The sequence below is a fragment of the Sutterella sp. AM11-39 genome (assembly GCF_003472385.1).
In the GTDB taxonomy this organism is placed as follows: Bacteria; Pseudomonadota; Gammaproteobacteria; order Burkholderiales; family Burkholderiaceae_F; genus Duodenibacillus; species Duodenibacillus intestinigallinarum.
This window is the reverse complement of record NZ_QRLV01000011.1, coordinates 1-57,671: the sequence shown is the minus strand read 5'-3', so window position 1 is coordinate 57,671 and position 57,671 is coordinate 1. Positions and strand designations below refer to the sequence as shown.

The 57,671-nt window shown below is 55.2% G+C and carries 37 protein-coding genes (1 of these 37 running past the window's edge); 13 read left to right on the top strand and 24 right to left on the bottom strand.

Features of this window, described 5'->3' with window-relative positions; translation table 11 throughout:
- The 11 genes from DW133_RS08635 to DW133_RS08585 form a co-directional block, all read right to left on the bottom strand.
- Window positions 1-877, bottom strand: partial view of a DUF2357 domain-containing protein gene (locus DW133_RS08635; RefSeq protein WP_118276259.1) — the 5' portion only. The gene continues 971 nt to the left of window position 1, outside the view; 877 of the gene's 1,848 nt are visible here — the first part of the coding sequence; it begins with the start codon at window positions 875-877; the stop codon falls past the left edge of the window.
- Between the two features lie 10 nt (window positions 878-887).
- On the bottom strand, window positions 888-4,532 hold the full coding sequence (locus tag DW133_RS08630; protein ID WP_118276258.1) for a hypothetical protein: 3,645 nt from the start codon (window positions 4,530-4,532) through the stop codon (window positions 888-890).
- Window positions 4,533-4,714: 182 nt separating this feature from the next.
- Complete coding sequence (locus DW133_RS08625) at window positions 4,715-4,897, bottom strand: type II toxin-antitoxin system RelB/DinJ family antitoxin (RefSeq protein WP_118276257.1); 183 nt, start codon at window positions 4,895-4,897, stop codon at window positions 4,715-4,717.
- Window positions 4,898-4,994: 97 nt separating this feature from the next.
- A complete protein-coding gene (locus DW133_RS08620) occupies window positions 4,995-5,297 on the bottom strand; it encodes a hypothetical protein (RefSeq protein WP_118276256.1) in 303 nt (100 codons plus the stop codon).
- A 5-nt stretch (window positions 5,298-5,302) separates the two neighbouring features.
- Window positions 5,303-6,526, bottom strand: a complete 1,224-nt coding sequence (locus DW133_RS08615; RefSeq protein WP_118276255.1) for a hypothetical protein — start codon at window positions 6,524-6,526, stop codon at window positions 5,303-5,305.
- A gap of 3 nt (window positions 6,527-6,529) precedes the next feature.
- Window positions 6,530-7,822: a VWA-like domain-containing protein gene (locus tag DW133_RS08610; RefSeq protein ID WP_118276254.1), complete on the bottom strand. Its 1,293-nt coding sequence runs from the start codon at window positions 7,820-7,822 to the stop codon at window positions 6,530-6,532.
- Window positions 7,823-7,841: 19 nt separating this feature from the next.
- Window positions 7,842-8,888, bottom strand: coding sequence for an ATP-binding protein (locus DW133_RS08605; RefSeq protein WP_118276253.1), 1,047 nt, complete (start codon window positions 8,886-8,888; stop codon window positions 7,842-7,844).
- A 199-nt stretch (window positions 8,889-9,087) separates the two neighbouring features.
- Window positions 9,088-9,687 carry an HD domain-containing protein gene (locus DW133_RS08600; RefSeq protein WP_147408911.1) on the bottom strand — a complete coding sequence of 200 codons (600 nt, stop codon included), beginning with the start codon at window positions 9,685-9,687 and terminating at the stop codon, window positions 9,088-9,090.
- A 129-nt stretch (window positions 9,688-9,816) separates the two neighbouring features.
- Entirely contained in the window at window positions 9,817-10,626 is an 810-nt protein-coding gene (locus DW133_RS08595; protein ID WP_118276251.1) for an ADP-ribosylglycohydrolase family protein, read from the bottom strand.
- Between the two features lie 19 nt (window positions 10,627-10,645).
- Window positions 10,646-11,584, bottom strand: coding sequence for a type II toxin-antitoxin system death-on-curing family toxin (locus DW133_RS08590; protein WP_118276250.1), 939 nt, complete (start codon window positions 11,582-11,584; stop codon window positions 10,646-10,648).
- Between the two features lie 9 nt (window positions 11,585-11,593).
- Window positions 11,594-12,106, bottom strand: a complete 513-nt coding sequence (locus DW133_RS08585; protein WP_118276249.1) for a hypothetical protein — start codon at window positions 12,104-12,106, stop codon at window positions 11,594-11,596.
- A gap of 205 nt (window positions 12,107-12,311) precedes the next feature.
- Between DW133_RS08585 and DW133_RS08580 the strand changes: the two genes are divergently transcribed.
- Window positions 12,312-12,566: a hypothetical protein gene (locus DW133_RS08580; protein ID WP_147408910.1), complete on the top strand. Its 255-nt coding sequence runs from the start codon at window positions 12,312-12,314 to the stop codon at window positions 12,564-12,566.
- Window positions 12,567-12,745: 179 nt separating this feature from the next.
- Here the strand turns inward: DW133_RS08580 and DW133_RS10060 are convergent, their stop codons facing one another.
- On the bottom strand, window positions 12,746-14,104 hold the full coding sequence (locus DW133_RS10060; RefSeq protein WP_158571172.1) for a hypothetical protein: 1,359 nt from the start codon (window positions 14,102-14,104) through the stop codon (window positions 12,746-12,748).
- Window positions 14,105-14,326: 222 nt separating this feature from the next.
- On the opposite strand from DW133_RS10060, the gene DW133_RS08570 reads away from it, so the two are divergent.
- Window positions 14,327-15,574 (top strand): hypothetical protein, encoded by a 1,248-nt coding sequence (locus DW133_RS08570; protein WP_118276247.1) that lies wholly within the window; start codon window positions 14,327-14,329, stop codon window positions 15,572-15,574.
- A gap of 177 nt (window positions 15,575-15,751) precedes the next feature.
- Here the strand turns inward: DW133_RS08570 and DW133_RS08565 are convergent, their stop codons facing one another.
- The 3 genes from DW133_RS08565 to DW133_RS08555 form a co-directional block, all read right to left on the bottom strand.
- The gene (locus tag DW133_RS08565) at window positions 15,752-16,087 is read right to left on the bottom strand and encodes an H-NS histone family protein (RefSeq protein WP_118276246.1); all 336 of its coding nucleotides are present in this window, start codon (window positions 16,085-16,087) and stop codon (window positions 15,752-15,754) included.
- A gap of 377 nt (window positions 16,088-16,464) precedes the next feature.
- Entirely contained in the window at window positions 16,465-16,860 is a 396-nt protein-coding gene (locus DW133_RS08560) for a hypothetical protein (RefSeq protein WP_118276245.1), read from the bottom strand.
- Window positions 16,861-16,894: 34 nt separating this feature from the next.
- Complete coding sequence (locus tag DW133_RS08555) at window positions 16,895-17,191, bottom strand: hypothetical protein (protein ID WP_147408909.1); 297 nt, start codon at window positions 17,189-17,191, stop codon at window positions 16,895-16,897.
- Between DW133_RS08555 and DW133_RS08550 the strand changes: the two genes are divergently transcribed.
- On the top strand, window positions 17,181-17,411 hold the full coding sequence (locus tag DW133_RS08550) for a hypothetical protein (RefSeq protein ID WP_147408908.1): 231 nt from the start codon (window positions 17,181-17,183) through the stop codon (window positions 17,409-17,411). The two genes, DW133_RS08555 and DW133_RS08550, sit on opposite strands and share 11 nt — an antisense overlap.
- A gap of 187 nt (window positions 17,412-17,598) precedes the next feature.
- Window positions 17,599-18,072 (top strand): UPF0158 family protein, encoded by a 474-nt coding sequence (locus DW133_RS08545; protein WP_147408907.1) that lies wholly within the window; start codon window positions 17,599-17,601, stop codon window positions 18,070-18,072.
- 6 nt (window positions 18,073-18,078) lie between these two features.
- On the opposite strand, the gene DW133_RS08540 is transcribed toward DW133_RS08545, so the two are convergent.
- From DW133_RS08540 to DW133_RS08530, 4 genes are all read right to left on the bottom strand, one after another.
- Window positions 18,079-18,516: a YqaA family protein gene (locus DW133_RS08540; RefSeq protein ID WP_118276241.1), complete on the bottom strand. Its 438-nt coding sequence runs from the start codon at window positions 18,514-18,516 to the stop codon at window positions 18,079-18,081.
- Window positions 18,517-18,534: 18 nt separating this feature from the next.
- Window positions 18,535-19,296: a metallophosphoesterase gene (locus tag DW133_RS08535; protein WP_118276240.1), complete on the bottom strand. Its 762-nt coding sequence runs from the start codon at window positions 19,294-19,296 to the stop codon at window positions 18,535-18,537.
- Window positions 19,297-19,374: 78 nt separating this feature from the next.
- Window positions 19,375-19,536 carry a hypothetical protein gene (locus DW133_RS10055; protein WP_158571171.1) on the bottom strand — a complete coding sequence of 54 codons (162 nt, stop codon included), beginning with the start codon at window positions 19,534-19,536 and terminating at the stop codon, window positions 19,375-19,377.
- 85 nt (window positions 19,537-19,621) lie between these two features.
- Window positions 19,622-21,070 carry a DUF4143 domain-containing protein gene (locus DW133_RS08530; RefSeq protein WP_118276239.1) on the bottom strand — a complete coding sequence of 483 codons (1,449 nt, stop codon included), beginning with the start codon at window positions 21,068-21,070 and terminating at the stop codon, window positions 19,622-19,624.
- 378 nt (window positions 21,071-21,448) lie between these two features.
- Here DW133_RS08530 and DW133_RS08525 point away from each other — a divergent pair, with 378 nt between their 5' ends.
- Window positions 21,449-22,006, top strand: coding sequence for a hypothetical protein (locus DW133_RS08525; protein WP_118276238.1), 558 nt, complete (start codon window positions 21,449-21,451; stop codon window positions 22,004-22,006).
- Window positions 22,007-22,080: 74 nt separating this feature from the next.
- Complete coding sequence (locus tag DW133_RS08520; protein ID WP_158571170.1) at window positions 22,081-25,662, top strand: autotransporter domain-containing protein; 3,582 nt, start codon at window positions 22,081-22,083, stop codon at window positions 25,660-25,662.
- A gap of 1,195 nt (window positions 25,663-26,857) precedes the next feature.
- Here the strand turns inward: DW133_RS08520 and DW133_RS08515 are convergent.
- Window positions 26,858-28,516: an autotransporter outer membrane beta-barrel domain-containing protein gene (locus DW133_RS08515; RefSeq protein WP_199588863.1), complete on the bottom strand. Its 1,659-nt coding sequence runs from the start codon at window positions 28,514-28,516 to the stop codon at window positions 26,858-26,860.
- A gap of 1,671 nt (window positions 28,517-30,187) precedes the next feature.
- On the opposite strand from DW133_RS08515, the gene DW133_RS08510 reads away from it, so the two are divergent.
- Entirely contained in the window at window positions 30,188-31,861 is a 1,674-nt protein-coding gene (locus DW133_RS08510; protein ID WP_118276235.1) for a ShlB/FhaC/HecB family hemolysin secretion/activation protein, read from the top strand.
- A 47-nt stretch (window positions 31,862-31,908) separates the two neighbouring features.
- On the top strand, window positions 31,909-47,643 hold the full coding sequence (locus DW133_RS08505) for a leukotoxin LktA family filamentous adhesin (protein WP_118276234.1): 15,735 nt from the start codon (window positions 31,909-31,911) through the stop codon (window positions 47,641-47,643).
- Window positions 47,644-47,784: 141 nt separating this feature from the next.
- Here the strand turns inward: DW133_RS08505 and DW133_RS08500 are convergent, their stop codons facing one another.
- The gene (locus DW133_RS08500) at window positions 47,785-48,474 is read right to left on the bottom strand and encodes a hypothetical protein (RefSeq protein ID WP_147408906.1); all 690 of its coding nucleotides are present in this window, start codon (window positions 48,472-48,474) and stop codon (window positions 47,785-47,787) included.
- A gap of 544 nt (window positions 48,475-49,018) precedes the next feature.
- On the opposite strand from DW133_RS08500, the gene DW133_RS08495 reads away from it, so the two are divergent.
- Window positions 49,019-50,275 carry a C40 family peptidase gene (locus DW133_RS08495; RefSeq protein ID WP_118276232.1) on the top strand — a complete coding sequence of 419 codons (1,257 nt, stop codon included), beginning with the start codon at window positions 49,019-49,021 and terminating at the stop codon, window positions 50,273-50,275.
- A 117-nt stretch (window positions 50,276-50,392) separates the two neighbouring features.
- On the opposite strand, the gene DW133_RS08490 is transcribed toward DW133_RS08495, so the two are convergent.
- The 3 genes from DW133_RS08490 to DW133_RS08480 all read right to left on the bottom strand — a co-directional run bounded on the left by DW133_RS08490 (window position 50,393) and on the right by DW133_RS08480 (window position 53,193).
- Window positions 50,393-50,848: a hypothetical protein gene (locus tag DW133_RS08490; protein WP_147408905.1), complete on the bottom strand. Its 456-nt coding sequence runs from the start codon at window positions 50,846-50,848 to the stop codon at window positions 50,393-50,395.
- A 123-nt stretch (window positions 50,849-50,971) separates the two neighbouring features.
- The gene (locus tag DW133_RS08485) at window positions 50,972-52,165 is read right to left on the bottom strand and encodes an MFS transporter (RefSeq protein ID WP_118276230.1); all 1,194 of its coding nucleotides are present in this window, start codon (window positions 52,163-52,165) and stop codon (window positions 50,972-50,974) included.
- Between the two features lie 170 nt (window positions 52,166-52,335).
- Window positions 52,336-53,193 (bottom strand): patatin family protein, encoded by an 858-nt coding sequence (locus DW133_RS08480; protein WP_158571168.1) that lies wholly within the window; start codon window positions 53,191-53,193, stop codon window positions 52,336-52,338.
- 460 nt (window positions 53,194-53,653) lie between these two features.
- Between DW133_RS08480 and DW133_RS08470 the strand changes: the two genes are divergently transcribed.
- The 4 genes from DW133_RS08470 (at window position 53,654) to DW133_RS08455 (ending at window position 57,529) form a co-directional block, all read left to right on the top strand.
- Window positions 53,654-54,694: a methionine ABC transporter ATP-binding protein gene (locus DW133_RS08470; protein WP_118276227.1), complete on the top strand. Its 1,041-nt coding sequence runs from the start codon at window positions 53,654-53,656 to the stop codon at window positions 54,692-54,694.
- Complete coding sequence (locus DW133_RS08465) at window positions 54,681-55,358, top strand: methionine ABC transporter permease (protein ID WP_118276226.1); 678 nt, start codon at window positions 54,681-54,683, stop codon at window positions 55,356-55,358. The genes DW133_RS08470 and DW133_RS08465 overlap by 14 nt, the downstream gene beginning before the upstream one ends.
- 20 nt (window positions 55,359-55,378) lie before the next feature.
- On the top strand, window positions 55,379-56,263 hold the full coding sequence (locus DW133_RS08460; protein WP_118276225.1) for a MetQ/NlpA family ABC transporter substrate-binding protein: 885 nt from the start codon (window positions 55,379-55,381) through the stop codon (window positions 56,261-56,263).
- Window positions 56,264-56,347: 84 nt separating this feature from the next.
- On the top strand, window positions 56,348-57,529 hold the full coding sequence (locus tag DW133_RS08455; RefSeq protein ID WP_118276224.1) for a M20 family metallopeptidase: 1,182 nt from the start codon (window positions 56,348-56,350) through the stop codon (window positions 57,527-57,529).
- Window positions 57,530-57,671: the final 142 nt, after the last annotated feature.

Genomic DNA, 57,671 nt, shown 5'->3' with positions numbered 1-57,671 from the left:
CCACGGCCTCAACCTCTGCCTCAAGCACTTCGGTGACGCATTCGAGAAAACCCAGCATCAGGCGGTTTTCGGGCAGGTCAAAGGTCTTGCGCTTGGTTTCCACCAATGTATGCCGCGGCATGTAGTAGCGGTTGTGGATGCGAATGCCGGTGCCGTGACTCGAGGTGACGAGATCTTCGGGATGTTCGATGACGTGGCGAAGTGTCGAGTGCGAAAACCCCGTGAGCCTTCCTACGCCATCGACCGTTTCCTGCGAGACGAGCTCGAACTTGGCGTTGGTACGAAAGTAGGGCAGCAGCTGCTCGAAGGTTTTCAGCGTCCTTTCGATCGAATCCAGGCGGTTTTGGAGTTCGGTAGCAAATGTGGATTCTTCTGCAGGAGCCGTCAGGTATTCCCCGGGCGTAGGCGCCTTGGCCCAGACATTGAGTCGGTCGACGACGTAGTCGGCCATTTTGCTAACGTAGTCGGCCACAAAGCCGCGCTTGAGCGAAAGAAAGAAGGCCTCAGTGTGGATTGCCCCGATACTCGAATCGACTGAGAGTGACACCGCGCCGATCGAGTCCTTGAAAAGAACAGCCGGCCTCGTATTCGCAATGGATACGACCGGCGTCAGGACGAAGGAATCTTGATCGCGCCAACCCATTGTGACGATTGGCTCGCCGTTGAGGAGAAGCGTCGGGATGGAGATGTGCGCAATGTCCTCGGGCTCGACCCCCAATTCGGCAAAAGCAGCATGCGGAATACGGATACGCCACAGCCGATCAGCTTTGACCGACAGGCGGATACGGTGAAGCGTTTCGGCGCAGACGGTAGCGGGCTCCCTTTGAAGCCTCAGCGCGACGCGTTCGGTGTCCGTAAAAAGTTCGAGCTGCGACATCGTTTCTCAATCAAAAGAAGCGATACCACCCCATGGACTTTTCGCCGCGCTCGATGAGTTCGGCTAGTTCCGTGCGACTTCGATCCAGACCGTTGCCGTCGAAGATCGACTGCATGGCCTCCAACCGCTCGCGGTATTCCTTGCCGTTGCCGTCAATGCGCGGCATCAGGCGCTGCACGACAGCAAAGTCAATAGCAGTGCGGTAGGCGGGTTCGGTTTCGCCCGTAAAGACCACGGCGCCGGCAGAAACGTAATCCTGTATGGCCAGACGCGTTCTCATCGAAACGGAGATGCCCAGCTGATTCTTGAAGCCCGCGTAAATATCTTCCAAAAGCGCGTTGACTTCGTCGGCGTTTTCCATTGTCCTGGGACCGAAGTAGTCCTTCATGGCGTGCCAGGAGACGATCGGGTGTTCCTCGCGTTCGTCGGGTTGTTTGGAGAATCGCACGTCCTGCTCGGGGAGTTTCACGATGTTGGCGCGATCCAAGAGACGCGGCGAGAGGTTTTCCGTCGTAAAGTCGTTGTTGATGGTCGCGAGGAACCGCAGCGTATCCGGTACCGAGTAGGTGGCTTCGCCGCCAAACGACACGTACTCACCGATGTGCGTACGGTTGTCACAGATGCGCATGAAGTCGCCCCAGTAGTATTCCATGGGCGAGAGGTTGGCTTCGTCGAGAAGCATCACAAACGCGATGTCGTCAAAGCCTCTCTGGTTTTCGGCGTGCAGTTCAGCAAAGGCTTCGCGACGGCGAGAGTCGGTGCTCTCAAAGGTCTTGGAAAGCGGGTTGTAGTAACCGATGAAGTCGCGCTTGGACGTCCATCCTCGCTCTACCGGGACGGTGAGGAAGCGCTGCGCCGCCATGGGATTTTTCCACAGGCCCGACTGCGCAACAGCAGGCATCTTATGCAACGAGCGCAAGCCCAGAACGTAGGAGAGAATCTCGCAGATCGACGTTTTGCCGGAACCCGGTTCGCCCGAAAAGACCGTGAGGAAGTTCTGGGTGAGCAGGATGAAGAAATTGAGGATCGTGTTCTTGTCGTACGCGCGGTAGCTTTGCACGTCGGCAACGAGCGCGTCAGCTAACGCCTTACCGGTCAGTTCAAGACGCGGCAGAGTAGCGACCACGCGGGCGCGAGCTTCGAAATTGGTCTGCTCGGTGTCGGACTCCCAGTCGGAGGCGGCCTGCAACAATTTGGACGCAATGGCGCCGTCAAACGCGTAGGCGTGCGCCTTTTGCACGGCTTGCTTCAGATGGTCGTCGATCGCGTTGATTTCCGACGAGATCTTGGAGTGCTGAGCCGAAAGGTCGTCGACCTTGGTCTGAAGCTTCTTTTTTTGTTGGGTGAGCTCTTCGATGTCGTCGATGAGCCCGAGTTCGGCACGACGCTCGGAACACTGCTGCGCGAGCTTTCGGTTGTCTTCGAGAAGCGTGCGGTTGTTTTCCTGCGCCTGCTTGCGTTCCATCTCGAGCGTGCGGGATATTTCGCGCTGCAGGGTGTCGCGACGGGTCTCGAGCTGAGAAACCATCTCACGCAAGTTCTCGAGCTGTGTGGTGACCACGCGGTGCGACTCCAGGCGTTTTCTCAGCTCGGGATTGTCTATGAACTGCTTGACGATGCCGTCAAAGAAGTTTTGATCGTCAACGCGGCGATCGATCGTCTTTGCCAGGAGAGCAATGACCGAGTCGAAATAACGGTCGTTGGTTTCGGCGCGCTGCAGGAGGCTCCTGATTCGGTTCTTTCGGGATGCGCGAATGCGGTCGTCTTCGCAGAAGAGTTCGCTCGTCTCGAGCTGCGTGGCGGCCCATTCCTCGAGCTTTTCTCGTTCGGAACGGTTTTCTGCGATGCTCGCAGAGAGTTTGCTGAGAAGCCCGTCGTCCGAGAGCATATCGTAGGCACAGCGCTGCAGGTTGGTGACGAAGATGACGTCGACCTTGACATTGACGCGCGAGTCGCCGGACTGGCAGCTTTGTTCGACAGTGAGCAACGGTGCCTCGCCGCTTGTGCGGTCAAAACCCTTGATCACGCGCGAGCCAGAGCGCAGCTGCAGGTTGACGTACGGCCGGTGCAGGGAATCTTCGAGAAGGTTAAGCGGACCGTAGAGGCGATCGCCGACAGCAAGCAGTACCGGAACGTTGTTGAGATGCAGAAGCTTGCGGTTTTCCGCGTCTTCGGGCTCTTCCTTCCGACGGAAGCGAATCGATACCTTGTCCTGCAGGTTGGGCGCCTCGTTGTCGGGCAGATCCGGATAGACCACCACATAGCCGCCCGCGTCTTCAACGCGGCGCAGGGCACCCGAAGAGACGATGTCGTCGTAGTCTACGCCCAAAGCGTAGTCCGAGCGGCGACCTCCGTAGCCATCCTTGCGGTCGTAGAAGATTTCGTCTGACCAGTCAAAGATAAAGAACGAGCCTTCGTTGATCTTCAGGGGCGACTTGCTCGAATCCAGACTCACGGCACCAAAGCTCGGAAACCGGGTCGAGAGATCCTGCTGGATGAAGCGTTTGGCGGCGTCCGACCAGTTGGCGACGAGAAAGAGGTTCGTGAATTTGTTTCCGAAGCGGCGAACGCACCCGAGACTTCTCGTCTTGCCGCGGGCGGGCTTGACGTCGTACGTGAATTCATTTTCAATCGGGAAGTTGTCGGGCGCAACGTAAGGAGCCGGTTCGGGCTCGGGCTCCGGAGCAGGGGCTGCGGGGTCTGCGGCGGTTCGGTTTTCTTCGGTTGGAGTATCAGCGGGCGCTTCTTGTGCCTTGGTGCCTGCGGTCGTCGTTTTCGACACGGCAGCCGCAAGGGAGACAGCCTCAATCTTGCTGCGCAGCGTATGGGTGTCATGTGCGGGCGTCACTTCGGCTGAGAGACTGTTGGCGGCGGTCGTCAGCAGCGTTTCGGCAGCAGGATTCGATTTCTTTGCATCGAACCCGTCGCTGACGAGTTTTGCCACGCGGGACTTGGCGCTGGTTGTGGTCTTCGTCTTGCGGACATTCTTGGCGGCGGCCGGTTTAGCTTTCGGTTCAACGGGAGATTCGCGCGCTTCCTTGTCTTGCGTTGACTGCGGCTGGCGAGCGAGCACGTAGGCTTTGAACGATTCGGCGCCCGCTTTGGACTTTTCCGATGAATCAAGAGCGGTGAGCACCACGCCGAGCACTTCGCTCAAGCGATCCTTTCGCTCGTCCGGAATCGAGAAAGAGAGTCCCTTGCCGTCGGCTTCCAAAAATTCATCAAAGAAGAGCAACAATACGTGAGCGGCGAGTTCCTCGGGCTTGCCCTTGAGTAGCGTGAGAAGCTTCTCAGTGATGCCGTACACCGTTTCGGGAGCGAATTCGCCCGCAGCCTTAAACGGGTCCTCGTGCTTTGCCTTCTTGTCGGCAAGAAGCTGGACATGCGTTTCTCTCAAAAGCGTCTTGATGAAGGCGCTCATCGACGGCAAGCTGTTTTTGAAAGACGTCGGAATGCGGTTGCGAAACGTCGCGCCGTCGAGAAAGGTGTTGCTGCTCGTGCGTACTCCCTTGAACATAGGGGCCTTGGAGAGATTCTCCTTGACGTAGAGGCCGACTTCTTTTTTGGCTTTGTTGGGTGCGTGATCCAACGCAAAGTTGAGAAGATCGGAGGCGGTGATGGAGGGCACGGGCGAAACGGTATTGCTGTCAGACATACGAGAAACCAGGTCCGAAATAACGGGCGCGCGGCATCGGCGTACTAAAAGAAAAGCCGCGCCCTTAAACGATATCTCTTGGATTTTAGCGAGCTGCGCTGGACGTTGCGGAAGTTGGAAAAAGGGCGGCCGCCGGCAAATGGATAGTTTCGCGGGCGGCGCGTACCGGTCGCACTCAGCAGTCACTCCTGCGGTGTATTGAGAAGATCGGTGTCCTTCGGCACCTCAAAATGAAGCCGTCCCTCAAGACGCGTCTCCTGCAGGAACATCACGACGGCGTCTTCGATCGTGACGCCCATTTCGGCGCGGACTTCCTCGGCTTGAACAAGCAGCTCGGAATCAAGTTCGATGCTCAGCGAGTCCATGGGCGACCCATAGGTTGATCTTTGCACGATATGTTGATTCTGTACTGAATTCTGACAGGATCGGGACGATCCGATAGATGAGATCTATGTCGGTTCGTCAGATCGTACGCACGAGACCTCCGGTGGAAGCCTTGCGAACCTTCGTTTTACCGTTGCTCATGCGAATCGCTACCAGATCGCCGCTAAAGGAAATGTCCACGGCGTCCTTGGGTTCGAGCGTACGAAGCAAGCCGCCGTTAAGTCGCCGGAGTTCAGCCTTGCCGCTGGCGTAGACGATGCCGACGAGTTCCAGTTCCGAACTCATCGAGACGCTCACCACGTTGGACGAACCCATCGTTCGCACCAATCCTCCGTTGTCGTTTCGCAGTTCCGCTTTGCCATTGCGTATCGTGATCAGCATTTTGTTTATTCTCCTTCGTTTAGGGGCAAGCGCCTTTGTTTGTTCGATTGTAGGCCTTTGTCGGGCGTTGGGAAAAATTCGTCGAAAGCCTCCTGCATCACCCGATAGACCATGACTTCAAGTTCGGTTTTCACCTCGTCGCCTTCCTTGTCCGTGTACTTTTCGGGCTTGTCGAACACCTTCTGCAATTGCCTGAGATAACAGTCGAGCATGTCCTCGTAACACTGCACACAGTCAGCGGCAGACAAGGGCACCAGCGTGACCTTATAAAACTTCTCCCGAGTAAGATTGAGCAGGAGACTCTGTTCTTCAGTGGCGTTCAGAAGGGCGGTGATCAGATGATTGCTGATCGCCTCAATGATTTTCGTCTGACGATCTTCCGGTTTGCCTTTGCCTTGCGCGACAGTTTCGACTTCGGTTTTTCTCGCATCCGACAAAAACAATTTCCAGCCGGCACCTTCTTGCGCCACGAAGTAAGCCGGCAGGTCCTCGAAAAAGTCGACATTGTTGTCGGAGACGCTTGCAAAGGTTCCGCTTAACTTGGTGTAGAGCGGCACACAAAATCGAATGTTTTCGGGTTGATAGAACCGGCTTTTGGCTCTCGAACTCGGCTCCAACAGCGTTCGGCGATCCAGCAGCCGATCAGTCGCAAGCTCTACGCTTCGAAAGGCAAAAGTAACCGGCTTCCATTTCTTGGGCAAGGTTCCGCTCTTGGCGCGCTCGACAAGCTTTTCGAGCGTCAGCCGACCTTCAAGGGCCGTCATGATGAGCGAGAAGGCGTGCGGTCTGGAATAGACGCTGTGAAAGGGCAGTTTGTTCCACACTGACTTGGCCATGCGGTCGACCGTATGCACGGACAGCGGCATCTGCAGCGGCGCTCTGGTGTCTCTGTCCAGGCCGAAACGTCTTAACGGCGCCCAGCCGTCCACAAAGGAAAACATCGGATGTTTACCGGTGCGCATGAGCTCAGCCTTTGCGCGAGAGTAAAAGCCCGGCGAAGGCCCCGTGTAAATGTGCTGCATCGAGATGTAGAAATTGAGCGGCAGGTAGCTGGCCGACCAAAGCTCGTAGACGAAACGAAAACGGTTGGGCCGTACGATGCTGTACAGGTAGGGCTTTCCAAGGTCGGCAGCGGTGACCTGACCGATCGGAACGTCGCTCGCATGCCGACTGAGAAACTTTCGGAGTTGGTCGGGATAAAAATAAGATCGTGGCGTGTGTACGTACATATTTCAGTTCCGGTTGCCATTGACGTAGATCACTTCGCCCCGCATGTCTTGATGCGGGTGGAAATCGCTGCTCAACACCCAGACAAGCGGGCAGGGGACCTGTTTTTCGGTTGGATAGGGCGTATAGCCGTCGGTAAACGTGACGCAGACGTCGGCTTCGATGTCGTTCTTTGCAATCCAATCCATGATGGCCGGCATACAGGTGCCGCCGCTCCAAAGGTTTTTGCGAGGTTCGAGCGGTTCTCCCTTTTCATATTCGTCGACGGCTTCAACTTGCGTTGTGCAGTAGACGACATAGACCTTGCGCGGGTGGCAGAGGTCGAAAATTCGCTCGCAATGGCCGAGATACTCGGCGATTTCAATGTCGGAAATGGAACCTGAAACGTCGACGCCGATCACGACCGTTCCCAAGGACGGGAAACGTTCGCGCCGCGGCAGGTAGGCGATGTTCAGCCGCCGTTTGTCGGGACGGCTCCAGTTGTAACGTTGCTCAGCCTTGCCGACCATGTAGCGCTCAAGCAGTTCGTACCAGGGCATGGAGGATTCCAGAATCGAACCGATGAAGCGGGCAAGGCCGCCGCTCATGTTTCCGCAGGTCCTGGCGGTCGTGAGCGCCTGGCCGAGCGCGAGCTTTCCTTCTTCGATCTGCTCGTTGATTTCCTCCTGCGTCATCTTCCGTGCTTCACGCGGAAGGTCCGGGATGTTGAGTTCCCCGATGAAGGGAGAAGTGCTTGCCGAGCTGTCGTTGCCATTCTCGGATCCGTCATCGGATGCACCGGCGAGTCCGCCGGCTTGCCCATCGGCCTCAGGATCATCCGGAAATAACGGCAGCGTCAGGCCTTGGCCTATCGAGGGAGACGTTTTTTCCTTGGGTTTGAGCCTTGACGCGATCTCGTCGTAGATAGACTCCGACGTACGGTACTGCGCGCCGAGCATACGGATGCCGCCTGCGATGAACTCGCCGACACCTTCGGCGATAAGCGTTTCGTTGATGACGGCGTCGCATGCGATGTTGTAGATCACCGGATCCCGGTCACCGCGCCTTGCAATGTGTGCAAAGACGATGTGCATCACCTCGTGGGCAAGCAAAAATTCAAGCTGCGGGGCAGAGCATTTCTCTACGAACTCGGGGTTGAGCAAAATGACTCGGTCAGTCGTCACGGCGGCGGTCTCGACGGAAGCCGTGATAAGCACTTCGTGACGGTAGAGAAGGCTGCCGAAAAAGGGATGACGAAGAAGCAACCCCACGGAGGCCTTGCTGATTTTCTGTCCCTGGTCTACGTCGGCGGCAAGCATCGCTTTACTCCTTCACGCTTTAGATCAAAAGGCCGCTTTTGAGCAGAAAGCGCGCCACGACCGTGCTGTAGAGGTTGTTGCCGTCGCGAGTCTTCGCCGACGTAAAGTCCTTACGGTTGGCCGAGAGATACATCTTGGCCGCGGCCACGGTCATTTCGGGGTTCAGGCGCGCCGTGTAGGTCCAGATTGCCTCGGCGTTGTGGGTCGTGAGGACGGAGCTGAGCTGGGCAATCGTGGCCCACTGAATGTCGTTGGCGCTCGGTATCTCGATCCCCTCAGGATCGTTGATGATTCTCTCGGCACTCGGAAGGCGTTTCATGACTCTCAGAAAGCCCACGTATTCAGCCGCGGCGCCGTCGCCCACGGAACCTGCGACGTGCTCCCGAAAGAGCTTTGCTTTCTTTTCGATCGACTCGGGGATTAAGGCCACGGAGGCCCAGGAGCGCGGCGTCGGATTCCTGCTGCGTTTGGCGTCGAAGTCCGAGAGCAGACTCGGGCGAAAGCGCAGAAAGGCCTGCAGTTTCACAGGCACGTTGTTTGCCTGCGCCCACTCGAGCCAGTCGTCGAGGTTTTCGGTGAATTCGAGCTCGCGCATGCGGTTGGCAAGTTTCGTGCTCAGTCGATTGGCGCCCGATCGATCTTCGGTGCGGTTGCCCGTGGCGATGATGAAGAGTTGATCCGACAGACGCAGCTGCCCGGCGCAGCGATCGAGCACGACGCGGCAGAGCGGATTTTGCATGTTCATGTCGGCGTCGCTCAGTTCCTCCAGAATCAGCACGCACGGTCCCACACCTTGGCGCAAGGCCCAGAACTCTTCGGGCGGCAGCCATTTGGTGCACTCGCCGTGAAATTGCGGCAGACCCAGCACGTCGCAAGGCTCTCGCAGAGACGGGTTGAATTCGACGATGCGCTCAGAAGGAATCTTGTGGGTGACGGCAAGTTCCTGCGCGATTTCGCGTGCACAGGAGCTCTTTCCGCCGCCGGGCTTGCCGACGATGAACGGAACCACTTCGTGGGTGGTCTTGAACTGTTCGAGGATGGTTGATTTCAGGTCGGAGAATTTCATGGCCTTTTGACTCTTTTTGGTTGTCTGCAGCAGACATTGTCAGACATCATGCGTCAATAATTGACGCATTCGGAAAGCCCGAAGGAGGAAACCGAAAAGTCATAGAAATATCTGCGTCGCAGGAAAAAAAGAGGCCGATCCGAAGACCGGCCCGAGGAGGTTCAAGGAGAAATTGCATAAAAGAGTGAGCTGCAGAAGGTTAGTTTTTCTTCTGTAACGCGATGATCAGTTCATTGAGCAAGGATTCGACTTCGTGCGCAACAGGTAACTTACGCTCTCGATAGATGGCAACAAGCTCCGAGTAGTTCCACAGAACGAGCTCGCGTTTTTCGGCGCGGACCTTTTTCTGGTCGACAAAACGATCGAACACGGCGTCACCCAGGTGCTTGGCGTCGGCCAGAGTGCACTGAAGGTTGTGCCATTTGTCAGCGGCGCTGATGAGCAGTACCTCGTCTGAAGCCGCGCGCAAGTGCTCAAGGTACTGCCTCTTGCGCTCAAGCCAGGGAGCTTTCGCTTGGCCCGAGGCGGGTGCCGCGTCCGAGCAAGCTATCACGAGTTCGAGCACGTGCTTGCCGAAATGCTCTTCGATGACCGGAATGTACTGCGCGCCGCCGTCTTCGATCACGTCGTGCAGGAGCGCTGCGACGAACTGATCTTCGCTGCCGCCCCAAACGGCTACCTGAGAGGCCACGGCCATGGGATGCGAGATGTACGGAATCTCGGTGGATTTGCGCTTTTGGTTTTCGTGTACAAGCGCGGCCAGAGCAAAGGCGGCGCAGATGCGGTCGGTGCAATACATTTGTTTGGTCCTTTCGGTTGCGTTGAGTCGTGCGCTTCGACACTTTTTCCGCGGAAGCTTATCTTCGGAAGTCTTGTCGATTGACAACAAAAGACTAAAACCGCGTGCGTCGTTTTCCGTCGCAACCGATCAATCCCGAGAGACCGGTCGGTATCTGGACTCAAATGCGGCAAGCACACCGCGCAGGCGATCGTCGAGAAAGCTCGAGGCTTGCTGTGCGATTTCATCGGCAACGCCGTAATAGGCGCCCGCGACGCTTCCCGCAATCGCGCACAACGTATCGCTGTCACCGCCGAGACTCACCGCGTTTCTGAGGGCGTCTTCGAAGGACGTCGACTCGAAGAAACATAACAGCGCCTGCGGCACCGAGTTTTGACAGGTGTTGAGCGCTTTACCGCGGCAATATGTCGGGCGGATCGAATCAAGCGAAAATGAGAGGTCGTAGAAGTGGCGACCGACGAAGTTTTTGACAGAGGCTTTGTCGTGGCCGGTGCGGGCGAGAAAGACGCAGGCAGCCACGGCTTTGGCGCCGTTGAGACCTTCCGGGTGGTTGTGCGTGACGGCGGTGACTGCATCAGCCAGTGCAAAGACCTCGTCGAGCGTTTTTGCTGCGTAGCCGCAGCCGCTTACGCGCATAGCCGCACCGTTTCCACAGCTGAAGTACGGCGATTTGACTTCCGATATGCGCCAGCGGTTGAATTGTCCGCCGTAACTGAGCTTCCAATAGCGGTTGGCAAAGTTGGCAAGATGCCTTTCGGCGGCCTGCGGCAAAAGCTCAGGCTTTGTTTCGGTCTCCAGAAGCGCCTGACAGACGGCGAGCGTGAGCACGGTGTCGTCAGAGAAGGAGCATTCGGGCGAAAAGAGCTCAAAAGACTTGCTGAGATGATTGGCGTGTTCGAACTGAGAGCCGACGATGTCGCCGACAATGGCTCCGAGCATTGTTGTCTCCCTGACAAGGTTAATTTTCGATCGCGCCCAGACTGAACTCGGCGATCAAGGCATTCGCAAAAATATCCGGTACGGGACGGTTATACCGTGCAAAGCTTTCGGCAACGGTTTCGCCATCCGTGACGATCGTTCGTTTGCCGGCGTTGGCGCGTTCGTTGAGCGCCTGCATGACGGTCTCAAAGTCTTCCGGCCAACCGTGCATAAACGACGACGGTCCACGAAGGTGCAGAAGGTCTGCCGTCTCGATGATGGTGAGCGCTGCGCTCACGACGTCCGCGCGCTTTTCCTTATTCAAGGCTCGGATTTCGCAGTCGAATGTGACAAGCGACCATTCCGGGTGGCGCTCAAGGAGCCTTGACTGTACGGCAAGCTCGGCAAGATCTAAGGGATTCAGGGAGAGCCACCGCGAAGAACCGATGATGCACAGCGTCGGAATGTCGGTTCGCTCTTCCGCGAAGTCTCGAATGAGATCCATTGTTTGTGGGGCAACTTTCATCCAGGTCAATTTCGTGAACGGATCGTTGGGTTCGGAAACGTCAGATGTCTTCTCGGAGACAGTCATTTCCGCTTTCAGATGCGCGGCGATGTCTTCGAGTTTGACGCGGTCCTGCGCGAGTTCCACCAGAAGCTCGGGAAGGGCCTCGGAATCTTTCAGGCGGCAGCCTGCGCGCTTCAAAAGAAGTCCGGCGGCGTTTAAGGCTGTGCGTTTGTTGCCGTCGGCAAAGGCATGAGCGCGAGCGATGCAGTACGTCTGAAAGGCGGCGCACAGAAAGACATTGGTCCAATCGTAGGCCGTGTTGTAGGTCATCGCGGTACGGATGCGGCCGACGAGAGCTTCGGCCTTGGAAAGAGATTCTTCGGGCGCCATCGGGGATGTTTTTAAGCCGCCGAAACGCTCAATCACGGCGTCGTGAATGCGAAGGATTTCTTTCGGTTTGAGAAGGTGCATGTTCTGTTCCTAAAGAGATTTGAGAGCGGCGTTGCTCGCCGCGAGTGTGTTCAAAACATCCTGAATTTCGGCTTCGAGCTTGGTTTCGTCTTCGTTTGGCGGTACATAGCCTCGAGCGATGAGTACCTTGCGGGCAGCCTCGGAGCGGTTTTTATAGATCTCCGGCCAGCGGCGTTTGCCGATGCGGCGGTCGGCCGCCAGAAGAATGTCCGTGAGGCCGAAACGGTCGTGCAAGGTCATGAGTCTGTCGACGGGGGCCTGAAAGTGGCGAATGACGATACCGCAGCACCACGAGATGTCGTCTTCAAACGGAAGATTGCCTATGTCGAAGTCCTTGTCGTGCCACATGAACATGAAGTCATGCATGCAATCGAAGATGACTTCTCCGTCGAGAGTTACCCAAAAGCGCGGTATGCCGTTGGCACACGTTTTGCCGCCGCCCGGATAGACGGCGCAATGGACTTGCAGGTTAATTTTGGGATCGATGATTTCGTAGAGTTTTCGTTGGATTTGCGACCACATGTGTGGCTCTCCTTACTTCGGTTGACTGTGAAAAACAGTGGGTTCGCAAGTAAGGTATCCGGTTGTGCGTCAACGATTGACGCATAGAAGGCGAGCGTGCGACTGCGTCGGTCAGTGACGCAGCAGGCAATAGAGTGGGCGAAAAGATTCTTTTAGGTACGCCTCTGAAATGTCCCGATCACACCGCTACTCGCCGATCTGTTCTTTGCTCAAAGTTGACAGCGAAAGGTTTGACAAGCAGCGCTGGCACCGCGCCTGGCGGGCTCGTCAGCGCGCTGCGTTGAACGCTGCCGTGCGGATCACCGAGGCAAAGGACGTAGAGGAGGCGTTTGACGATTTCAATCTGATCTTGCCGCGCGAGGTTTCCAACATCTGGACGATGGAAAAGGAAGGCAAGGTGCGGTTTTCGCCGGTCAGGTACCGGAATGAGGAATGGTGGAAAAGCGTAATGAGAAAATAGACGTATTTGGCTGCACTAACTGTGTTGCAGGACTTCCCTGAGCATGTAAAGATACGAAAGGATCAATAGCGGCGAACCGGTTCTGCAAAGTCTAGTCCACAATTCGAGGTCTCTCTTTACGCGTAACCTATAGAGTTCGTAGCAACGAACTCTATAGGATGCGTCAGTTCGGTGTATGGTCACAGCTTTTCGTCGAAAAGCGGCAACTTCAGATTGCGTGCATCGGACTTTTCTCTGCTGACTTCGTCTTCTTCCTTATCCTCATCCTCATCGTCGTCCTCGCCATCTTCTTCGTCGTCTCCGTACAGATCGCGAAAATCGATGTCCCAGTCGGGATCCAGCCCGTCTTCATCGAGGCCGAACTCGTCGACTTCATCTTCCTCGTCTTCGTCCTCAAAGTCCTCGGCGTCGTTGACCGCCTCGACGATGAGGTCTTGGATTTGGCGCGTGGTGTGTTGCACAACCGCGGGATCGGGGTCAGCAAGGAGAAGGCGGATGAAGTCGGTCGTTGCCGGGAGCTCCTGGAGATTCTCGACGTAGTCAATCAGGCGCTCCGGATCATCGCCGTAAAACGCGATGCGCTCTTCGTTCGTGAGATCCTGGGGTTCGACACAAACGGCGCGACGTACTGCCGGGCTCTCGTCAAAGGCCAATTTTCTTGCGGCAGGCATGGACGAACGGACGTAGTGCGCGGCATATTGTCGTACGAATTCTCTGGGATCCGATGCAAATTTTTCAATCACGTACTCGGGTTGCGCGGTCAGATCGAATAGATCGGGGCCGTTATGGCCTTCCGTATCGTCAAAGTCGTCGTAACTCATGAGGCTGTCGATCGCGTTTTCGATTGCTGCCGGTTCCGTGAGCGTAATCGTGTACGGATCGGTGTCGGGGTTGAGCACCAGTTCGAAAGGAATCGCATCACCCGCAACGGCGTCGCCTTCGGTAACGGCTTTAATCAACAGGGGACGCAGAACGGCTGCAGCATGCTCGTCAATGTAGCGGATGCGGTGGCGCACAGTGTTGCGAAGCGTGCGATCCTTGAGCGCGTCGGCAACAGCTCGGCGTCCGTCTTCGGTCGAGGCAAGCGTCTCGAGACCGTCGATGTTGTCAAGCACAGCTTCACGCACGCAAAAAGCGCGATCGTTCAGAAGCTTGATAAAAGTTCCTAGTTTCAGGCCGCGGCCGGCGGCTATCTTGCGCATTTCGTAGGACGGACTCTTGGCAAGAATTTCCCAGACTTCACGTTGGGGCTCAGGCACCGCCGTGGGCTCGGCCGTGTAGGTCATCTCGGTCTCTTCGACGATCAGTGCCGGCGAAATTCCGTCTTCAGTGTGGCGCGTGGGTGAATACTGTGCCGACAAAATGTAATCCACGATGGGCCAGCCCAGTCGCACGGTCGTGTCGCCGTAGCGCAATACTGCCAGAGGCTTTACACGATCTTTGGTCAGGTAAATAGGAAGATGCTGCCACTGTTCGAGAGTGGCCTTGGGGTTCGTTTGGGAGGTTTCGACGGTGGTCGTATTGTTTTGATCGGTCATTTCGACTCCTTGAAAGACATTGGAGATACGATCATTCTGACAGTCGGTGCGACACTGATTGACGCTTGCAAGACACCTGTTATCGAAAGAGAGATCCGCCGAAATTGCCCGAGTTGTAAAGCTATTTTGCGGGTGAGTCGCAAAATGACGCATCCTCCGTTACCATGCGGTTGACAATAAATTTGTCATTGGCAAAAAAGGTTTTCGAGAGGAAATTTGAAAATGACCCATACCCCATCAACGGTTAACGACAACCATCAGTGTGTGCCGCCGATCCTGCAGCCTCAACTGCCCGAATTCCGGGAACTGATCAAGCGTGCTCCCAGCGGCATCGGTCTGATCAGCGGCAAGCGCATGACGGGTTCGGACGAGTGGGATGAAATCATCACGGTGGCGGTTTCCACAGAGTTTGTGGCCGACCTGGTTCGCTGGGGCGGCATGGATGCGGCAATGCCGGAAGAGGCGATGCGCCGGGCCGCCTTTATGAATCTGCTTGCCCGTCACCCGGACGCACGACTGCGCACGGCTGCGGCTACGGAGCCGAATCTGACGGCCGAGTCCGTCACGCTTCTTGCAGACGACGCTTCGCACGACGTCAAAAACAATCTCTCGCTCAATGCTCAGGCCGTCGGTCTGATGAGTTTCGATCAGGCCGTGGCCTTCGCCAGCGAAGACGGACAACTCATTGAAAACACGATGGAGTCGATGACGCAGGCTGCGAACAATGCCTACCACAATCCGCTGCGTCAGAAGAGCGAAGCGGCTACCGTCGAAGAGTTTGAGCGCTCTGTGGCGTTTGACGAGCAATATCAAGCGCTTGCCGAAAAAGCTCGAAAGCTTATCGAGCACTTCTATGAACATCCCGATCTGAGTGTGCGCCAGGAGGCGCGAATTCTGCAGGACCGGCTGGAAAAATTTTCCGATGAGGTTCCGAAACGCCGTCATCCGTTTACCCGCCGCAGACGCAGCGCCTCGGAGTTCGGACTGGATCTCTATGGACGACCGCAAGACTATGTTTATGCCTTGGTGTTTCTTGAGGAAGTCGAGGGCGACCTGCGCGCGGCCGGCTCAACGCCAAAACTCATGATTCCCGTAGACGGTCTTGAGGGGGTCGCTCGCGACCTTCCGATCAACGGCGATACGGAACCGTTTGTGGTTCGCATGGCCTACCACCCGGCTCGCGCGGTACGAAGCGAAGTGGCGCGACGGGATGCGCTGCCGACGGACGCCGTCAAGGCGCTTTGTGCTGACAGCACATACGATGTGCGCCAGGCGTTGCTCGCCAACGAAGACGTTCTTGCGGACCTTTCCGATAAGGAAATCCTCAATATCATCAAGGCTGACCCCGGTCTTTTGAGCGAGTCCTTCGGTTTTGGCTGCGCGAGCAGCCGCATTTCACGTCTGCTTCGGCAGACTTACGGCGACTCGAAGGACCCATACATTCTCGAAACGATCAGCTGTCTTGAATAACACCTGATCCAATCAAATGATCCACGCCGCCGGCCAAAGACAGCTGGCGGTTTTTTCGTGTGTACGAAAATGGCCGAAAGGCCGATCGGTTGAAAGTTAGGATTTCGACCGGAATTGATCGCAAAAAAAGCCTCCGAGGTTGTCCTGGGAGGCTTTTCGAATCCGAACGGCTTCGGATTACTTCTTGAACTGTTCAGTCAGGAACTGTTCAAGGTCTTCACGCTTCATATTGTTGGCTTCGAGGAAGGCGCGAACTTCGCGCTTCATGTTGCCCTTGCCGGTCCATTCGACGCCGTTGGGAAGGCGATACTTGATCGGGGACTTGCCGCGGGACTTCTTGGTGGCGGCAACAGGTTCTTCGGCAAACGTGAAGTCGGAAGCTTTGAGTTGGAAATCGGTGATGATTTCCTGAACGTAAGCGATGGCTTCAGCTCTGGCTTCCTGAGCCTGCTTCTTGAGTTCTTCCTGCTGACGCTGCAAGTTAGCGTAAAGTTCCTTGAAATTATCAGACATTTTTATCCTCCTACTTAGATGCGGTGAGTCTAACAGTCTTTATTCGCAATTGTCAATGAATAATTGATGATAAACATTCGAAATTTTTAAATTAGGAGATTCTATCTAGGATATCTCAAGATATTCGGGGCTTACTGCCGAAAATTGAAGACGAGATCATTGGTTTGGGCTCAAGGAAATATTTTGACGAAAGCGAAGTGAAAATATTGGGGATTGTGTCGGGGTGAGTTGGCAGCCCGCGGCTGAAACTCGCAGAGACAGGAGGAACAAGGGATGGGGCGGATTGAAGGAAAAAACTGCCGCCGAAAGAGCAAAAGGAGGAAATCTCTAACGGCGGCAGGCTGGCTAAGTGAATGGATAATCGTTACTTATCGAATCTATGTTTTGCGTTTTGCGCAGTTGGCAATTTCAATCGCCGCTGACAGGTCGTCACCGTTGGGATTCGGAAACGTGACCGTCATTTGAACCGGCGAATAGTATTTTGTATCGAACATACGGATGAGGTGCTCGCCCAGAGCATCCAATGTGCCGGCATGGATGAGCTTAATCCGAATGCTGACCTTTTCATTTTCGAATGTTTGCTTAACGGTGATCGGAAGGCATTCGTACTTCTTGGCAAGCGCATAGAAGTCTCGCACTTTTGCGGCAATCTGCTTTCGAATATGGTCTTGCTCGATTTTCGTAAGATCGCTTGATTCAAGAGCGGCGATGAACTTCTCAAGTTTGGCCTTGCGACTCTTTCGAGTCTTTATTGTCAGTTTGTACGCAAACATTGTCGTCCTCGGTAAAGGTTGTCGGTTGTTTTTCTCAGTAGTTCGCTAAGGTCGCGGCGCCGGTTCGTGTTCTTAATTCGAGCGTGTTGCTTTGTTTTTCAAAGCTTTCTTGCTGCGACACTGAAACATTAAAGCTACGTGCGTCAATTTCCGTCGCATGCAAAAACAATCGCTTTTGGAAGTCGTTCGAGACGATCGTCAGAAGCTTGCGGTCATTGAGTGTCAGGTGCAATGGCATAATTGCGAGCACCCACCACCAACGAACCGAATTGGTCTCATACATGAACAAACTTGCCGCTGTTGCTTCCGCCATCGCTTTGATGCTTTCCATTCCCACGGTTTCGGCTGCTGACTCGTTCTTTGATTCCATTAAGGAAGTCGGCCGAACCATCGGTCACACCACGCGCGACGTGACCCGTGAAATCGGTCATGCCTCTCGCGACGCCACACGGGAAGTCGGTCACGCTTTCCGCGACGGTTTCTCCGACGATGAAAAGGGCAAGGCTAAGGGCGACAAAAAGCAAAAGGACGAAAAGAAAGCCGACAAGTGAGCTCCTTCTGAGTTGTTCGGATTGCGAAATCGAACTTAGCAAAAACGTTTCACGTTGTTATTTTTGCTTCTCTGAATGTCCGGGACTCCGGCGTTTTCGTAGTTAAAGTTTTATGCGAATTTGTGCCTAACGGTTTTGTGCCAATTACGGTATCGTTGAACATCAGGAATCGGAAAGGAGACTGATCGTGATTTCCTTGCGCGAATTCGAAGCCGTTTTTTCCATGCTGGCACCTTGGGAGTCGGATGCCGAAGCGTTTGTGCGAACCGATGCCGACGGCATCGTCTATGTGCCGAACTCTATGTTTGCCGACACCGAGGAAATCGACGCCGCATACGACGCAATGAAAGAAGGTTCCTGGATCGCTTTTCCGGATGCCTCCGAATTGCGTTTAGGCCATCGCATGGCTCTGCGGTTCGCCCGAGAGTTCTTGTCTGAAGAGCAGTGTGAACGCGTCGTCGCAATCTTCTCTCGCCGCGGCGCCTTCCGACGATTCAAAGATTTTCTTGATGAATGCGGAAAGCTTCATGAGTGGTACGCCTACGAAGAACTCACCGTACTGGAGGCACTTAAACAATGGCTCAAGGACAACGACATCGATTATGTGGATGATCGGCCGCTTTCCGAAGAAGCGCAGAGGATAGCGGCGCTGCAAAGATAGAGCCGGTTAGAAAACTCCCAGAAGTGCCAAGGCCATGACCGAATAACGAGCGGTCTTGCCTGCTGCTGTCCAAAGAAGAGCCGGCCAGAAACCGATGCGTAGCCACCCGGCGGCGAGCGGCAGCACATCTCCGATGACGGGTACCCAGGCCAGCGCCAGTCCCGGGGCACCCCAACGGCGCAGACGATCGACGGCGTCGTTTGCCGGCACGCGATGGGGAACATAGCGGCCGATCGCCCAGCTGGTCATGCTGCCGAGCGTATTAAAGAGGCTTGCCGCGGCAACAAGCAAAAGGGCGCGATCGGTTTGCGGGGCGGATGCGAGAGCCGCTGCCAGAAGCGCTTCCGAGCTTCCGGGTAAGACAGTTGACGACAAAAAGGCGGACACGCAAAGAGCCCAAAGGCCGCCGTCGCCGGCTAGAAACGAGGTTATCGACTCGATCATTGAAAGATGGAAAACCGACTAGATCAAGAACGTCTTGCAAGGCGAATAGTCTTCGCCTTCGTTCAGAGCCAGATAGCCCAATTGGTTGGAGACGAACTTTGTCTTACCGATGCTGCCTTCAATCGACGTGTGTGAGTGGCCGTAGACCCAGTAGTCGATGCGTGAGTCTGCAATCCAGTTGCCCAGTTCGGTGACAAAACCGGAAGCAATGGGCGAATTCTTGTGATCTTCTCGGCAAAGCGTAAAGCTCGGCACGTGGTGCGTTACGACGACGATGTGCTTGGCATCGGACCCTGCTACGGCTTCCTGAAGGAATGCAACGGCCTCCTTGTGCATGGCGACGTAGTCGTCGACCGTGATTCTCTTGCCGTCAAACGTGATTTCACTGAAATCAAGCAGTGTGGAATTGACCGCGGCAGCCTGTTCGGGAATGATGTTCGACCAGAGAGTCGAGCAGATGAAGTCAGTGTCGCCCACACGCACGACTTCATTGTTGCAGCACGTCACATTGGGACGGATCGAAATCTTGATCGGTTCAATCAGGTCTTCGACCTTGTCCCATTCGCCGTAGTAATCGTGATTGCCCGGTACGAAGATCGTTTTTTCAAAGTTTGAGGAACACAGGTCCCAGAAGAGGCGATAGGTACGCAGCGCCACTAGATTTGCAACGTCTCCGGCAAGAATGAGCACGTTGCCTTCCTCCTCAAAGCCTTTGTTGAGGACGTATTCGTAATTCTGTCCGTAGTCGAGGTGCAGATCTGAAGCGTATTGGACAATCATGGCCGAGACCTAGTTAAAAAGCCGCGCGTTCAAGTCTAAACGGCTTGAAAAGATTTTCCAGACGTACGGCCTTATCGTTTAACCTATCTCTTTGCGCCAGTCGAATTTCGCCGGCATCTTTTTCCTGTTAACGAAGGGACGACTCTGAAATTGCCGGCCGGAACACAGCGCCTTGGCAATCAGGTTGCGGGTACGAGGTACTTTGACCTTGACGACGGTTTTCTTTTTGGTTTTGCTCATGTTGATTCCTGAGTAGATGGTTCAACATGAGGTTAACCTCGGGTGCGTCAACGAACGCCGCAGGCAATACACTCCCCGCAATCCGTCACAACCACAGAAACGCCATCGGCACCGCAACTCCGATCGAATCAAAGCGTCTTAAGCTTTGCCCGCAATAAAGAAGAACGTTTTGAACCTCACGGTCTTTGACAAGTTCTCTGAATTTCACTAAAGCGCCGAAATCGTTTTCCGTGACGTTTTCCCTGGTTGAGACCTTGAAGGCTGTGAGCGACCCCGTTCTGGCGTCTTCCAGAATCAGGTCGATGCTTAGCCCCGTTCGCAAAGCAAAGTGCCACAGATGCAAATCCCGAGCATTGTCCGTGAGGGTTGCCAATTGAGCCCAAGTCCAGGTCGTAAGCAACCTGCGGACATCCTCCGGATGATCGCTTGAAATAACGCAAGGCGTCGTGCTGCAAAAACCAAGCAGACCGCACAGCCAGCCGGAATCGGCTACGACATATTTAGGACTGCGTACGCCGCGCTCAAAGGCAAGGCTGCCCGGCCAGACAGCAATGCGGTCCACCAAGCAAAGCCGCTCGAGCGTTTCCAGACAATGCTTGGCAAAGGGGCGTCCGATGCCGAGCACCTCTGCTATGTGCGTGAGATTGACACTTTCTCCCGAAACCGCGCCAACCATGCGGTAAACCTTGCGAAGCAACAAGGGATTTTTCAACGGGCTTACAGACGGAAGATCGAGTCGGCAGATTTCACGGATGAGATCATGGAAAAAGTCGTGGCGCTCGTCGGGCGTGCCGTCTCGTCCCGACGGATAACCGCCTCTCATGGCTTGGCTCAGAATCAGATCGCGGTTGCTTTCGTTGTAAGAGACAACGGAAGGGAAATCCAAAAGGCGTAGCCGCTCGAGAAAATCGTGTCCGCCGCCCGTGATTTCACCCTGAGACAGGGTGCGCATACGAAATATTCGAACGTTGCTGTTGCGTTCGGCAGCGGTTTCAAGCTCGGGAAGTCGTACGCTGGATCCCATGATGACAATTTTGGGGGCGGCCAGATCAGCACCCTCGTGCATGCGTCCGGCCTCGGAAACAATCAATCTCGCGAGGGCGGGTACCAGATGCACGTTATAGAGCACCAGCATCGGCAAAGCCGCGTAACGCGCAAAAAAAGTCCGCGGTGCGTCTTCGGCGTCCATTCTTGCACCTTCATCGGCAAAGTTCACACACGGCGCATCGGGAACAACCTGCTCAAAAAACGTGTGCATGCCGGATTTGCGGGGACCGATGACGACAAAGACCGAGCGGCGGCTGCAGACCGAAGCGTCTTGCAGACACTCCAGAAATGGCGCTTCAAGACGCCGCAAGAGAGCTCTTTCGGGAGACTGGGGCACGGAAACGGAGCTTGAACGGAACAAAGCTTCAGTGGATCCGGCTGACGACTTCTCTTCCGGAAGCGTGATGTTGTAGTCAGTCGAGGCCGCCTTGAGAGAGCGAGCGGCGACATGCGGACGATTTGAACAGACAGTGCTGCGAACAGCCATCGTGCTTGGCCTCTTTTTTTGTTGTGCGAAACGTTAATTCGAGTATATGCGAATTGAAATCTCAAGGCCTAGGGAAAACCCATTAAGCGAAGGTGAAAATCTGAGCTTTAACGGGCGATGACCTAAAAAGCCCGATGAATAAAAGGTTTGCGAAGGGAAGGAGACAACGGGCTGATCATGTTCGCGGATGAACGAAATCGACGGCAGTTCTGAAATTTGCGGCTACAGTGAAGCGAAGACTCGTATTCAAACAACGCGGAAACAGCAAGCATCCTTTCGCTGTCGAGACAAGCGCACGTGTGCAGACCGAGAACAATGATGCGGAGCGGCCTGACCTTGATCCGCTTGATATGAGTTTGTTGTTCGAAGTATGGTTTTATGAAGCTGCTTTCTGAACTTTCCAATCGGAGAAACGAATTACGTGAGCCGGACGTCATATCCAATGTCACGTCGCCTTGGATGTGGGTTTTGCTCGTGGGCTTCACCGTCTGCATGGCGGCAGTCGTCTACTGGGCTTTCTTCGGAACGCTCATTGACAGTGTCACGGGCAGCGGCATCGTCGTTCGTGACCGCGGCATCAGTTCGATCACCGCCAAGAGCAGCGAGGCCGACAAGCGCAAAAACGAGCTCATCGACCATCTCGTCACCCTGATGAAGCAAAATCGCGACCGCATTCAGGAACTCGTGGAGATGCAGCGCAAACTGAGCGAAAAGGGGATCACGACCAAGGTCGATCACTACAACGTGCTCAGCGAAAACGTAAGCAATGAAAATCAACTTGCCAAAATGCTGCTCTGTGGCGGTTGTCGGGCGAGAGCTCATGCCGCGGGCAACCTATACTGTCCCGACCCGGAAATGTGCGCGTACTTCAAGAAGGGCGAGCGGGCGTTGTTTGAGTTGCGTCCGCAAGTCTCGGGAGTCGCGGCACGCGAATAAGCATGATTAAAACACTCAAAGTAAAAGGCTTTCTCAGGAAGACCGAGCCGTACGATCGCACGAGGGGAGGACAGATGAAAAAAACATTGCCTCAAACCGTCAAAACGTTGACTTGTTTCGGCGTGTTGACCGTTGTTGCGTCGCAAACGGCGCAAGCTCTGCAGTATTGGGACTATACGCTGGCCGACGGCAGTCCTTTTGTGACGCTTGAAGTGTATGACGAGGGCGATGACTTCGTCTTTAATAACTATCCTGATGACGACGGTTCTCCGCTACAGGGTGAGTCCGGCTGGACGCTTTCGGATGACGATAAGACTCGCATTGATGAGAGTTTCGATTATCTCGGCCGAATGATTGGTAAATTCGTTGTTTCAACAGGGTCCATCGCAGTTGTGACCGATTCTGATAAAGACGGCAATGCTGCCGCGACCAGCAACATCATTACAACGGGACCGTTAGCAGGCATCACGGAACTCACAGCCGAACTGCTCTACGGCGTCAAGGGTGACGATAATACAGGCCTGATTTTCATCAACCATACGTCTGCCGAAGACGGTAACTGGTATTACGGACCGATGTATTCGTTACCCGAAAACGGTGAAGTCGGCGACCTTTCGGCCACACTGGCGCACGAGATGTTTCATGCCTTGGGATTGCTGAGCAGTGCGGTTGAAAACAAGTTTGGCGACGCTCTTTCCGTGTGGGACAAAGGTCTTCGGGACATTGACGGTGATGCACCAGAAGCGGCTATGTCCATTACGGATAATCACAGCGATCGTTCAAATACATTTGATCTTTACTCAAAAGAAGAGCGAGATAAACTCGGCTTAGGTGAAAGCGACGCCGGTGTTTATTACACGAGCGAGAATGTTCAAGACGTTCTCCAAGGTGCGACTATCTACTATCACGATCAGCTTCATTTCGAAAAACCTGTGGGTGTCAACGGGTTACCGGTCAATGGCTGGGAAGAGGGTGTGGCCGAACTGAGTCACATTGAACTGCAAAACAGTTTGATGAGTCATCAGTACTGGCGAAATTGGAACACCTTCATGGAAGCTGAACTTGCCGTCCTGCAGGACCTCGGTTTTGACATTGATCGCCGCGACTGGTTCGGGTATTCGGTCTATAACTCAGGCATCACTCTCGTTAACACGAATCCTTATTTCGCTCGAAACGAAGACGGAACGGGCTGGATCGAGGGTGTTGCCAACGACAATCCTTGGGGTGTGGGTCTTCACGTATACGGCCGCAACAATGACATCAAGCAAGCGGCCGACATTCTGACAAGCGGCACGTATGCGCTGGGCATACGTGTTGACGGTACCGACAATACGCTGCGCATCGCCCCGGACGTAGAGGTACGATCGGATGGCGACTACGGTTATGCGCTTGCCGTGACCTACGGTAAAAATCATCACATTGTGCATCAGGGAACCCTGGCGGCCGACGGTGCCTACGGCATCGGTGCCATGTTTTCGTTCGGCGACAATACGATCGGAGAAACGACCGAGCAGCGAGGGTCGTATATCTATGATCCGGCCACTGATGAAGATCTGGGTACGGACACGATCGGACTCGACGGCGCGTTGGTCTCCTCGTTTGACGTCGCGGGCACATTGAGCGGAACAAGAGCAGCAATCTACATTGACGACAGCGCGCTCGTCTCCAACATCAACATCATGAACGGTGCCAGTCTTTCGGGGGACATTGTTTCTTTGTGGAACCCGATGGTTGATCGAGTTCAGTTCTACGATGAATCTGGACAGAGGATGACAGATCCGAAGAAAGTAACCGTCGACACCGTTAACGAAATGCTGACGCACCTGACGTTCGGCCGTAAAGCCGATGAGGCGGGGGCCGCTGTAGGAGAGACGACTGACGAGAATTTCTGCCTGTCTTATACGGGCAACATCTACGGCGCCTGGGATGACTACGAAGGGCAAGCCGGTACCGCGGCCATGACAATGGACGTGAAGGGAGGAGAACTTAACTTCAACGGCATGGCCAATGTGTTGTCCGTGACGGTCGACGACGGTGCGACGTTAAGCGGAGAAGGACAGTACAACCTGGCGGCACTGTATACGCTCCTCGAAGGTCCGTACACAGTACTTGACAAGTCAGATGTTTCTGAAGAAGTGTTCTTTTCATACGGCACGTTCATCAACAACGGAACACTCTCGCCCGGCAACGGCATCGGCACGATGGAAATCAACGGTGCTTTCTCGATGGGCGATACGGGGAGTGTTTTGCTTGAATTTGCTGCGGACAAGACAACCGATCAGCTCGTGATTTGTGATGAAACCCGAGATACAGAAGAAATACCGAGCGAATTCGGCGGGAAAGTGATCCTTACGCCTGTCATCGGCTACTACAGCGGTGCACATACTGTGGATCTTTCTCAAGCAATAAAGATCAATGATGTTGAACAGAAGCTAACAGAGGTGGCGTTGCGCGACATTTCCGAGCTTTCGCCCACGCTCAAAATGACCGGTAGCGTGGAAAACAATGAGCTCACCGTGACAACCGAACGCGCCCCAAATGCCTACAGTCAATATGCGATAAATTTCAACACGAAATCCATAGCGGCGGCTTTCGACAAACATGCCGATGAAGCGCAGGGCGGCATGCAGGATTTGGTTGCGACGCTCGACTTTTCCAATCCCGACGGCAGTACGCTGAACACCGCCTACGAAAAGCTTGGCCCCGATGTGTTTGCACGCGCCGGGCGTGCGGCATTGATGGCTCAGCGTGTGGTGAGTGGCACGGTGCTTGAGCAAATCAGCTCTCCGACGGCACTTGAAGTTGACGCCACGGGGCGGTCGTTTTACATCCGTCCTTTGGGCGGTTACGGCAAGATCGAAGACCGCGGAATTCGTTGCAACTACGCCGGACTGATTGCGGGGGTCGACGTTAGGACTTCTTTGAGCGAAGGCGGACTGACGCTCGGCACGCACGCAGCAATTCTCGATAGAAAAGACAAATACGACGGAACCGACGGCAGTCAGACCGACGCGCAAAGCTTCTATTTAGGTGCTCATGCCCGATACGACTTTGCCACAACCGTTGAAACATACGCCTTCGGGTTGGCACAGCTTGCCGTTGAAAATGCTGATACCGATCGTGTGGTGCGGTTTGAGGGGTATGCCGACAGCGCTTCAAGCGACTGGACGGGGTGGGGCGGCAGTTTGGTCGCAGGACTCGGACAAGCCTATCGTCTTTCGACTGGCATCAAGGCCGGTCCCGTTTTTTGGCTCGACTACAGTTTCATGCATCAGCCTTCGATAACCGAAGATTCGCATCACGGAGCCGAGCTTTATGTGCAAGGCGAAACTTATCAGTCGTTGAGATCAAGTCTCGGCGTGAAGCTTTCGGCGCAGTTTGAGGCGAACGAGAAAGAAGCGGCGATTGATGCAACGGTCGTATGGAACCATGAATTTCTCAATCGTTACGGTATGGCTCGAGCGAGTTTCGTGCCTTGGCGCGACTCGGTTTTCAGCATTGACGAGGAGGTCGGCACGCGCGACACCGGTACAGCTTCGGTTTCGCTGACAGGAAAATTTGCAGAAGGCTTTGCCGCGAGTCTCGGCGTGGGCACCGAGTTTGGAGGAGATGTTTCCGGCGTTTGGGGACACCTAAATCTCAAGTGGGAGTTCTGAGTAAGACTGCAGCTTCGGAACCGTTCAACTCTCGGCGTACCAGACGTAGTCTTCCAAAAATACGTGCACTTGCTTTAACGATGTCGAGCCTTAGAAACGATGGAAGTTGTCTGATATGCCGATCGCGGTTTTTCATTCGTCCGGCTGCCTGCTAAGCTCAACAAAACATGCTTCAGGTTGGAGTAGACAAGTGGATCGAGAATTTTTACCTCAACCTTTCGGTAAGCCTCTCGACGAAGATTCCGATTTGAGAAACGGATCGGTTAACCATCGAAACTACGGCCACGGTGTTTTTACAGCGGTTGTTTGGCCGACAACGGTCAATTCTTTGACGTGAAGATGAAGCTCCATCGAACATGGATACAGATGGAGCGTTGCGGAATCAGTCGGGTGTGCGGAGCGGCCTGGGCTACTACAACTGGGCAGTTGAATACGGTTGGCGGTTTCGTTGTCCCGCGACGAACTCCTGGTTCGAACCGAGTGACAAACTCCCCTGAGGTCAACTCGATTCCGTTGACTTTCACTCCGATCATGGCGTGATGGTATAACAGGACGTGGTCCATACGCTTGTCAGTTATTTGGGGTCGGTTTTCGGCTACATCTTTGACGTATTTCCGCGCTTCGGCGCTCCACGACTGGAATGGAGAAACCGCTACGAAACACCCTTTAGCCGGAACGCAGCGTCGCTTTGAAACAGATTTGGACGGAACCTAGGCGAGACTTTGGTCGGCGGGACCTACGGCACCAATGAGTCGATATACGCCGACGGATGCCTCATGACATCAACAGGGTCTCCCGTCCAAAATCCTTGACAGGTGAGCGCGGGACTGCGGTGGGTTTTGTGACGGCTAGATGTACGGGCTCGGAAGAAGCCGAAAGACAATTTCGGTTACTACCGAGCCCAGTACGATCTTCACTGATATAACGTCAGTTCGCTTCGGTTTACGTAAGGGTACGTGACATCACATAATTACGTCACAAGCTCAAAAGTAACGTAATTTAGGTGATATGGTCTGATTTTTTATAGAGCTGACCTTGCGGCAGCTTTGAAAAAGTGATTACTTCGTCGAATCAACTTTTCGTGATGGACTGTTTCTAATTGGAATTCGTCCCATAAGTAAAACCACGTTTGTAAAGCAAATCCAACTCAGTTTGGTTTACTTAGCGCGGACCCGTTAGATTGTTTCGAAGTAATTTAGAACATATAGGTCAGACGACCTGACACCATCCAGGCATCAAGTTGCTCGCCGCCGGCGCCCTTTTCGAGATCAAGTTGCATCGAGAACTTGTTGGCGAATTGGTAATAGCCGCCTACGCCGAAGTTTGTCCAGGTGCCGGCATCTCCCCAATGCAGTACCTCAACATCCTCAAGGTCACGGATGCGGCCGAACTGACCGTCGGTGAACTGATGCAAGAGGTCGCCTCGAACGTAGATTTCGCCCGAGCTGCGTTCACCGGCAAAGTGCTTGCCGAGTCTCAGACCGGCACGTCCGACAAGCGCCGTTTCCTGTTCAACATCAACTGACATGTCGCGTTGCAAACCGTAGTTGTAGCCTTCAAGTCGAGTCGCCTGCATCTGTAATTGAGGTTCGGCAAAGAAACCTGCCGCAGACTTGAGCGTATAACCGTATTCAGCAGAAACGCCGAAGTAGTTCGTCGAGAATTCACCTTGGGTGGAAATCGAGCTGGCGCTTCTTGAAGATGAGAAGTCTGAGCTCAAGTGACCGAAGCGTCCCACGAAGTCCAAGTAGTGGTTGCCGAAGGTGAGGGTATCGTAAACGGCGATTTCGTAGCGTTTCAGATCACCGCCTCCCTTCAGGTTTTCAAAGTCAGGACTGCCGTCCATGTAAGAGACACTCACACCGAAGCGGTTGTTGTCAGAAGTCTGACGTTCGTAACCCACGTGAACGGTGGTCGTGTCGGACTTGTATGCGTCATCTGCGCCGAGTCTGCCGTACTGTACTCGTACCCACAGGCCGTCGTTGGAAGCATCGTTGGCAAATGCGCTTTCACGTAAACGACGATCGCGGCGATCCATCTGCATTACGGCGTCATAGGCTGCCCAGCCGGCGTTGCGCACGCCGACAGTCGCAGCCGATTCGGAAACAGTGACGCGATTGATGAACCATCTGGTGCCGTCTTCATAATCGCTGACCTTAAAGTCTTCGAAGTCTGTGTAGTTGGATTTGATTTGATCTTCTAGTTCGGCCAAATCTTCAGAACTGATCGTCTCGTAGTCAATGGACAGTTCGTAGTCGTAGAGCGTTTCGCCGTAGATGTTGATTTTGTCAGCAAAAGTGACGTCATTGGCCTCTTTTTGGGTGAGAGCGAATGTGAGCGTATTGTCGGCAGAGACACTGACGAGCTGAGAGGGGCGATAAGGTTCAATCCAGTGACGCCCTGGTTCGTTTGAGGATTCGATAAAGACCATATCGCTTTGCGTGCGGTCATCCGAGTTGAGATCCAGACGGAAGATGCCGTCGCTGCCCTTGAGGTCACCAATGCGGACATAATTGTGCTCAACGTCGTAGTTCCCTTCTTTCAAAAGCGGCAAAAGACCGATTTCATCCCAGAACGCTTCCAGGTTGTCGTCGAAGAGGTTGATGATGCCACCGTCTCTTAGCGTGATGGAACTGATGCGCTTGTCGATAGTTTTCTCTCCGGCAACCGCCAGATAGGACCACTGAGCACCGTTTGTGAAGGTCAGATCGAGAACACCTTTGGCGTTCTTTCGTCCGTCAGCAGATGTGTTTTCGCTTGAGGCCTCGTCACCGAACCAATAGGAATCCGAGCCCGAAAAGGTACCTGTAATCTTTGAGACGGCAGTATCGGTTACGCCGCCATTTACAGTCATGTCCATTGTTCCGACAACTTGGTTTCGTGTTGAGACAAATTCAATTGTCGAGCCTTTTTTGGCACTAATGGCGTCGGGGCTGGCCGCAATGCTCCATATGCGCGTTGTTGAGTTTGAATTTCCGAGAATAGCTTGTGCGCCGTTATTGATGTACAGCACATTAGCACCATAATCGTCTTCGATTCCCGGCTCATACGTTGTTATCAGATCGACATTGCCGTTCAGGCGGATTGTGACACCAGCGGTGCCCGTATGAAGAGCTTGTGTCGCAGCTCCGCTTCCGCTGACATGAGTTCCGTAAAGATGTAGGACTGTGTCGCCGGTGACTGTCAGGTTTTTGTTAGTTGTGATCGTATAGTTATTCCAACAAACCACCGTCTTGACGTCAACATTGATGCCCTCAACGATGGTTTCTTCATCCAGGGAAAGATGAGGGAAATCCTTACCAGAATTGAGCCAGTCATTGGTGATGATATCAGCAAGAGATGGCGTAGAAAAACATGCGGCGACGACTGCGGCACAGGTGTTGAGAGCGAGAGTTGCCCTCAGGCGGGAAAGGGTATTAGTTTCTTGCGACGGGGGGGGCAAATCACTTATTACGATACGACCATCTACGCTACACATGACCTTCAGAGACTCTGCTTTCATTCTTTTTATTCCTGTAAAAGGTGTAGATGAATTAATCTCTCTGTCTGCCCAACGCAATTCATTCCGGTTTAGACACAAAACCACTATAGGGAGATGAATTTCCCGGAGTATCGAAAAGATTGCACTTGTCTTCTGATTCCCTCGAAAGGCCGACAGGAGTTGCACTGGGCCGATTGTGTCGATGATGAGCCTTACTTGAAGATTCTGGTGCACAAATTCGGCCGGCAACACAGCGCGATTATATTGTATTGCTATAACTGAATACAACTACTGTTGTCCAAAGCAAGCTATGGATAGGCTGATCAAAAATCCACGAAAAAAAGCTCCCCTTAAAGTTTGCGGAGCAAAATTAAAGAACTCTTGAATTGAGAAAGCTAATGGATCAGACGATGACGTTAAATCTCGGAACTGCTGCCACTGCAGTCCAGCATCGACCGAGCCGCCGAAATGTCACTGAGAGTTACCGCTGCCTGTGATTTTGAGCACCCAGCGACCGTCGTTCGTCTCAGGCGAAATGCCCAAGGCATAACCAGATTGGCCACACGATAGGCACCTGCTGACACTTTTGCCGGGTAACTAAGCCTGTGGCAAGCCTGCAGTTGCTATCGCCAAAGCAATACCGTGAGAAGAGGGCGTTTTCCGGACTTGTTAACGAGGACGAAAGTTTCACGTCGGGAACCGGATACGCAGCTTGTCTTGGCCGTTGTGAGGCTGCCAGTTTTTGAAGGATTATGTTTGCCCTGGTCAGGATGCCACCTGTCGCGCAAAGGAAGATCTCTTGCGAAACGGTGAGTTCATCGTTTGCGAAACGTAACCCGAAGAGGGAGGGATAACCCTATTTTTGCCGAAATGCCAAGGCAAATCGCAGTTCAAATTGCTTTGAATGCCCCGTCAATGAAGGGTTTTGCCAGAAAGGGGACATTTTTGTCTTCCTTAACGCAAATCATACAGAACGACGGAAAACCGAGAATTTCCCGTTAAAGTGGAAATGTGGCTTGGATTCGTTTCAAGCAAAGGAGGAGTATGGCGATTTGGCAAGACCGACTGACCACGCGGTTGATGGCGGTTTTCGCCTTGTGCATGCTTACGCCGGTCCATGCGCAGGTCGCTGACGATGTGGGCCGCGACATACGCAATCCGGCCGTGCGTGACCTGCAGCAGATCAGACGCGATGTTGAACGGTGGCAGCAGGAGCGCGAAGTCGAGCGAATGCAGGAAATCCGCCGCGGGCACGAAGAGGAGCGCGAGAGGACGCTTGAACAAGAGAAAGCATCGGCGTTTCGGTTTCAGCTCAATGCCGTCGAGCACGGCAAGTCGGCGATTCTCACCGATGAAGAGATCGACAAGGCCGTTGCGCCTTGGATCGGTCGCGAAGTGAGCATGAGTGACATTGAGGCCATGCTCGAAGCGATCAACCGACTCTATCGTGAAAAAGGCTACGTCGTGTGCGAAGCTCGCATCAAGCCGCAGCGCATCAAAAACGGGCGACTGGCGATCACGCTTGTGGAAGGCAAGACCGGAAAACTGACGGTCACGGGGAACGAACACACACGAGAGAGCTACATTCGCGGGGCGTTTGATCTTGAGCCGGGCGAAATCGCCAACTACCGCGAAATGAGCGAAGACCTCGTACGGTTCAACATGACCAACGACGTGGTGCTTCGTATCGACATACGTGCGGGCAGTTCTCCTGAAACCACAGACTATGAGATCACCGCGGCCGAACCCGCCAACTGGACGGCAACAGTCTTTGCCGATACTTTAGGCACGCGATCGACGGGTCGGCCGCGCGTGGGCGCGAGCGTCACCAACCGCAGCGTACTGGGTTTTCGCGACGCATTCACGGTTTTAGGGCTTGTGAGCGAAGGAAGCAAAAGCTTCATGGCCAGCTATGCCGTGCCGCTCAACAGCCTCGGCACGAAACTCACTGCTTCGGCCTCGTTCGGCGACGTCGAAGTGGTGCAGGGACCGTCTGCGGACGACGACGTGAAGGGCACGTCTGAATACTATTCGATCCGATTGGATCATCCGCTATACGTAACGTCCGAGACCAAATGGACGATCTACGGCGAATGGAGCCGCCAGAAATCGACGACCGACTTCTGGGACATCACGATCAACGACACGCAGATCGACTCCTGGACGGGAGGCCTTGAGGCGATTCTCCTTGGCGAACGCTCGGTCTTTTACGCCACAGCGGCCCTGTCACACGAAAAGTCCGTAGAAGAAACGTTCGGCCAAGAGTGGAAGCAAAACATTTTCACCGGCAACGCCTTCTGGCGCTATCGCTTGACTCACAGCGTCACATTTACCTTGTCGGGAGCCTGGCAAAGCGTGGTGAGCGGCGACGATCTCACCACGTCCCAGTACTTCTATCTCGGTCACACAAGCGGCGTGAGAGGTTATGAAAACGACGTGCTGTCGGCCGAACAGGGCGCTTACGTCAATGCGCAGCTCGACTGGGCGTTTCTGGGACCGAAAACGTCGCTTTTTGCCTTTGTCGACGCCGGGCGGATTTCCGGCACGTCGGCCTATGAACAGCAGACGCTTGCCAGCATCGGCGCCGGCCTCACTTGGCCCTTGTGGAACGGCGCGGGCTTGACCGCCACGGTCGGCGTACCGCTCGAAAAGGACATCGGCGACGACACCCACGTCAACACCGCACGATTCGACATTTCGTTGGTTGCGACGTGGTAACCACCAATAGCCCGTACGTCTGAGGCGTGCCGGCTGCAGGGGGCAGTATGAACAAGATATTCAAAGTTTTGTGGAACCGATCGCGCGGCGTTCGCGTCGTGACAAACGAAACGAAGACCGCCTGCGGCAAAGGCCGCCAAGAAGCGACCGTGGCAACGGACGTGCGTCCATCCTCAATTGACGCTGTTACGCTGTTGTTCGCCATCGGCCTGTTGGGGACGGGGCTGTCCGTACCGGCAATCGCGGCCACGGAAATTTCAAGACCTGCCGGTTGGAACCAGACGACGATCACCGCTAACGGCAATCGATACGACATTCACACGGAAAAGTTCGTCAACAACAATAAAACGGGCATCAATCGGTTTGACAAGTTCAGTTTGGACGCAGGCAACATCGCAAATCTGCATTTGAACAATGCCTCAGGCACGATCAGCGCCGATCGACTGCTCAATTTCGTCAACCAGCAAATCAAGGTCGACGGGACGGTGAACGCCGTCAAGGACGGCAAGATCGGCGGCGATCTGATCTTCGTCTCACCTCAGGGCATGGCCGTGGGATCGACCGGCGTCATCAACGCAGGCAGCTTCACGGCCGTTGCACCTACGCAGGATGAGTACGAAACATGGACCGGTGCGCTCGGCAACTCGGTGCTCGAGGCCGATCTCTTTACCGATTCCTACTGGTCCAACCTTCAATCAGGCGACGTTCCGCTCAACCCCAATGCCGTCATCACGGTCGCCGGCAGCATCAACGCAGGTAACCGCATTGCTTTGTCGGCCGCCAAAATCGAGTTGAAGGAAAATGCTCTGGTTAAAACGGGCGTCGACAATTTCTCGCAGCTTGTCAACATTGAAAATGCCGACGGCTCCGTGTCCGTATCCGCCGATCTGCTTGAAAAGGATCTGACATTTAACGTCGATCCAAAGTCCGGCGACATCGTTTTGGTTGCCCGCGCCGACGAAAAGGCTTCGGGCAATACGAGCTCGGGTTCGGGCGACCTAGCGCCCGTTCATGCTGTCATTTCGGTCGGACAGAAAGCCAAGATTGACGCCGCAGGCAACGTCAAGGTTTTAGCCGAAGCCGGCAACACCACCTACGATTTCGTCAACAAGACCTGGGTGGCCAAAGAGGGGCAGGGCAGCACCAAGGTGAGCGCCTCGGTCACCATCGACGGCACCATTTCGGTCGGAAAAGACATTGACGTACAGGCCAACGCCTACAACATGATCGACCATTCATCGCTCTTTACGATCAAGGCATTGGGCGAACAATTTCTCGGCTCGGTGCTCGGACCCTTCGTGGGACACGCGGTGGAATACGTCGACATGGGTGCAAGTTCGTCGCTCACGGTAAACGAACACGCGCTGCTCACAGCTCAGAAAAATCTCTCGCTGACCGCCAAGACGGATCTGGAACTTGCCATCGGCGACTCGACGGCCTGGAAGAACTATTCCAACTTGCTGCCCGAAGCCAAGTCACTGCCGATAGCGGCGATCGCCGTCGCCAAGGCTGATGCGTCAAGTACGCTCACCATCAAGGGTACGGCCCGTGCGGGAAGCGATTTGTCGATTAAGGCGAACACGGATTTCAAAGCGGATGTGAGCACGACGGCCACAATGCAGGGCACGAGCAATCCGCAAGCCTCGTTTGTCTATGCAGACTTTGACAGCAAATCAACGCTGACGGTGGACCGATCGGCGGAAATCGGAGCCTTGGAAAACCAAACCGTTTTAGGAAAAACAAGCCTCGAATCCAAGACGACGAACAAGGTCAAGACCAGTGCCGAAACGTATGTAACGGCAGCCGGAAACATCGGACTTGCCGTCAACTACACCGATTTTTCGTCCGATTCGATTCTGACGCTCAAAAGCGGCTTGGACGGGACGGCGAATTCGCTCACGATCAACGCCGAGAATCTGACCGAGACGCTCACGGCGAGTTCTAAAACGGATGTCGGCGACACCGGTCTGATGATGAAACTGCAGGCCAAGATTTCGGACGTCGCCTTAAATAAGATCGCACAGTTTGCCGGCAAACACGGCGCTTCGGTCGACGGGACTGTGACGGATTCGAGCTTCAACGGCGGCGGAGCCATCACGGTTGTCACCAACCGCCAGAGTTCGAAAGCGCTCGTTGATCCCGGACAGGATGAAAAGTTCAATGCTTCTAAGGATATTTCCATCGCAAGCGCAGCAACGCTCAAGGACCACCGTTACGAAGCCGCCACAACGTCGTCGATCGACGAGGAACAGGGAAACCAGCAGACAAACAAGCAGGGCGCGCTTGCCATTGTCGTCGCCACGAGCGGCAGCAGCGACGCGGCTGCGTCCGAACTTACCATTGCAGACAATGCAGCCATCGAATCGGTTGACGGTAAATTGGAGCTCTCGAGCACCGTTCTAATCGAGCAAAACCGGCGCGACCATTTGATCGAAGAGATTGAAGCACGTTGGAAGCAACTGACGGGCTACTTCGTTGAGACCGATCTCAAGCCCAAACTGGCAGAGTTTGAGGATCAAAAGAACAAGATGGTGACCGCGTTCAAGGCGGTGACTTCGGGACAAAACTCCACGGACAACTTCAAGCAGCTCCTGTCGGCCATGGTCGAATTCGGCAAGCTTGTCGTCGATACGTTCGGTGTAGCAGGAAGTGCCGTGAGCCCGGTGATTGCGGGTGCCAAGGAAACGGCATTCAGCATTCTCGACATCGTCAATCCGGCCGGCTGGGCCAATATGTACGTTTCAGCCGCCGGCACCTCCAAGGATTCCAAGCATTCGTCGTTGTCGGTTTCCGGCGCAATAGGTGTTCTCAATCAATCATCTTCAAATACGCTAAAGATCGGCACAAAAACAAGTCTTGTTTCTGGTGGCAATCTATCGATTACGGCGGACAGCAAAAACGGCAATGTTGCTCTGACAGGGTATCTGGACAATCTGATCGGCATTCCGCTTCCCTCGCGCGACAATTCCCAAGCTTTCGGGGCGTCACTTGGCTATCAGCAGCTCGAGTCAAACAATGCGCTCACCATCAGTGAAGGAGCCGACATCGAAGCCGAGCATGGCAGCCTGACCCTTACGGCGAGCGATCAGCTCAAGGCCATAGCCGTGACGGCTTCAGCCGGCCTCAATTCGGGCGGAACATCGTTTTCAGGCATGGTCGCGGTCACCAAGGCCGACGGCAGCAATACGCTGGCGATCGATGACGAGGCAACTCTTGATTCGGCCGGTGCCATGACGATTGACGCCCGGCGCGACGACCTGCTTGAGACAATCGCCGGCGCCCTTGGAAAAACATCAAGCGACGAGGGAGGCAGCGTTGCGGTCGGAGCCGGAATTGCCGTCAATCTCGGCGGAGTCGATAACAAGCTTGAAATCAAGGACAACGACAGTGCGTCTTCGACCATAAATTACGGTGCTGGGCACCTTGTGTCCTCGGCGGGCACACTTACCTTGACGGCCGACACAACAGTCAACGCCAACGCAATCGGTGTGGCCGGAGAAGCGGCGACAACGACACACAAGGATCTGGGAGAGCAGCTCGACAACCTCCCCGGTGAAGAGGTTGACGGGGACGCCTTCAGTGCCGACGAAATCGAGAACATGACCGAAGTGGCGGCCGGTCAGAACGGCGACGACACGTATCTCTCGGATCTCAACTGGCTCTTTAACGAAGACAATTCGTCGGCCGAGAGCGCTTCCGAGCTGCCTACGCTTCCCGACACAAGCGTCGCCGAACTGTCACCTCGCACGATCAACATCGCGGCCGCGGGCAGCATCGGCTGGAATCAGTTCAATCAGAACAACAGTCTCACGATTCAGAGCAGTGCAAGCGATCCGTTCTCTTTGAAGGCCCAAAGTCTGTCCATTGAAGCACTTTCGAACAAATGGATCGGCGCCTTTGCGGGCGCTGCGGCTCTTTCGATCACGCGAGGCGGCAATACAACGAGCAACGTCGGCATCGGCGGATCCGGCGCCGTCAACAGGTTGGACTTTGTCAACGCAATCGGTATTGACGGCCTCAAGATCACGGCTCAAGACACGAGCGTGAAATCGCTCGTCAACGGCACGACAGTCGCCGAAGGTCTGGGGCTCGCCGTCGCAGCCGGTCAGTCGCAGACGGCCCTTGGCATTGACGCGGGCATTTCAGCCAATCTCGTTACAAACGAGGTCACGGCCAGCGTCAAGAATCTGAACTACAGCTCCAGTGACGACGGAGACCATGTCTACGATCAGACGGCATGGTCCGGCGAAACGCAGGTCACGGGCGGCACGGCCGTGGGCGTGGCCGCCGGCGGCGGTACATTCTCCGGAGCCTTCGGCGCTTCCATTGCCGTAGCCAAAATCAAGAACACCATCGGTTCGGAAATGTCAGACTCGAATCTTTCCGACCTTTCGAACGCAAGTGTTCGCGCGCTTGCAAGCCTCACGCAGGTAAATACAGCCGTGGGCGCCAACGTGGCCGTGTCGTCGGAAACAGCCGGCGCGGCTTCGGGCTCGATTCTCTACGCGGACATCACCAACAATGTCAATGCTCAGGCCGACCGCACCACACTTACCGTTGCTGACGGCGGAACGGTTGAAATTGCCGCGCGCACCGCAGGAACAGGAAACGGGCAAGAGGCTCACGATCTGGCTCAGCGTGCCAAAGGCGTTGACGGCGTTCTCACGCGAGAAAAACTTCTCAATCGCGATGCGCTTGAAGGAATAACGCTCTACAAGGATAAAGACAAGAAGGAGAGTGTCGACGTCAAGGGCGAATTCGTCGACGGCAGCAAGATGAGTCAAGTGTCTGTGGCCATCGGTGTGGGCGTTGCCGTCGGAAGCCAAGGCGGCGGATCCGGCAGCGCTGCGATCCTGGTGAGCGACTTTGACAATCGCTTTACGGCAAAGAGCGATACGCTCACCGTGAAAACCGACACGACGGCCGTCCAAGGCATCGGCTTTACGCAGATTGCCGCAACAGACGTCTCGACGGTTAACGTCGCCGCCGGCGTTGCCGCTGCGGCAACAGGTGAGACGAGTTTCGGTGTCGCAGGGTCGCTTATCCTGGGCGGCATCGAACAGACGGCCGAATCGACTGCCACCGGTTTGACGCTCACGCCTTCGCAAAGCGAAGACTCAGCGACTGTTAAGAACGCCGTCAGCGCCACCAACGAAGCCAAAACGGTAAATGTCGCGGGGAACGCGAGCGCTGCCGTCGGCGAGTCGGGAGCGGGCATCGGAGCCGCTTTTGTGAGTACAGGCGTAGAAAACAACGCCATTGCCGGTTTGGACAGCTCGACGATCAACGGCACCGGCATGGGTGACTTTGTGGTCAACGCGCACAACAATGCGCAGACGTGGGATGCCGCCGTTAACGGTTCCGTCGCGGCCAATGCCGCCGTCGGCGGTTCGGTCGTACTTAACCGTCTGGCCAACAACGCACAGGCTCACATCAAGGGATCGATGCTTACGGGTCTGGGCGGCATTGACATCAATGCCAAGGACGAGTCTCAGGCTTGGACACTGGCGGGCGCCGTATCCGTCAACTACGGAGAAGGCGCATCGGTTTCGGGCGGAATCGGCATTACCCTGGACAGGGGTGCCACAGAAGCAAAGCTCGAAGATTCCTCGATCGAATCGAAGGATACGGCAACCGACATTTCCGTAGAGGCTCACGCCAAAGACAAAGTGATGACCATGACGCTCGGCGTGTCGGCGGCCCCGGGAGGCGTGGGCATCACGACGGCGTCGGCTAAAAACAAAATCGATCGTACGGTAACGGCCCAGGTTCGCAACGTCAATCACACGCAGCAAAGCGGCGCTCTCGGAACGCTGTCGATCAAATCGGAGAGCAGAGCGACCATCGGCAACCTCGGCATCATGGCCGGCGGCGGCAATATGGCCGGCGTCGGCGTGGGCTTCGGGTTCAACACGATCGATATCGATGTCTCTTCCGTCGGTGAGAAAATCAGCAACTTTGAAGTCGACACGATTGAGGTCGGAGCAGTTTCCGCCAATGACATCAATTCGATCGGCGTGGGCGGTGCGGGAGCCATGAACACGGCAGTTGCGGGCTCTGCGACCATCAACAACATCTCGGGCGACGTAACGGCGCGGCTAGCCGGAACGAGTGACGCGCCGATGCTGCTGCAGCATAAAGGAGCGGCGGCAATCTACGCCACGTCCGACGATACGGTGGGCACCTATGCGGGCCAAGTGGTGGGCGCCGGCACGGCAGCCGTAGGCCTCAATATCGGCGTTACCGATCACTCGGTCAACACGACGGCCGAACTCGATTACGTCACGCTCAACCGAACCGGCGACAGCGGACATATGCTTGCCGTTAAAGGCGGCGTAGACGATGACGCCATCAACAGCGATGTGGTCGAAGACGTCAGCATCGGCAAATCTCTTGAAACGGATCGAGACGACGTCACGGTGTCGGGCACGTTGGTGTCGGCAACAAGCACCACGACCTACAAGACGCTTGTCATCAACGGGGGCGGTGCCTCGAGCGCGGAGGTCTCGGGATCAGCCAACGCCGTCACGCACGGAGGCACAACGACGGCTTCCGTGAGAAACTCTTCGATCGACAGCCGCACGGCTGACATCGGCATTTTTGCGGGCGACTACGCCAATTTCTTTACGTCGCTCACGACAGTGGGCGGCGCCATGACCTTTGCGGGCGACGCCAACGTCTCTGTCGTTCAGACCAAGCACGCAACCAAGGCCGAACTCACGCAAGATTCAATCATCACGACGGATAAGGACGCTTCGATTCAAGCCGAAGGCAAAGAAGGCGTCTCGGCCATGACGATCACCGCGGCAGTCGCAGGCAGCGGAGCATTGGGGGCTTCAGCCGCGGTCACGAATCTGCACTCGAGCGTTGAGACGGATGTTCGGACAAACTCTACACTCACGGCAGCTCGAAGTTATCTGCAGAATGCTAATTACCTAGGCCGCATTTCCAATCTCGGCATCACGGGAGCCGGCACGCTTGCCGGCGCCGGTGCCGTGAGTGTGGCCATCAACAATATCAATAACCGTGTGGCATCGCATTTCGGATCGACAACCGGCGCGACGCTGACACTTCACACCGACAGTGCGCAAATTACGGCCGAGCGAACCACCGGCATCAAGCTTTACGGCGCCAGCGCGGCTGTTGCCGTTCAGGGCGTTGCGGGGGCCGCGTTTGTGGGTGTCAATACGGTCGACGGGGAGTCGGAAGTCACGGTGCAAAACGCAGACATCCGCAAGACGGACGCGCAAGGGCAGTCCCAAGGTGCCCAAAGAATCGGGATAAGCGCTGAAAACAAAGATACGATCGATATCGTTGAAATAGGCGTCGGAGCAGGCGCTTACGGCGGAGCAGGCGCCAGCGTCGTCGTCAACCGAATTCACGACGCCGCACGTGTCAACGTGAACAAATCCGCTCTTGCGGCGGACACAATGGAGATCAGCGCCGGGCAGAACCGCACGGTCGACGGTACGCTCGTGATGGTGACCGGAGGTTTGATCGGCGGCATCGCAGCCAATGTCGTTGCCACTGAAATCGGCGAACCCACAGGCAACGAATCGATTTTCGGCGACGCATTTCCGTCGGGCAGTGCTGATGATCCGAGCGACGAAGTGTCCGGATATCAGGATAAGTTCGGCAGCGTCACCACCGAAGAGATACTCAATCGCGCAAAGAAGACGGCCGAGGGCGGCGCACAGGGCGCATCTGCGGACACGGACGCTCCCGTGTCTGCCGGCCCCACCCCGACGAAGGGGCTCACGGGCACTCACGTTGCGCTCACCGATACGACAATCGTCTCTGAACCTGCCGATACCTCAAAGAAAGGCAGCGTGTCGATTACAGCCAATGAAGATACGGATGCGGGCGCGGGCGTCAATGTCACGCTCGGATCCGGCAGCGGCGGCGCGGCGTCACTTGCCGCGTCGGTAGCCACATTGACGCGTCACAGCGACGCGGCGGTGAGTATTGAAAACGGCGGTGTTCGTTCGGACAACATTACCATCGAATCGCGTCTCGGTGCGGTTGACAAGCTCAAGCTCTATCAGGGATCGCTCGGCATCGTTGCAGGCTCGGCCGTCTACGGTGAAACCAAGGCCGACGGTCAGGCATCGGTCGAAATCAAGAGCGGCACCTACGAAGCTCGACAAACGTCGGAAGACGACAAGGGAACGCTGACGATCAATTCAGCCGACAATCGCTCAAGTTCGATTGAATCGCTCGGCGTGGAAGTGGCTGTCGGAACGGCCGGGGCCGTGATCAGCAAAATCAAGGACAGGACCGCCGCGCGGGTTCGCATGGACAACGCCGCTGTCAAGGGAACGACGTCGTTCTCGGCACAAAGAACCCCCGTATTGACAGCCCATTCCAAGGCCGGTTACTTCGGCGGCATCACCGGCGTCGGCGCGGTAGCCGAAATCACGGATTCCGGAACCGCCCGAACCGACATCAACAATGTCACGGCCGAAGACTATGTTTGGAAGGAGGAAGAGGACGGTGTTTTGCAGGATCGCAAGACAGGCATCTTCGGGGCGAGCGTTGTTCTCAAACCCACTATTTCGGTAACGGCCGACAGTTACGGCGGCAGCGGCTTTGCGCTCGGCATCGTCGAAGCGAAAGCCGTCGAGTCCGGAAAAGCCGAACTTGAAGTCAGGGGCGGACAATTGAGCACCCATGATGTCAGTCTGCTTGCTTCGGCCGGGCGCGACACGGACAACTCGGCCGATGCGCTTCACATGACCTCTCTTGTGAAGGGCTATGGCGGCGCCGGTCTGGGCGTTCAGGTCAATACCGGTAGCCTCACGAACAATGCCGAGGTCAAACTCAAGACGGACAAGGTGAACTACTCGCAGGATACGACCGTCGACATCGATGCGGAAGGGCATGCCGAATACTCGCTTGTGTCACGTGAAGCCGCCGGCGAAGTCATTTCGAGCGACAACAGCGCTCTGAAGCTCGGCCACGGCGTCAAAACTTCGGTTACCATGGTCGGCAAGTCCGATGAGACGAAAGCCAAAGACATTGATGTCAAAGCACACAACACGGAAAACGCCGTTTTCAACGCCACCGGCGCCGGCGGCTCGGTCATCGCGATCGACGTCGATGCCATTCGACTTGAACACAACGATACGTCAAGCACGTCGGCCGACATCTCCGGCAAGTGGCTCACGGCAGAGGACATGCGCGTCTCGGCTCTCACAGACCGCGACGTCGCTTTCCACGGTCGAAACACCAAGGGCGATGTGGCCGGCGGCAGCGGTGCGGGCATCGTCAATTCAATGACGGGAGCCACCGCCGTCACGCTTGCGGACAACACGGAAATTGAAAGCGGGGGGACACTTGAACTGCTGAGTGACTCCAAATGGACGATCAAACCCGTGCAAGAGGGTGAAAACGCGTTTGCTCTCATTTCCGCCAACTACGGCGCGGTGGCAGGAAGCACGGTGAGCGTCAGCAATACCCAGACGTCTACGGCGTCCGTCACGGTCGGCAAGAACGCCAAACTGACTTCAGCCGAGGCAATGACGCTCGCGGCTAAGACCACGGGCGCGACCGCTCTTCGCGTGCAGTCGCTCACGGCAGGGGCTGTGGCAGGCGTCGGCACCAGCGCCACGCACAACATCCATGTCACCGACACGGTGAATATCGGTGAAGGAGCTTCTTTGCGGACAACGACGTCCGCGGGCAACATCACGTTGTCTGCTTCCGGAGACGAGACCTATGAACTTGCAGCCGTCGGAAACGTCCGCGGTGCGGCGGGCGGCGGCTCAACGGCAAGTCTCACGCTCACCTACGCGCGCGACAATTCGGTTGACATTGCCAAGAACGCTTCCGTCCATTCCGGCCGAGACGTCAACCTGTACGCCGGCCGAGATGCCAGCGGCGCCGACGCTTCGCTGGATTTCCACACTTACACGCACGCCTACAACCACTCGCTCATTGCGCCGGTGAGTTCCAAGATCACGGATGCGTATGCGTTTACCAACTCTGTGTCGGTTAACGAAGGAGCAACCGTTCTTTCGACGGCAGACACCAAGGTTGCGGCCATTCTCGGTGATCTTACAAGCAAGAAGGAAGCGCGCTACTACAACTGGACAAGCGGCAAGACCGCGGGCAACGTTGAAATGGTGACTTCCGGTTCGGGCGAAATTCCGAAGGGCACAACGCAGCAGTCCAACGCCGTGACGCTCGACGGAGAAATTCTTGCGGGCGTCAACACCGCCGCCAATGTGACCATAGAGGGCGTCGTGTTGCATGAAAACGACTGGGGCTTGACGACGGGTGGAGACGTTCGGGAAAGTCCGATCGTCACCGTCAACGAAGGCGAAGAGACGGAATTTGCAGAATCGATTCGCGACGGCATCAGCATCGGAATGGATGAGAATGCCAACGAATACTGGGATCGTCACATGGAGCTGCAGCGCCTGATACAGGAGTATTCGGGGCTAGGCACCGACAACGGATCGATTCTGGCCGCGTACATGGCCGAAGACGAAGCATTGATCAACGTCATGCTTGACAAGGGTTATGCGACGAGAAGCGAAGACGGTGCCGTGAGAGCAGCCACATCGGTTGATCGAGGCTATGTTTTGGTCGACAACATCACGGTTTCAGGCGGCAATGTGAGTTTCACAACCGGCACCGTATCGGGCAAGGGGGCTGTTAAGGCGAATTCAGCCACAGGCATTACGATCGAGAACAATTCCAATCTCGCGCTCAAGATAGGCGACCTCGAAATCCTCAATGTCGGCGGTAACGTGACCATGAACGACGTTGCCGTAATGCCCGGACAGAGCACGGCAGGATTTGACGTCGCCAATGTCGCAACCAACCCGACGGCCGACAAGCCGGTCATCGACATCGCCTCTAACCTCGGCGATTCGATCACCTACACGGGCAAGGACGGCAGTGAAACGGTGACGAGAACGATCAAGCCCGACACCAGCGTGATTCTCACGGGTAATATCGTCAATGCTGCGGGCGACGTGAAGATTCACTCGGCGTCCGACCTCTTCCAACACGAAGGATCCACGATCTCTGCCGCCGGCAACGTCGATTTGTCGGCCAACGGTACGGTCACGCAGGCTTATTCGAGCGGAATCACGAACATCGGCGGGAACGTGGAGGATCAGTGGACAGAGGCCAGAGAAGAGATCGACAAGAAAATCGCTGAGAATTATGACCAGAACAACTACGCTTGGAATAACAAGGAGGTACAGGGCGGCAGCATCATCGCGGGCGGCGATGTGATCATCTCGGGCGAGATGATCAACATCAACGGAACCGTGCAAAGCGGATATTCCTCGTACCAGCTTGACCTGAGCGGCGACGCGCTCGAGAGAATCAAAACGGTGACCGACAATTGGGTGAAGAACGGTTCCAAGCAAAATATTGATGTCAAGAGCGCCGCTTACCTTATCAGCGAGGGTGGCTATGTCGACAATAAGGACGGCACTTACAGTTATCGTGTCGCCGCCTGGTACGACCCGGTCAACGAGCGCATCGTGCTCGATGACATCAATCCGCAGGGCGGGCACGTCTACATCACGGGGCGCATTGCGAGCACCGGCAACGGCAACATCTACGTTGCCAACGGCAGCGCCGACATCAAGGTTGACGTGGGTGACTATGACGTGCTCACAGGTGTCGTCGACACCGGCAACATTGCAGGGCGCGTCCGCATCACGGACACGAACTACAAGTCATACGGTGACCGGAAGGCCTCGGCCATGGTAACCGAATGGTCACAGAATCAGTATGGCAATTGGTACCTCGATGAGAAGGGCGAACGTATTGAAGACAGCATCATCATCCGAGACCACAACAGCAATACTTTCGGCTACGACCCGGTCAAGGGAACGCTTTACTCCTGGTCATGGGGCTATCAGACAGGTACGGTCGGGCGAGTAAACCGCGAAAACCACTTTACCTGGTGGCGTCAAACGATTTGGGACAAAAACACAGAACCTGACCAATCGGAGATCACGTTGACTGAACTCGGAAAAGACATGCTCGAAGGCACGACATTCATTCAGAGTTCTTCCGAGCAGACCAATCAGGCTCAAGGCATTGTCCAGACGGTCAAGGAATACAAATCCGATTGGCAATGGGTCGAGTGGAGAACGTACGACGATGCGCTTCACTGGGGCGGTACCGACCATTTGGCAGGAACCCGGACCGAATCTTCGCAAAAGATCGTGACTTTTACCGTTAAGGCCGATTACGGCATCGGCGGCGGACTGATTGAAGGCTCCAACTCGATTGACATCAAGACGGGTGGTACGCTTTTGCTTGGAAATCGTGTCTCGGCAACCGAGGGTAAGGTGACGCTGACTGCCGGAAACGACATCCTCTCAGCCTCGAGTCATGCGGTCATAAACGGCGCTTCAGAACTTTCGATGTCGGCTGGCGGATCAATCGGTGAAGCAGACAACGCCATCGCGCTTTCGGGAGGGAACGAGCAGCTGATCGCCAAGATCTCCGCTGGCAACAATATCTACATCGACGGCTCGCGCCTGACCAATTCGGCAGTCAAGGCTGATTTGACGGCGGGTGACGCCGTCGGGTTTACGTCAAGCGCAGACCTGGTGGCCACCGTAAAGGCATCCGACATTGCGCTTACCAGCACGCAAGGAAGCATCAAGGCCGATGTCGAACAGATCGCCAAGCTCGATTCCTCGCAACGGTTCGACGCAACCGCGGCCAAAGACATTTCAGTCACGGTCGGTGAAGGAAAGGGAAATCTAGGCCTCGGCAAGGTCGAGTCGACCGAAGGCAATGTCTTGATTAATCTTGAAGAAGGAACCGTGTTCGACGCGATCGATCGCTCCGAAGAGACAGCCCTTACCGCCGAAGAGCGCATTGCGCTCTGGAAGGACCTCGGGTTGATCGGCGAAAACGGTGAAGACATCGGTGAACAGAACTGGAAATCCGACATGCAGAAAGCCGAAGCGGCAGTGGTCAATGACTACGAGCGCTATGAGGCTTACAAGTCGCAGGACAATCTGACGGACGAACAGAAAGCGGATTTCGCTTCGCTCACCGAACGCTTTGCCGCATACGGGTCGGCAGAGGCCGCCGTCGAAGGAGAAAAGGCCGACGAGTCGACAAACTTGGGCAAACTTGCACGCTCTGCCGACAATTACGACTGGACGCAGGACGAACTGCTCTATTCAATAGCCGAGTCAATCGTCAATCCCGATCCCGGAGACGTACCGGTTGCCGGTGAACCCAACATCATCGGCAAGCAGATCACCGTCAACTCCGCATACGGCGGCCTGGGCGTCAACAGCGACTCCGTAACGGGCGAACTGCGCACGCAAAGCGGTGAGATAAACACCGAGATTCTCAAGCTTCTTGCTCAAGCCGATGTTGACGACGTGGACTGGAATGCCGACGGCACGGTAACCGTTGAACTCAAGCAGCCCGTGACTGTCAAGGCCGACAAGTTCCAGGCCGAAACCGAAACAAACGTTTTCGTGCAGTCCTCCGCCGATACGGCACTCAAGATTTCTCGCGTCATCGCACGCAACGGGGCCGTGAGGCTTGCCAGCGCCAACGGCGTGTACGGTGTAGACAGCGTCTTTGGAATCAAGGGAGAAGTAAATGGCTCAAGCGTTGCGATCCGCGGCGGATCGGGCGGCATCGGCACGTCCGATACACCGCTTCATGTGACGCACGCCGCAGACGGATGGGTCGCTTTGTCGAGCGCCGATGACATTTTCGTGACAAGCGATTCGGGCAATCTGACACTTTACTCGGTTTCGGGCGGCAGCGATGTGTCGCTCACCGCGTCCAATCTCTATGCATTCGCAGGTAAGGAAGTCGACTTCGGCGACGACGTACTCGACTTCTCGACCATGGGTTACCTCTCGGCGGGCAAGGACGGGGAGGTCATTCTCAACGTAATCGGAAACATCGGCACCGAAACCACCGCGTTGCGAGTGGACTCCGACGAAACCCTTGTCTTTAACAACAGCGTTGAAAACGTATGGCTGCATACCGTCGGTACGGGCGGATCGCTTGATCTGGTCAATCTCGATGCCGCGCAAAACATCGGTGTGCAGGCGACCGGCGACGTTTCGCTCACGGGTAAAGCCGCTGCGGGCGAGGCTCTGACGGTTGTTTCCTCCGAAGGCGACATCACGCTGAGCAACGCAGACGTGAAGACGCCGGGAACGCTCACCGTAACCGCCGTCGAAGGCAACGTGGATATTTCGGGCATTACGGCAACGGATGAAGGGCTAAGCGCCGGTGAAATCTTCATTACCGCCGGCGACGAACTGATGCTCGGGCCGGATCCGGTGAAAGTCTCGAGCACCGAGGGCAGTCTTACGATCAAAGCCGGACGGCTTGACGACAACGCGGTGAAGTCCGGCTCGAACTTCAATGCGGCCGAAGCTCTCACGATCGCCGTGGCCGACAATCTCACGGTGGGCGGCGAAGGCGTGACGATGACAGGCAACAACGTCAGCGTCTCGAGCACCGAGTCGACATTGTGTATCGAAGACGGCACTGTCATTGAAGCACGTCAGACGGCTTCTGTTTCGGGGCATGAAGGTGCGTACCTGCAAGGCGATGTTCTTGTGACGGGAAAGACCGCTGAAGTCACGTCCGAAGAAGGCGGCATTGAACTTGCCGGTAATGTCAAACTCGGAGGCAAGACCGCCGACGACGATCAGGCCAACGTGGTTCTTACTGCACGTGATGACATCGTTCAGCAGAATGCGCTCGCAGAAGGAGGCATACACGGCAATGCTCTTACGGCCAAGTCTGAAGCGGGAAGCATTCTTCTCGATGCGCCGCTCGACGACACAGCCGGGTCCTCGGGCAACACCGTCACCAACGCCAATCTTGAAGCCGCAGAAAACATCGCCTTTGGCACAAGCCGCAGAGACGTAACGATCACGGTGAACGAATCGACCAGCGGCGAGCTTGCCGGCAGCCTCAAGGTGCATGCCGACAATGCGGGTGTGACTCTTGCCAACAACGTGACGACCGGAGGCGATGTACTCATCAATGCTGCGGCCGTTCACGGCGACAGTCTTACCGCCGGCGGTACGCTTGGCATCGTGAGCGCCCTTTACGACGACTCGATTGCAGAGGGAGAGCTGCGTGACGTGGTCTTTACCGGGTCGCTTACCGGAAACCGTGTGACGGTCTATACCGACAAAGGAAACATCCACCTTGCCGAGGTGAACACGACCGAAGGTTACCTCGACGTCTATCGCCTGAGTCAAACCGAAAAGGGAACGGTGACAATCGATGGCGGCGTCTCCGAAGACTCGACGATGATTCTCAACCACAACGGAGACGTGAACATCACCGATCCGTATGTCGGCGAAGACAGCATCATTGTTCTAACGGGGCACGGCGGACAGGCTCACGGTCAAGACCTGCTCAAGTCCGAATCCGGCACGATTCTCGTACGCGACCATGCACAGAAGTTCGGATCGCTGTTGACGCTCGAAGGATTGCGGCAAATTCTTGCTCGTGACCTATCGCCCGACGATTTGCCTCATCTTGAACTTAACGATGCCATGTACGGAACGGCCGGTCGTGCGGTCGATGCCAACATCGTTGCACCTTTCGGCGACTTCGATTCGCCCACGGACCCGTATTTCTTCATGCATCTGAGAACCGATGCGCAGTCCGCAAAGGATGAGGAGGAAGAATCCAGTCTGACGCTCGAAAACGGGCTGCCGGCTTCTCCCAAGGCGATCATCATAGACCACCGCATTCGTGATCCGCACAATCTGTGGTGGATGGCTCAAAGCGTGGACTGACAAGCCGTCAACGAACGAAACCGCCGGGAGGTGATCTCGGCGGTTTCGATTGGGTGCGCTCGGCATGGTCGCGCTCTAACGGATAACACGTTCCGGATATCGTGTCACGCATCGCCTTCAGCGCTGTCTGAAAGGATTGTTTTAGCGACTGAACATGTAGGTTTTGCCGTTGCTCATGAGTCTGGCTTCACGGCAAAGGCCCTTGTCCACCTGTCTGGGCGCAAAATACAGGCTAAAGCCGTTCGGAAGCTTTCCTGAAACAGATTCCCACAGACGGCTTTGTTCCGAAAGAGGGGTTTGTTTTAAGTCCGATTCAAGCGAGGTTGCCCAGAATTTCCAGTGTTTGCCGCCATCGAGCTTTTGAGTCTGTACGATCCAATCGGCCGGCTTCATCGGTTCGTTTTCCGAAAAATGCGATGTAAAGGCAATTCGGCACGGGGAGTGCTTTAAGCAGCCCGCGGCTTCGTTCACGAGTTTGATTTGCACGCTTTGCCGCAGCGTGTCGCCGGATTGCTCAAGTTCTGAAGTTCTGATGTCTTTAACGGTGTAACCGTTTTGACTGAAGACGGCGATCGTCGCTTCTGCCAGAGCCTGAACGGTGTAGCTCTGAGCGGCTTCCTTGCTCGAGTACGATTGCTGCGGAACAAATGCGAACCAGTGATCAAGATTTTCGAAATAGACCGTGTCGTTCTTCCAGCCGAGGTTGGCAAAGTCCAGACCTACGCCGGTACTGAACGGGCCTTTGGATACGCTTTTGGAAAGATCTTGAAGCGGAGAGTTGGCCAACAATGTGACACCTAAATTGCGCGCCAGGTGAGTTTCTGTCTTCACACTCGCGCATTGCTCCGTACCGGTCATTGCATCAGTGATTTTCAGGATGCCGAATTGACGCCCCAAGTTTTGGGCGTAAGAAGCTGTTTGGTCGTACGAAGCGCTGTTTTCAGGAACTGTTCGCGGTATTTCCGCTGTCGAGCATGCTGTGAGTAGAACCGAACACAGGACAGCTGAGGAAAGTGCCGTTCTTTTCATGTAAGTGATTCCTATCGTGGTGGGCTTGTCATAAGTCAAATAAAAAAGATGTTGAGGTGCATTTGATGCAGATCAAACGCAAGTCGGGATTGTACAGGAAAATACTTGGGTATAAACGCTGAAACACAAGAATGTTTTGTCGCAGTGAAAGAAATGTTGGACCGATTAGAGCCATATCCCTCGGGTGAGTAAGAATGCTCTAAACAGGTTGTCTCGGTGCTCTGACCGTCAGTAAGATCAAAGAGGCTTATCTGACTGGAGACGATTTCGGCAAGAAGGCCGTTTCGTCAAAAAAGGCATCGTGCCGAAAATTGCAAAAACATCATTCATCAGGTCCGAGAACGACATGCTTGCTGTCACGCGTTTTTCCAAACTTTTGCTTCTGAGCGGTTGCCTCAGTGTCGCCGGTTGCGCATGCGTCACGACCTCAATTGACTCGGAACTCGCCGAAATGGTTGCCGATGTTGCAAACATCTATGCCGCAGATGCACGTCTGTCCGTCTGGGAAGTCAAGGTCAATGAGACGTCTGACGGTTGGACGATCGAGGGCAAGACAGATCGCAAAGAGGCGCTAGACGAACTCAATAGCCGACTGCACGCAAAGAAAATGCCGGTTGACGTTCGCGTGACGGTGCTTCCGCAAGACAATGCGCAAATAGGGGATAAGCCGTGGGCACTTGTGAATGTTTCCGTAGCGACCGTCAAAAAGGAACCTCGATTTGCGGTGGCTGCAACAACGCAGGCTCTGGCCGGCACGCCGTTACGTCTTCTCGAATTCAAGGCTCCGTTTTGGCGCGTGCAAATGCCCGACGGCTATATCGGCTGGGTGCATCGGCTGCAAATTGCTCGTATGACCGAACAAGAACTCTCGGACTGGAACGCCTCACGGCGTGTGGTTGTGACCGCACGTTCCACAACACTTACAAATGAAAACGGAACGGTTCTGGCTCCGCTTACCGCCGGCAGCATCCTTCGCTTGATTGAAAAGCAGGGTAAACGGGTTTGGGTCCAGCTGCCGGACGGAAATTCAGGTTTTCTCAGAACAATCGATGTCAGGGAGGCGAACACGTATTTCGCCTTTTATGACCGAGTCCGAAAGGAGGCCCCGCGGACTTTTGTCCGTCACCTGCTTGGTAATGCTAAGAAACTTCTCGGAACTCCGTACCTATGGGGCGGAACGAGCACCAATGGCGTGGATTGTTCCGGTTTTGTGTCGCTGGTGTGGCGGCTTAACGGTGTGATACTCAGCCGGGACGCTGATCAACAGATTGCTCAGGCTGAAAAACTGGTTGTGCATTCTGTGGAAGATATCCCGGCAGGCAGTCTTGTTGCTTTCGGAAAGAAAAACGAAGCCGGGGACAATATCGTGCGCCACATAGGCATTGCTCTGGAAAACGGTGACTTTATCCATTCGCTGGGAGCCGTGCGAATTGAGTCGCTGTCTCCGAATTCACCGATCTACAGCGCATACTTTGCGGAGCGTTTCTTGGGCGCTTATACGATTGACTTGTCTTTGCAAGATGTTCCGAATGCCGAAGCGCTCTCCGAGAATGCGTTCTATCAGGTGCCTGCGAAAAAGATGTCCGTCAACAAGTCACATTAATATTTTCCCCGAACCATAGCCATGGCTGTTACGGATTGTCGAACACAAAAAAAGACCCTGGCGCGCTAACGACAGAGTCTCAGATTCCGTTGCAATAGTTAGTTGTGAAGTAACGGATTAACGGTTGTCACGGCGACGATTGTCGTCTCGACGATCCCGTTCATCGCGACGACGCTCTCTGGCATCGCGGCGGTCATCCTTGCGGCGATCTTTTTCATCACGACGCTGTTCTTTCTTGAACTTGCGATAGTTCTTGCCGTAACGTTTTTCTTCCCAGGCACGACGCTTGCTGTCGCGCCAATCACGTCCTTCTTCTTCAGCGCGGGCGCGTCTTTGAATTTCACGCTGCCATTCGCTGCGGGAATAACGGCGGTTGTCGTATTTGTCGTAGTAGTACTTGCCGTCCCAGCGGGCATCGTCTCGATATTTTTCGGCGTAACGGCGAGATGCTACATCAGCCAGTCCGCCCAAAAGATCGCCGAAACCACCGTCACCGGCGGCCATAACTGCCGGAGCGATCGCTGACGCCGCAGCGGCGGCGAAACCGGTAATGAGCAATCGTCTGCTGATCATATAACTCTCCTTCAAGTATCACCGATCTCGGCTTACTGTCATTGTGAACCAAAACTTAGGATGAGCATTGGTATTTTCTTTGAATTTGCGAAACTGTACTTCTATCCATGGCACCGGCATTTGTTACTGCCGCACGGCCAGGAAACGAAATCTTTGAATCAGAACGAGCGTCAAGACGGCAAAGACCACCCCGCCGGCAAAGCAGTACTGCGCACCGAACAGCTCCCACAAGCCGCCCGCAATAAGGCCTGAAACCAGCAAAGCGATACCCGAGAAAAAGTTGAATACGCCAAAGGCAGTCGCGCGCAAATGAGAAACTGCTACTTCGGAAACGATAGCGGAGAAGATTCCCTGAGTGGCGCCGAGATGCATCCCGAACAGAACGACACCGAGTACCAAAACGGCAGTGTTTGCAGCAAAGGCAAACAACAAATCGGAAAGTGCCAGCAAAACCATGCCCAAAGCCAACAGCCTCATCGGATTGAGTCGATCGGCGAGCATTCCGAACGGATAACTGGATAGAGAAAAGGCGAAATTCATGAGCACGACGATCATCGGTATCCAGGCTTGGTCAATACCGATATCTGCAGCTTTGAGCACAATAAAGGCATTGGAAAAGCGTGCCAGCGAAAAGAGCGTGCCCAGAATTACCAGTTGCCGGAAGGCAGGCGTCATGACACTGCCGATTTCGTTCCATTCGATCCGCTTCGTGCTTTTTGTTTCCGTGACATTGTCTTCGACGCCGATCAATATCAATAGCAGACACGCAGCCCCGGGAATCAGCGCGATCCAGAAAATGCTTCTCAGATCCTCAGTCCAAAGCAAAAGCAGCAGCGTAGCAATCAGAGGACCGACAAAAGCGCCGGCGGCATCAAGCGACTGCCGGAGTCCGTAAGCTGCGCCTCGGATGCTTTCATCGGTGACGTCTGCCACAATGGCGTCTCGTGGTGCACCTCTGAGACCTTTGCCGATCCGGTCGAAAAAGCGAGCGGCAAGAACAACCGGCATACAACCGGCCAAAGCAAAGACCGGTTTCGAGACAACTCCCAGAAAGTAACCAGCAAACACCAGGTGCTTCTTGTGCCCGAATCGATCGGCTACGACGCCTGAAAAGACTTTGGCTATCAGCGCCGTACCTTCGCCGATACCTTCAACGAGACCGATCCAAATGGCGCTGGCGCCGAGAGTGCCGGCCATGAAAAGAGGCAGAAGCGCATGGATCATTTCCGAAGAAATGTCCATCAACAGACTAACAAAACCCAGCACCCATACGGTACGAGGAATTTTGATTTTGGTTGCAGGACGATCGGACGACATGGCCGTCAAACAGGAAGGACAATTCTGGGGCCATTATCTGCTCGAAACGTGAAGAGAGCGTCAAAAGCAGAGGAACTTAGCCGGACAAACAGATTGAATGAATATCTGCAACCTGTATGTAATCAAGCAGATTTCAGCCAACATAATCATGAATCAATAGCCAAAATCAATCACAAAGCCCAACTCACCAGTTTGTTCGAGACTTCCCGGGCATCACGACGCGCCATTTCGTACGCGCGGATGATCGCCTGCGGGTCGTGCGAAAGACGACTCACCGGAATCGGAGCCTTCGGTCTAATAGTGAAAACGGTGCCTTTCTGCTCTTCTGCTTTGAGATAGGCCTGAGTCTTTTCGTAGTCCTGCGGGCTATTTTCAAACGTTCGGCAGAACGCAGGGTACTTGCAATAGAAGAGACGTACGAGCGCAGCATCGCGATCCTTGACACGATGATCTTCCGGGTGCGTGAGCACAACGACGTTTCGATCAAAACCCCTGGACTGAAAGGCTCTGAGCGGAACGCGGTCCGAACAGCCGCCGTCGAGAAGAAGCTTTCCCCGGTAGTGAATCGGCTTGGAGACATAGGGAAGAGAGGCCGAAGCGATGAGCGCATCAATTTCGGCAAAGCAATCCCGCATACGAATGTACTCGGGTTTTCCGGTCTCCAAATTTGTGCTCACTGTCCAGAATGCCATGCCGGAAGCTTCGAACGCTTTCTGATCGAACGGCTCGAGTTCCTGAGGGATTTGCCGATAGCAAAAGTCGTTGTCAACGATGTTGCCGGTGCGAAGCCATGTTCTGAAGCTGAAAAACCTCGGATCCCTGCAAAAACGCGTATAGATGCGATAGCTGCGGCCTTTCTGGCCCGACACAAACGAAATTCCGTGAATGGCACCCGCAGAAACGCCGATGACTCCGGAAAAGGGCAGGCGCATGTCGTGCAGGACGTCCAAGACGCCCGCCGCATAGATGGCGCGCACGCCGCCGCCTTCGACCACAAGTCCGAGTTTGCTCTTCTGCGTTTTCTGCATGGTTCTAATGCTGATACTCCGAAGGTTACCGAGCATAATGCGCTTAACGGCAGAAAACAATCGGCCGTTTGTCTTGTCCGAAGCGGTAATACCTCAAGGAGCGGTCATCTAGGTAGTTTGTTGATCTTGACAAAACCTCGACAAAATCGGAGACTTCGATATCGTGCAAATTCCCGTATTTCCGTCTTTTCCGACAAATATGCGTCCGTTGCCCACAACGCTCGTTTCCTTTGCGGTTCTTACTCAGTACTGCCGCTCCCATCTCATGCGCTGATCTCCACGCGCACAGGGCTTGTTCGTCCGCGCTCAGCGGCAATTTCGACACAGGTCTTCAACTGAGAACCACTGCGTTCACTCAAGCCCAAAGCAACCAACACAAGCAGACACCATCGACGGCACGGACGCGCAAGCTGCGTTTGTCGTGCGAAGCCGCAAAAGATCAGGAAAAGAACCAACGAACATGCTTGAACTCAAACACATTACAAAAACGTTCGACACGGACGCCGGCCGCGTGAAGGCCGTCGACGACGTGTCGCTTACGATCAATCCCGGGGAAATTTTCGGCATCATCGGATTTTCAGGCGCCGGCAAATCCACCTTGGTGCGCTGCATCAATCTGCTCGAGCGCCCGACCTCGGGCAATGTCGTCATCGACGGCACGGACCTCACAACGCTTTCCGACGCCGATCTCCGCGTCGTTCGCCGCCGCATCGGCATGATCTTTCAGCACTTCAATCTGATGCCCAGCCGCACGGTATTCGACAACATCGCACTCGCGTTGCGACACTCCGAGCTCGGCAAAGAAGCAAAGGCCAAGAAAATTGAAGAACTTTTGGCTCTGGTCGGGCTTTCGGACAAGTCAAACGCCTATCCCGCGCAGCTTTCCGGCGGCCAGAAACAGCGCGTGGCAATTGCACGAGCCCTTGCCAACGACCCGAAAGTGCTTTTGTGCGACGAAGCCACGAGCGCACTGGATCCGCAAACCACGCACTCGATTCTGAAGCTTCTCAAGGAAGTCAATCAAAAGCTCAGGCTCACGATCGTGGTGATCACGCATCAGATGTCGGTGATCAAGGAAATCTGCGATCGAGTCGCCGTAATGAAGACGGGGCGCATCGTCGAGGAAGGCACGATTACGGAGATCTTCGCCCATCCTAAGGCTGATCTCACCAAGGAATTCATCAACACGGCCAACAACGTCAAGAAGTTCCTTGGTCTCGTTGAAAGCGGTCAGCTTGACAACGAAGTTGCCGACGGCGGCAAAATCCTGCTTTTGACCTACACGGGCGGCTCGGCCGGCGAACCGCTCGTCGTGGCGCTCTACGAGCGCTTCAAGGTGCGGGCCAACATCGTCTTCGGAAACATCGACTTCATTCAGGGCTCGGCCCTGGGCAAGCTCGGCGTGGTGCTCACTGGTGAAAAAGCCTCGGTGCAGCAGGCCGAGGACTATCTCAAGGAAAACGGCGTTTATGTAGAGGAGCTCAAAAATGGACTTCATTAACACACTGATGCCCAATTTCGAGCGTTTGAGCGGCGAACTCTACGAATGCATCGGACAGACTTTCACCATGCTCGCCGTCTCCGGGAGCATCGCCTGGGTGCTCGGTGTTGCCGTGGGCGTGCTTCTTACCGTCTGCCGCCCCGGAGGCATTTTGGAAAACCGGTGGCTTTTTACGATCTTTGACCGCGGCATCGACATCATCCGCTCGATTCCGTTCATCATTCTGATCGTGCTACTGATTCCGGTGAGCCGTTTCCTGGTCGGCACGGGCTCGGGTGTGACGGGGTCCTTCGTCGCTCTTGTGGCCGGCACCGTCCCGTTCTTTGCCCGTCAGATCGAATCGGTCCTGGCCGACATTGATCACGGTCTCATTGAAGCGAGCCAGGCGATGGGCTTTTCGCCGCGCGAAATCATCTTCTCGGTGTATCTGCGCGAGAGCATTCCCGGCATCACCCGCGTGACGATGATCACCTTTGTGAGCCTTGTGGGCATCACGGCCATTGCGGGCGCAATCGGCGCGGGCGGCCTGGGCGACTTTGCCATCCGCTACGGCTATCAGATGGGCTACCGCGACATGATCTGGCTTACCGTGATCATCATCTTGCTCATCATCAGCGTATTCCAGTTCTTCGGAAACATCATCATCAAGAAATCGACGCACTAAATTCAAAAGGGAGACAAAACATGACCGGACTTCAATCTCGATTCGGCAAAGTGACGACGGCGCTTGTTGCCGCAGGCATCGTGGCGGTGACGCTCGTCGGTTGCGGCGACGACAAAAAGCAGGCGACGGCCGACGGCTTTACCGTAGTCAAGGTGGGCGTCGTGGGCGACTACAACGCGCAGTGGGATACCGTCAACGACCTTCTCAAGAAGGACAAGATTCAGGTCAAACTCGTGAAGTTCTCCGACTACGCCACCCCCAACCGCGCTTTGGCCGACGGCGAAATCGATCTCAACGCCTTCCAGCACAAGGCCTATCTCAAGAACGACATCGAGCGCAACGGCTACAAGATCGAAGCGATCGGTGATACCCTCATCACGCCGCTTCGCGTCTTTAACAACAAGGAAAAGCTAAAGAGCATGAAGGACGTCAAGGACGGCGACATCTTCGCCATCCCGAGCGACCTCACCAACGGCGGCCGAGCTCTGAAGGTTCTTGAGTCCGCCGGTCTGATCGTCTGCGACCCGGCCAAGGGTTACGTTCCCACCAAGACCGACATCACCAAGTACAACGTCAAGATTCAGATCCGCGAAGCCGAATCGGGCGTTCTCTTTAACATCCTGCCCGACGTGTCAGCGGCGCTCATCAACGGCGGCAACGCCTATACGGCAGGGCTCGACTCCAAGAAGGACTCAATCTTTGCCGAGGACATTGATCCCAAGACCAATCCCAACGTGGGTCAGCTCTTCAACGTGATCGTCGCCCGCAGCAAAGACAAGGACAACCCCGTCTACAAGAAGGTGGTCGACGCCTATCACACGCCCGAAACCGCCAAGACGCTCGTGGACGTCTACAAGGGTGCCTTTACTCCTGTTTGGGCGGGTTCTGAAAAATACACGTACTGATCGGCGGGCTGACCGCCGCGGCCGGCAGTAATGGGTTTAGAGACCGACTGCCGGCTTTTCTTTGAACGAACGGATACATCTGACATGGCAATCGACACCTGCGTTCTGGCACAAAAGGACTACATCGTCGGCATGCGCCGCTACTTTCACGCGCATCCGGAAGTAAGCCTGAAGGAATTCCAAACATCGGCTCGCATTGAGGAAGAACTTGACAAGGTCGGCATTGAGCACACCCGTGTGGGTGAAACGGGCGTCTATGCTCGTGTAGTCGGGAAAAAAGTTGGCGAAGGCAAAACGAAAATCGTGGCGCTGCGGGCCGATATGGACGCTCTCGGCATGGAAGATCTCAAAAACTGCGAGTACTCCTCTCAGAATCCGGGCTTTTGCCACGCCTGCGGCCACGACGGCCACACGGCAACGTTGCTTGCTGCCGCACGCATTCTGAAGTCAATGGAAAACGACTTTGCCGGGGAAGTGCGCTTTTTCTTCCAGCAGGCCGAGGAAATCGGGCAGGGGGCGCGACAGTTCGTTGCGGCAGGTTTGCTCGAAGGGGTAGATCGCATCTACGGTCAGCACGTTACCAATACCCTCAACGTCGGTCAGGTGGGCGTCGTTGCAGGACCTCTCAACGCAAGCTGCGACTTTTTCCGCATCGAAGTGAAAGGCAAAGGGGCACACGTTTCGATGCCGCACAAGGGCGTGGATGCCCTCTACGTAGCATCCCAAATCGTGGTGGCCGTTCAGAGCATCGTTGCGCGCAGCACAGATCCGATGGAGTCAGCTGTCGTCGGCATCGGCAAGGCCTGGGCCGGCACGCAGTACAACATCGTTGCCGAAGAGGCCGTTCTGGAAGGGACGGTGCGCACATTTTTGCCCGAAGTCCGTGAAGCCACGAACCGTCGTCTTACCGACATCGTCGAGAAGACGGCAGAGATGCTGGGCGCCAAGGCAAGCATCGTCATCAAGAACTATTCCAACCCCTTGATAAACGACGCGGATGCGACAAAGGAAGCCAAGCTCGTAGCGCAGGAAATTGTTGGTGCCGAAAACATCATCACGGACTATCCCAAGTCGATGATGGCCGAAGACTTCGCCGACTATCTGCCGCATTGCAAGGGGACGTTCGTTTACTTCGGTACGCACAGCGACAAGCCGGGCACCGATCGGCCCAACCACAACGGATTCTTCGACATTGACGAAGAGGGACTGCTCGTGGCGTGCAATATGTTTGTGCGCTACGCGCTCTACGTGCTTGGCACGAAGTAGCCGTGGGGTCGGGTTTGAGAAAGCTCGTTTGCGTTTGAGCTCGCTTACAAAAAGATAAAGGGCTACTTGGTTCTTCAAGCAGCCCTTTATCCCGAACTCCCGGTTAACTGATCCACATAACGTTTGAACTGGATCAATAAAC

What these genes read in the sequence shown, in the direction of transcription:
- DW133_RS08465 (WP_118276226.1), top strand. Translation starts at nt 54,681, where the DNA reads ATGGACTTCATTAACACACTGATGCCCAATTTCGAGCGTTTGAGCGGC.
- DW133_RS08525 (WP_118276238.1), top strand. Translation starts at nt 21,449, where the DNA reads ATGAAGCTGCTTTCTGAACTTTCCAATCGGAGAAACGAATTACGTGAG.
- DW133_RS08505 (WP_118276234.1), top strand. Translation starts at nt 31,909, where the DNA reads ATGAACAAGATATTCAAAGTTTTGTGGAACCGATCGCGCGGCGTTCGC.
- DW133_RS08510 (WP_118276235.1), top strand. Translation starts at nt 30,188, where the DNA reads ATGGCGATTTGGCAAGACCGACTGACCACGCGGTTGATGGCGGTTTTC.
- DW133_RS08480 (WP_158571168.1), bottom strand. Translation starts at nt 53,193, where the DNA reads ATGCAGAAAACGCAGAAGAGCAAACTCGGACTTGTGGTCGAAGGCGGC.
- DW133_RS08555 (WP_147408909.1), bottom strand. Translation starts at nt 17,191, where the DNA reads ATGGAAAGCATCAAAGCGATGGCGGAAGCAACAGCGGCAAGTTTGTTC.
- DW133_RS08630 (WP_118276258.1), bottom strand. Translation starts at nt 4,532, where the DNA reads ATGTCTGACAGCAATACCGTTTCGCCCGTGCCCTCCATCACCGCCTCC.
- DW133_RS08585 (WP_118276249.1), bottom strand. Translation starts at nt 12,106, where the DNA reads ATGTGGTCGCAAATCCAACGAAAACTCTACGAAATCATCGATCCCAAA.
- DW133_RS08530 (WP_118276239.1), bottom strand. Translation starts at nt 21,070, where the DNA reads ATGGCTGTTCGCAGCACTGTCTGTTCAAATCGTCCGCATGTCGCCGCT.
- DW133_RS08520 (WP_158571170.1), top strand. Translation starts at nt 22,081, where the DNA reads ATGAAAAAAACATTGCCTCAAACCGTCAAAACGTTGACTTGTTTCGGC.
- DW133_RS10055 (WP_158571171.1), bottom strand. Translation starts at nt 19,536, where the DNA reads ATGAGCAAAACCAAAAAGAAAACCGTCGTCAAGGTCAAAGTACCTCGT.
- DW133_RS08590 (WP_118276250.1), bottom strand. Translation starts at nt 11,584, where the DNA reads ATGCACCTTCTCAAACCGAAAGAAATCCTTCGCATTCACGACGCCGTG.
- DW133_RS08570 (WP_118276247.1), top strand. Translation starts at nt 14,327, where the DNA reads ATGACCCATACCCCATCAACGGTTAACGACAACCATCAGTGTGTGCCG.
- DW133_RS08455 (WP_118276224.1), top strand. Translation starts at nt 56,348, where the DNA reads ATGGCAATCGACACCTGCGTTCTGGCACAAAAGGACTACATCGTCGGC.
- DW133_RS08610 (WP_118276254.1), bottom strand. Translation starts at nt 7,822, where the DNA reads ATGCTTGCCGCCGACGTAGACCAGGGACAGAAAATCAGCAAGGCCTCC.
- DW133_RS08490 (WP_147408905.1), bottom strand. Translation starts at nt 50,848, where the DNA reads ATGATCAGCAGACGATTGCTCATTACCGGTTTCGCCGCCGCTGCGGCG.
- DW133_RS08550 (WP_147408908.1), top strand. Translation starts at nt 17,181, where the DNA reads ATGCTTTCCATTCCCACGGTTTCGGCTGCTGACTCGTTCTTTGATTCC.
- DW133_RS08600 (WP_147408911.1), bottom strand. Translation starts at nt 9,687, where the DNA reads ATGTATTGCACCGACCGCATCTGCGCCGCCTTTGCTCTGGCCGCGCTT.
- DW133_RS08565 (WP_118276246.1), bottom strand. Translation starts at nt 16,087, where the DNA reads ATGTCTGATAATTTCAAGGAACTTTACGCTAACTTGCAGCGTCAGCAG.
- DW133_RS08515 (WP_199588863.1), bottom strand. Translation starts at nt 28,516, where the DNA reads ATGACTGTAAATGGCGGCGTAACCGATACTGCCGTCTCAAAGATTACA.
- DW133_RS08495 (WP_118276232.1), top strand. Translation starts at nt 49,019, where the DNA reads ATGCTTGCTGTCACGCGTTTTTCCAAACTTTTGCTTCTGAGCGGTTGC.
- DW133_RS08540 (WP_118276241.1), bottom strand. Translation starts at nt 18,516, where the DNA reads ATGATCGAGTCGATAACCTCGTTTCTAGCCGGCGACGGCGGCCTTTGG.
- DW133_RS08595 (WP_118276251.1), bottom strand. Translation starts at nt 10,626, where the DNA reads ATGCTCGGAGCCATTGTCGGCGACATCGTCGGCTCTCAGTTCGAACAC.
- DW133_RS08470 (WP_118276227.1), top strand. Translation starts at nt 53,654, where the DNA reads ATGCTTGAACTCAAACACATTACAAAAACGTTCGACACGGACGCCGGC.
- DW133_RS08460 (WP_118276225.1), top strand. Translation starts at nt 55,379, where the DNA reads ATGACCGGACTTCAATCTCGATTCGGCAAAGTGACGACGGCGCTTGTT.
- DW133_RS08615 (WP_118276255.1), bottom strand. Translation starts at nt 6,526, where the DNA reads ATGTACGTACACACGCCACGATCTTATTTTTATCCCGACCAACTCCGA.
- DW133_RS08485 (WP_118276230.1), bottom strand. Translation starts at nt 52,165, where the DNA reads ATGTCGTCCGATCGTCCTGCAACCAAAATCAAAATTCCTCGTACCGTA.
- DW133_RS08535 (WP_118276240.1), bottom strand. Translation starts at nt 19,296, where the DNA reads ATGATTGTCCAATACGCTTCAGATCTGCACCTCGACTACGGACAGAAT.
- DW133_RS10060 (WP_158571172.1), bottom strand. Translation starts at nt 14,104, where the DNA reads ATGACCGATCAAAACAATACGACCACCGTCGAAACCTCCCAAACGAAC.
- DW133_RS08605 (WP_118276253.1), bottom strand. Translation starts at nt 8,888, where the DNA reads ATGAAATTCTCCGACCTGAAATCAACCATCCTCGAACAGTTCAAGACC.
- DW133_RS08620 (WP_118276256.1), bottom strand. Translation starts at nt 5,297, where the DNA reads ATGCTGATCACGATACGCAATGGCAAAGCGGAACTGCGAAACGACAAC.
- DW133_RS08625 (WP_118276257.1), bottom strand. Translation starts at nt 4,897, where the DNA reads ATGGACTCGCTGAGCATCGAACTTGATTCCGAGCTGCTTGTTCAAGCC.
- DW133_RS08560 (WP_118276245.1), bottom strand. Translation starts at nt 16,860, where the DNA reads ATGTTTGCGTACAAACTGACAATAAAGACTCGAAAGAGTCGCAAGGCC.